This window comes from Azospirillum brasilense (assembly GCF_003349955.1).
GTDB lineage: Bacteria > Pseudomonadota > Alphaproteobacteria > Azospirillales > Azospirillaceae > Azospirillum > Azospirillum brasilense_B.
Genome location: NZ_QLKQ01000027.1, coordinates 1 through 57671 on the forward strand (window position 1 = coordinate 1; position 57671 = coordinate 57671).

Below are 57671 nucleotides of genomic sequence, written 5' to 3' on the forward strand. Positions count from 1 at the left end.
CCCTAACCCTCCCCCGCTTCGCAGGGGAGGGGACCAATCTCCCTCTCCCGCGCAGCGGGGGAGGGAAGGGGCCCGCGGCGTCAGCCGTGGGAAGGGTGGGGGCAACCGCTGCCGGACCTTAGTTCTTCTTCGGCTCTTCGGCCTTCGGAGCGCTCTGGGCCGGCGCGTCCGTGGCCGGCTCTTCCTTCGGCATCGGCGAGCCGTCGAGCTGGAAGGTCTCGACCTTGGCGACCTTGCGCAGGTCGTCGACGACGTTGGTCACGATGTCCTTGCTGAGCTGCTGCTCGAGCTGCGGCTTCACCTCGTCCAGGGTCGGCTGCGGCTGGGTGCGCTTGTCCTCGACCTTGATGATGTGCCAGCCGAACTGCGTCTTCACCGGCTCCTTGCTCACCTCGCCCTTCTTCATGGCGAAGGCGGCGTCGGCGAAGGGCTCGACCATCGTCTCCTTGGTGAAGTAGCCGAGGTCGCCGCCCTGCTCGGCGGCCACCGGGTCCTTCGACTTCTCCTTGGCCAGCTTGGCGAAGTCGCCGCCCTTCTTGAGCTGGGCGATGATCGCCTTGGCCTCGTCCTCCTTCTCGACGAGGATGTGGCTGGCCTTGACCTCTTCCTGGGCCGGGTTCTGCTTCAGGAAGGCCTGATAGGCCTCGTCCAGCTTGGCCGGGGTGATGCGCGACTGCACCTCCTTCTGGATGTAGGCGCGCTGCACCGCGCGCTCCTCGGCGCGCTTGATCTCGTCCTTGACCTCCGGCGTGCCGGCGAGGTTGGCCTTGTAGCCGGCCTCGGCCACCAGCTTGGAGTTCACCAGCTGTTCGATCACCGCCGGGTAGATCATCTCCAGCGGCATCTGCTGCACCTGCGGCGGAAGCTGGGCGACCATGCGCTGGACGTCGGAGCGGTGGACCGCCTCGCCGTTGACGCGCGCCACCACCGGATCGGCGTCCGCCGTGGCGGGAGCGGCCTGCGCGGCGGGGGCGGGCGTGGCCGCGGGGGCCGGAGTCGGCGCCGGAGTCTGGGCGTGTGCGGCCAGAGCGAGGCCGCAGGCGGCCATCGACAGCAGGGCGGCGCGGAACACTCGATTCACCATGGAGTCTTTTCCTTCCGGCGGATGTGTCTTGTCACGGTCAAGGGCATGACAGAACGTCTTATGATTGGCGGCGGCCGTTGATTTGGTGGCGGCTGTGCGGACGATCCGGCCCCGCGCCCGAATCCGCGGGGGATTAAGCATGGGTTCGCGGCGCGGGGCAAGCGGTCGTGATGCGCGGCCATGCCGCCGTCCTTCAGCCCCTTGCTTCGACCGTGTTCAAGGCGATATGGCGGCGGAACGGTGGTGCTTCCAGGGCGCGCCACACGCCGATCCCCGCCCCATGCAGGGCCGGCACCCCCACGATGCACCTCTCAAAGGGCCGGGCAAAGGGGCGGGTCTCGTTGACAGAAACTTGCTTCGGGCCTATGTGAGACCGGTCAAAAAGCCGGCTTCACGACGTTCCACCCCCGAGGTTTTCATGTTCGGTGCTCTCGCCCGCAAGATTTTCGGCACCGCCAACACGCGCACCGTCAAGGCGCTGCAAAAATCCGTCCAGCAGATCAACGCGCTGGAGCCCGAGTTGGCGGCGCTCTCCGACGACGCGCTGCGCGCCCGCACCGATTGGCTGCGCGGCCGGCTGTCGCAGGGCGAGACGCTCGACGCCATCCTGCCCGACGCCTTCGCCACCGTGCGCGAGGCGGGCAAGCGCGTGCTGGGGCAGCGGCACTACGATGTGCAGTTGATGGGCGGCATGGTGCTGCACCAGGGCAAGATCACCGAGATGCGCACCGGCGAGGGCAAGACGCTGGTCGCCACGCTGGCCGTCTATCTGAACGCGCTGGAAGGCAAGGGCGTCCACGTCGTCACCGTGAACGACTATCTGGCCTCGCGCGACAGCGCCTGGATGGGCCGCATCTACGGCTTCCTCGGCCTGACCACCGGCTGCATCGTGCACGGGCTGGACGACGAGGAGCGCCGCGCCGCCTACGCCGCCGACATCACCTACGGCACGAACAACGAATTCGGCTTCGACTATCTGCGCGACAACATGAAGTTCCGGCTGGAGGACATGGTCCAGCGGCCCTTCAACTTCGCCATCGTCGACGAGGTCGACTCGATCCTGATCGACGAGGCGCGCACCCCGCTGATCATCTCCGGCCCGTCGACCGACTCGTCGGAGATGTACGTGCAGGTCGACCGCCTGATCCCGCAGCTGACGCGGGACGACTACGAGATGGACGAGAAGAACCGCACGGTCAGCCTGTCCGAGGCCGGGCAGGAGCATATGGAACAGCTTCTGGCCGAGGCCGGGCTGCTGAAGTCGGGCGGGCTGTACGACATCCAGAACGTGGCGCTGGTCCATCACGCCCAGCAGGCCCTGCGCGCCTACACGCTGTTCCAGCGCGACAAGGACTACATCGTCAAGGACGACAAGGTCATCATCATCGACGAGTTCACCGGCCGCATGATGGAGGGCCGCCGCTATTCGGAAGGCCTGCACCAGGCGCTGGAGGCCAAGGAGAAGGTGACGATCCAGCGCGAGAACCAGACGCTCGCCTCCATCACCTTCCAGAACTACTTCCGCATCTACCCGAAGCTGGCCGGCATGACCGGCACGGCGATGACCGAGGCGGCGGAGTTCGCGGAGATCTACGGCCTCGAGGTCGTGGACATGCCGACCAACGTGCCGGTCCAGCGCAAGGACATGGACGACGAGGTCTACCGCAAGGCGTCGGAGAAGTACGACGCGATCATCGACCTGATCGAGGACGCCCGCAAGCGCCAGCAGCCGGTGCTGGTCGGCACCACCTCCATCGAGAAGTCGGAGCTGATCGCCGAGCTGCTGAAGAAGCGCGGCATCCCGCACAACGTGCTGAACGCCCGCCATCACGAGCAGGAAGCCTACATCGTCGCCCAGGCGGGCCGTCCGGGCGCCGTCACGGTCGCCACCAACATGGCCGGCCGCGGCACCGACATCCAGCTCGGCGGCAACGTCGAGATGCGCATCCAGATGGAGCTCGCCAACCTGCCGGACGGGCCGGAGCGCGACGCCAAGGTCAAGCAGATCGAGGCCGAGGTCGCCGAGGCGCGCGAGCTGGTCAAGCAGGCCGGCGGTCTCTATGTCGTCGGCACGGAGCGGCACGAGAGCCGGCGCATCGACAACCAGCTGCGCGGCCGTTCGGGCCGCCAGGGCGATCCGGGCGCCTCGAAGTTCTTCCTGTCGCTGGACGACGACCTGATGCGCATCTTCGGGTCGGAGCGCATGGACGGCATGCTGCAGCGCCTGGGCCTGAAGGAGGGGGAGGCGATCATCCACCCCTGGATCAACAAGGCGCTGGAAAAGGCCCAGACCAAGGTCGAGGCCCACCATTTCGAGGTCCGCAAGAACCTGCTCAAGTTCGACAACGTCATGAACGACCAGCGCAAGGTCGTCTATGAGCAGCGTCGCGAGATCATGGACACCGAGGACATCGCCGAGACCGTCCTGGAGATGCGCCATCAGGTCGTTTCCAACATGGTCAACAAGGCGATCCCGCCGAACTCCTACTCCGAGGCCTGGGACATCGCCGGCCTGCACGAGGAGGTGAACCGCCTCCTGGGCATGGACCTGCCGGTGGCCGACTGGGCCAAGGAGGAGGGCATCGCCGAGCCGGAGATCGAGGAGCGCGTCCGCGAGGCCGCGGACCGCAAGTATGCGGAGAAGGTGGATGCCTACGGCGCCGACACGATGCGCCATGTGGAGAAGAGCCTGCTGCTGCAGATCCTCGACCAGGAATGGAAGGACCACCTGCTCCAGCTCGACCATCTCCGCCAGGGCATTTCCTTGCGCGCCTACGCCCAGAAGGACCCGCTGAACGAGTACAAGCGCGAAGCCTTCGAGCTGTTCGAGACCATGCTGACCACCCTGCGCGAGCAGGTGACCGCCGTGCTGATGCATGTCGAGATCCGCATCGCTCCGCAGCCGGAGGAGCTGTACGCCCGTCCCCCGCAGGAGATGCACGAGGGCCGCGACGACCCGGCGCTGGCGATGGCGGAAGCGGGAGCCGGGGCCGCTCAGGGCTACCCGCCGGCCGACGCGCCGCTGCCCGCCGGCATGGTCCGCCGCGAGGCCGCCGCCTCGGTGGTGCCGGGGGCCGACCCCAACGCCTGGGCGAACACGCCGCGCAACGCGCCGTGCCCCTGCGGCTCGGGCCAGAAGTACAAGCACTGCCACGGCAAGGTGGCGTAAGCGCCGCCGCGAAGAACGCCGTCAGGAGTGTTCTGGGAGGGGGCTGGGCCGCAGGGTCCGGCCCCTTTCCTTTTGCGGTCCTGGAAACTTCGGCTGGGCTGTGGCGTTCTTCCCGACAACAAGCGGGAGCGCAGCCATGTTGCAGGAATTCAAGACCTTCATCAGCCGCGGCAATGTCGTGGAACTGGCCGTCGGCATCATCATCGGCGCGGCCTTCACCGGCATCGTCAACTCGCTGGTCAAGGACATGCTGATGCCGCCCATCGGCTGGATCATGGGCGGGATCGACTTCTCCAACTACTTCCTGAACCTGTCCGGCGGCCATTACGAGAGCCTGTCCGCGGCGGAGGCGGCGGGGGCGGCGACCATCAATTACGGCCGCTTCATCAACGCGCTCATCAACTTCTTCATCGTGGCGGGCGCGCTGTTCCTCATCGTGCGGCAGGTCAACCGCCTGCATTTCCTCCATGATTCCAAGCCGAAGGCGCCGCCCCGCCAGGAGGTGCTGCTGGAGGAGATCCGCGATGCGCTGCGCGCACGGCAGGCACCCGCCTCGGGGGACACGACGCGACCGGGGGCGTGAAAGAATCTTCTTGGATTGTGCAGCGCAACCCATTATGTAAGGCGTCTTGATCGCTGGAGGCTCGCGCGTCTCTTGAGCGAGACGCGCTTTGATATTTCGGGATGGCCTTCCTTGGGACCCGGCCACCCGTAGCTTCGGACAGACGCCTCTCCCTCTTCCGACCTCCTCCCGGCGAAAACGCCGGCGTTCCACCGCTCACCATCCTGGTGCGGCGGCCGTGCGCCGTCTTGGTCCTGAGGAAAGGTTACCCTACTTGTCGTCCATCGAAATGACCGCCGCTGACGCCCTCGTTGTCGAGACCGTTGCCACCGAGGCCTCTGTCACCGAGACCGCCGTCGCCGACGCAACCGTGACCGACACCACCGACACCGTTACCCCCAACGCTTTCGCCGGGCTGGGCGTCCATCCGCTCGTCGTGAAGGCGCTGGAGGCGTTCGAGTACAACACCCCGACCCCGGTCCAGGCCGAGGCGATCCCGCCGGCCCTGGAAGGCCGCGACATCCTGGCGACCGCCGAGACGGGCACCGGCAAGACCGCCGCCTTCATGCTGCCGGCGCTGACCCGCACCGTCGAGCTGCCGCGCCTCGGCGTCGCCGCCCCGCGCGTGCTGGTTCTGGCCCCGACGCGTGAGCTGGCCAAGCAGGTCACCGACGCGGCGCGCAAGTACGCCAAGTTCATGAAGTACAACATCGTGGACGTGGTCGGCGGCATGCCCTACCGCGACCAGCTGCGCCTGCTGTCGCGCGCGGTCGATGTCATGGTCGCCACGCCGGGCCGTCTGCTCGACCACGTGTCGCGCAACCGCATCGACCTCAGCGCCGTCGAGGTGCTGATCCTGGACGAGGCGGACCGCATGCTCGACATGGGCTTCCTGGACGATGTGGAAACCATCGCCAAATGCTGCCCGGACACCCGCCAGACGCTGCTGTTCACCGCCACGCTGGACCGCCGCATGGCCCAGCTCGCCGGTAACCTGCTGCGCAACCCGGTGCGCGTCGCCGTTGAAAGCGCCACCACCTCGGTGAACGTCGAGCAGCGCCTGCACCATGCCGACGACATGGACCATAAGCGCCGCCTGCTGAAGCACTTCGCGGACCTGCCCGAGGTCGGCAAGGCGATCATCTTCGCCGCCACCAAGCGCGACGCCGATGCGCTGGCCGAGGAGCTGAGCGACGCCGGGCACGCCGCCGCCGCCCTGCACGGCGACATGGACCAGTTCAAGCGCAACCGCACGCTCCAGCGCCTGCGCACCGGTCAGGTCCGCCTGCTGGTGGCGACCGACGTGGCGGCGCGCGGCATCGACGTGCGCGACATCACCCACGTCATCAACTTCGACCTGCCGCGCTCGGCGGAGGACTATGTCCACCGCATCGGCCGCACGGGCCGTGCGGGCGCCTCGGGCGTGGCGATCTCCTTCGCCGCCCGCGCCGACCGCGACGCCCTGTTCCGCATCGAGCGCTACACCGGCACCCGCCTCGACATCCACGTCGTTCCGGGCCTGGAGCCGCAGCGTCCGTTCCAGACCGGCGGCGGCGGTCGTCCCACGGGCCGTCCGGGTGGGCGTCCGGGTGGCGGCAACGGCGGCGGCTACAACAAGAAGCCGTGGGTGCGCAACGCCAACGGCGGTGCCGAGGGCGGCAAGCCGAACGGCGCTCCGGGTGGCCGTCCGCAGGGCCGTCCGATGAACCGCAACGAGCCTGCCCGCAGCGAGCATGGTGGTCACGCCCGCCGCGACTCGCAGGGCGGCAAGCCGGCGCACCGGGCGTCCAAGTGGTAACAGCGGTTCGCCGCTGACATGAAAAAGGCGCGGTCCTTCGGGATCGCGCCTTTTTTCTTGGGCGGGTCGCGGCGTGGCGGGCAAGACTTCACACGGATTTCACGGATCGATACACGGATTACACGGATTTTTTTTAATAATAGATATTGGAAACCTGTTTCTCTTGCGCGATGCACCAGGGATGGCAGTGGACGAATAAATAAAAATCCGTGTAATCCGTGAAATCGTCCGTGCAATCCGTGTGAAGTCTTGTTCCCCGCACCCGCGCCTCACAACCCCGCGATCCCCCACAGCAGCAGCGCCACCAGCAGCGCCAGGATCAATCCGGCCACGGCGTAGACCGCCAGCGCCCGCCCGATGTCGGCGGCGGTGGCGCGGGCGCGGCCGTCGCCGATCCAGGGTTCGGTGATGACCACGCCGCCGTCGCGGTGCGGCCCGCCCAGCGCCAGACCCAGCGCGCCGGCCATGGCGGCGGTCGGCCAGCCCATGTTGAGCGAGGCCGCCTTGCCGCCGTCCCGCATCATCGTGCGGAAGGCGCCGCCGGCCTTCGCTCCGGCAAAGGGCGCGGCCAGCGCCAGGAGAAGCGCGGCCAGCCGCGCCGGGATGGCGTTCAGCGCGTCGTCCAGCCGCGCCGCGGTCTGGCCGAAACGTTCGTGCCGCACGCCGGCGTGGCCCAGCGCGGTGTCGGCGCCGTCGACCACCGCCCAGACCAGCAGGCCGGGCACGCCCAGCAGGGCGTAGCCGAAAACCGGAGCCACCAGCTTGCGGGCGAAGCCCTTGGCGGCGGCCTCGATGGCGGCGCGGGCGATGCCGTGCTCGTCCAGGCTGAAGGCGTGGCGGCGGGTGAGGGGGGCGACGGCCTCCCGCGCCGGGGCGACGCCGCCCTTGTCCAGGGCGCGGCGCACCGCCCGCACCCGCGCCCAGGCGCTCCGCCCGCGCAGCGCGGCGAGGATCACCGCCAGTTCCAGCAGCCAGCCGCGGCTCTGCGCCCCGATCCGCTCGACGATCAGCCCGACGGCGACGGCGGCCAGCACGAGCGCCAGCACGACCAGCGCGCCGCGCAGCAGGCGGACGGTCTTGCCGCGCTCCACCCGGTTCAGCCGCCGGTCGGCCCAGGCGCAGACGCGCTGCGCCAGCGCCGCCGGGTCGGGCAGGACGCGGCCGATCTGGTCGCCCGCGGCGGCGTCGATGGCGAGGGCCAGCAGGAGCAGGAACAGCGGCCCCGGACCGTTCAGGGGGGCGGCGCCGAGGAGGGCGGTGAGCGGGGCGTCGCCCATCGCGGCCTCAGCGCGCGCCGGCCTGGCGCAGCAGGTTGGCCACGCGGGCGTTGCGGCTGTCCTGCGCCCAGCTCAGCGTCGTGCGGCCGGTGAAATCGGTGCGGTCGGCCTGCGCCCCGGCCTTCAGCAGCCGTTCCACCAGATCGACGCGACCATAGCGCGCCGCGGTCATCAGCGGGGTGATGCCCTGGCGGTTGTCCTGGTCGACCTTGGCGCCCTTGGCCAGCAGAAGGTCCACGGCCTCCGGCGTGTCGGCCTCCACCGCGTAGTGCAGCGGGGTGTTGCCGGCCTTGTCGGCGCGGTTGGGGTTGGCCCCGCCGTCCAGCAGCAGACGCACCAGCTCGGGATGGCCGTTGCCGATGGCCACCAGCAGGACGGGGCGCCCGGTGGAATCGACCTGATTCGGGTTCTCCCCCTTCAGCAGCAGCAGCCGCAGCGCGCTGGTGTCGTTGGACGTCACCGCCTTGACCATGGAGGGACCTTCCAGGAGGTTGATCTGGGCCAGGGCCGGCGCCGCGACGGGGGCGGTCAGGCCGAGGGCCAGCAGGCTGAGCATCAGCAACCGTTTCATGGCGCGTCCTTTTGTGCGATCCGTGTGTGATCCGTCTTTCGGCCGGGGATACTATCCAGTTTGGCCCGGTTTGGCGACGGCGTCCCGCTGCAATGGAGCCGCCCATGGTCCGCAACCCGCTCGCCCGCCACATTGCCCTGTTCCTGGCGGTGAAGGCCGCGCTGATCGCGCTGGGCCTGTGGTGGTTCCTCGGCGCCATGCCGGAGCCGCGCGGCGTGGTGACTCCGCCCGCCGCCGCGGCAAAGCCCTGACGCCGCCGGGTCTGCGAACGGGAACCTCCGCTCGGCGGCCATGGTTGAACAGCGACCGGGAAGCGCAACAGGGGAAGACCGCCATGACCTTCGAAAGCGATGCGAACGCGAACCGCTCCGCCAGCCATCTGCGCGGCGCCGTGCGCGAGGCCGTGGGCATCTTCGCCAGCCGCGACTCCCTGCAAAAGGTCGTCGACGAGCTGACCCTGGCCGGGTTCCAGCGCCATGAGCTGAGCGTGCTCGCCAACGACGAGACCATCCGCGACCATCTCGGCCATGTGCCGGAGCGGGCGGAGGACATCGCCCACGACCCCGACGCGCCGCGCCAGTCCTACGTCTCGCCGGAGGATGTCGGCAGCGTGAAGGGCGTGGCGGTCGGCTTCCCGGCCTATGTTGGGGCGATCCTGGCGACCGGTGCCGTCCTGGCGACCGGCGGCACGGCCCTGGCGGCGGCAGCCGCCGCCGCGGCGGCGGGGGTGGGCGGCGGCGCCATGGGCTCGGTCATGTCGAACTGGCTGACCGACAAGCGCAACGAGCCGATGCTCCAGCACCTCGACAAGGGCGGCATCCTGCTCTGGGTCAATCTGGCCGACGCCGGGCGCGAGCAGCAGGCGCTGGAGATCATGAACCGCCACGCCTCCCAGCCGGTGGAGGTGCATGAGGTGGCGCAGTCCGGCTCCGAGACCTGAGCCCGAAGACCGGCCCGGCGCGGGCTGGAGCGCGTTGACTCAGGTCATGGCCTTCGCGGCGGGCTTCCCCTATACACGGGCGGTCTTCCAACCGGAGGTCCGCCTTGGACGCCCATTCGGCCCTAACGCTTCTCGACGCCGGCCTCAACCAGTGCGCCGTCGTGATCGACCGCGACGGCGGGCTGCTGGTCGCGCTGCTGACCGCCGGGCTGGTCGGGGGATCGACCCATTGCGCGGGCATGTGCGGCCCCTTCGTGCTGGCCCAGGTCACCGCCCGGCTGGAGCAGGTCCCGGCCTCGCGGATGAGCGAGTTCCACCGGTTGGCCGGGGCGGCGGTGCTGCCCTACCATCTGGGGCGCGGCACCAGCTACACACTGATCGGCGCGGCGGCGGCGATGGTCGCCGGCCATGTCGGGGCGCTGCCGGGCTTGAAATGGCTGTCAGTGGCGCTGCTGGCCTTCGCGGCGCTGTTCTTCCTCGGCTATGCGGTGAAGGGGCTGACCGCCTGGGTGCCCAAGCTCGACGGCGCGGCGCAGCGCTGGTGGGGCGACCGGGTGTCCCGGCTGGCCCGCCCGCTGTTCGGCAACCCCACGGGCTGGCGCGGCTACGGGCTGGGGCTGGCGCTCGGCTTCATCCCCTGCGGTCTTCTCTACGGCGCCGTGGCGGTGGCCGCGGCCAGCGGCAGCGCGCTGACCGGCGCGCTGGGCATGGCGGCCTTCGCGCTGGGCACGCTGCCGAGCCTGCTGGCGGTCGGCCTCGCCGGGCATCTGGCGGGGCGCACCTGGCGCTCCGCGGTGGCGCGGGCGGCGCCGGTCATCATGGTGGTGAACGCCGGGGTGCTGGGCTGGATGGCGGTCCGGATGATCGGGTGACCGCCGTCCCGCTCTGGATTACCGGAGCTTTTCCGCCGACCCCTTCAGCGCCTCGCCCAGCGGGACCTCGCCGCAGCCGGGCTTGAGCGGCTGCTGCTGGCTCTCGTGCGGCGACCAGCCGGCGAGGTAAAGGATCTGGAAGGTCGCCTCGATGCGGCCGTCCGGCTCGGCGTAGCGCTCGGCGTAGCGGCGGGCGGCGTCGAACAGCAGGGCGCGGGTGGCCGGCACCTTGCGGCGGGCCAGCACGGCGTTGGTCTCGCCCATGCCGCGCAGGTCGCGCATCAGGCGGAAGGCGTCGCTGTAGGTGACGGTGATGACGTCGCTGTCCACCACCGGCAGGGCGAAGCCGGCGCGCTGCATCAGCCCGCCGACGTCGCGGATCTCGGCGAAGGGCGACACGCGGGGCGACACGCCGCCGGCCACCTCCATCTCCGCCTCGTACAGGCAGCGGCGCAGCTCCAGCAGCGTCTCCCCGCCCAGCATGGCCGCGCAGAAGAAGCCGTCGGGCTTCAGCGCCTGCCGCACCTGGACCAGCGCGCCCGGCAGGTCGTTGACCCAGTGGAGGCTGAGGTTGCTGACCACGAGGTCGAAGGTCTCCGGCACGAAGGGCAGGAACTCCTCGTCGGCGGCGACGGCCAGCGGACCGGCCCGCCGGGCGAAGCCGGGGGCGAGGTCGCAGGCCACCAGCGTCTCGACGCCCTTGCGCCCGCGCAGCGTCCGCCCCATCACCCCGTCGTGGGCGCCGAGGTCGAGCGCGGTGGGAAAGGGCCGGGCCACGTCCTCCAGCCGGTCGACGAGGCGTTCGGCGACCTCCTCGAACAGGAAGGCGTGCTCGGCAAAGGCGGGGACGGCGCGGTCGCGGCGGCGGCGGACGAGCGCGCGGTCGAAGACGGTCATGCTGTCGGGCGTGGTCATGCCCGCAATATAGCCCAGCCCCGGCGGGCTACAACCATCGGCGAAAGGGCGCCGTCGTGCTATGGTCGGCCGCGAACCTGCGGGAGCTTGCCATGGGCATCGAGGAAGCCATCGGCGCCACCTACGAGGCGCTGATCGTCATCATCAAGATCACCACCCCGGTCCTCGTCGTCACCACGGTGCTCGGCATGCTGCTGACCATTTTCCAGCAGGCGACCAACATCAACGAATCGACGTTGCAGCAGGACCTGAAGATCTTCGCGACGCTGGCCATCCTGTTCATCACCGGCCCGGCGATCTACATCGCGCTGCGCGACTACACCTTCGTGATCTTCGACCGCATCGCCGGCCTGAACTGACCTGAACGGAGAGGGGCGTGCCGCCATGGCCCTTCCGCAGCGGCTGGCGACCAGGGTTCTGGGGGGGATTCTCGACACGCTGCTGCCGCCGCGCTGCCTGTGCTGCGGCGGAGCGGTGGACCGGCAGGGCGGGCTGTGCGCGCCGTGCTGGAGCGGCTTGACCTTCATCGCGCCGCCCGCTTGCGCCTGTTGTGGCACGCCCTTCGACTTCGCGCTGGAGGGGGAGCCGCTGTGCGGCGCCTGCATCGCCGAACCGCCGCTCTTCGCCCGTGCCCGCGCCGTCCTGGCCTACGACGACGGCAGCCGCCCGCTGGTCCTGGGATTCAAGCACGGCGACCGCATCCACGCCGCCGCGGCCTACGGCGCCTGGATGGCCCGCGCCGGGGCGGAGCTGCTGGCCGACGCCGACCTGCTGGCCCCGGTGCCGCTGCACCGCCTTCGGCTGTTCCGGCGCCGCTACAACCAGGCGGCCCTGCTCGCCCAGGCGGCGGGCCGGCAGGCCGGGCGCCCGGTGATTCCCGACCTGCTGGTCCGCCGCCGCTCCACCCCGTCGCAGGGCGGGCTCGACCGCTCGGGGCGGCGGCGGAACGTCCAGGGGGCCTTCGCGGTCCGGCCGGGGCTGGAGGCGCGGGTGGCCGGCAAGCGCATCGTGCTGGTCGACGACGTGCTGACCACCGGGGCCACCCTGTCGGAATGCGCGCGGGTTCTGCGGCGCGCCGGGGCGGAGCGGGTGGACGCGCTGACCCTGGCGCGCGTCGTCAAGACGTGAGCCGGGAACGGGAGCCATGACAACGTGACGGGTGACGCCGTGCGGCGGTTGATCTTATAACCGTTCAAAACAGCCAAGGAGCCCTCCGCATGGCCGACGTCGTCATCTACACCACGCCCTTCTGCCCCTATTGCTCGCGCGCGAAGCGTCTGCTCGACAGCAAGGGGGTGGCGTACGAGGAGATCGACCTCTACATGCATCCGGGCCGCCGCGAGGAGATGGTGCAGCGCGCCGAGGGGCGGATGACCGTCCCGCAGGTCTTCATCGACGGCAAGCCCTACGGCGGCTCCGACGACATCCACGCGCTGGACCGCGCCGGCAAGCTCGACCCGATCCTGGGAATCGGGGGATGAGCGGCGTCCTGAAGGCCGCCTGCGTCCAGGTCAACGCGGGCACGGAAATCCTTCCGAACCTTCAGGCGGCGGGCGAACTGGTCCGCCGGGCGCGCGACGCCGGGGCGGACTTCATCGCCCTGCCCGAGAATGTCAGCATGATCGTCCAGGGCCGCGCCAAGGTGCTGGAGCGGGTGAGGACGGCCGACGAGCATCCGGCGATCCCCTTCTTCGCCGATCTGGCGCGGGAGACCGGGGCCTGGCTGCTCGCCGGGACTCTGGGCGTCCTGCTCGACGACGGGCGGGTGGCCAACCGCAGCTATCTGTTCGACGCCGGGGGGCGGGCCGTCGCCCATTACGACAAGCTCCACATGTTCGACGTGGACCTGAAGGGCGGGGAGAGCTACCGCGAATCCGCCACCTTCCGGCCCGGCGACCGCGCGGTCCTGGCGGCGACGCCCTGGGGCGGGGTGGGGATGACCGTCTGCTACGACCTGCGCTTCGCCTATCTCTACCGGGCGCTGGCCCAGGCGGGGGCGGCGATCCTGACGGTGCCGGCGGCCTTCACGGTGCCGACCGGGCGGGCGCACTGGCACACGCTGCTGCGCGCCCGCGCCATCGAGACGGGCTGCTTCGTCCTCGCCCCGGCCCAGACCGGCAGCCACGACCAGGGGCGGCTGACCTACGGCCATTCCCTGATCGTCGCCCCCTGGGGCGAGGTGCTGGCCGACGCCGAGGAGGCGGTGGGCTTCGTCCTGGCGGAGCTGGACATGGCCCGCGTCGAGGAGGCCCGCCGCATGGTGCCGGCCCTGAGCCACGACCGGGCCTTTACGGTGGAGCGGGTCGGCTTCTGATACGGTTCGGGCGGCACCGGGAAGGGGTCAGAGCAGCGTGTGTTCGACCAGGATCTTGGTGCCGATGCCGAGCAGGGCGAGGCCGCCGAGGACCTCCGCCTTGCGGCCGAGCAGCGGGCCGGCCTTGCGCCCGATCAGCACGCCGCCGAAGGCCATGACCGCGGTCACCAGACCGATGATGACGCAGGCCTGGACGATGTTTACGTCGACCACGGCGAGGCTGACGCCGACCGCGCTGGCGTCGATGCTGGTCGCCAGCGCGGTGAGGACGAGCTGCATCGGGCCGAGCTGGCTTTTGCGCGTCGGCTGTTCCCCGGACTCCGGCGCGGCTTCCGGTCTCATGCCCTGGCGGATCATGTTGCCGCCGACCAGGGCGAGCAGCCCGAAGGCGACCCAATGGTCGACGCTGGCGATCCACGCGCTGACGGCGACGCCGACCATCCAGCCCAGCGCCGGGGTGATCGCTTCGAAGAAGCCGAAATAGGCGCCGACGCGCAGCGCGTCGACCAGCCGCGCTCGCTCGCTCGCCGCACCCTTGCCGATGGCGGCGGCGAAGGCGTCCACCGACAGGCTGAAGCCGAGAAGCAGAAGAGTGGTTGCGGTCAAACCGGAAATCCCCTGGGCCAAGACGGACCGACGGCGCGACGGTCCCATGGCCCTCAGGGACGTCGCGCCGTTGGTCTCACCAAGCCCGGTCCCGCCGGTGCCGTCTGCGCCACGGTCGCCTGGACCGAGTCTGTTGACGCAGGCTCCTTCGCGGCGTGGCGAAGGACGGTTACTCCCCAAAAACGCGGGCGGACCCTAGCGGCCCCGTTTCCAAGCGTCAATTCATGTGAACAGCTATTGAAATATTTGTAATGTTCCGCGCCGTCAGGCCGGCAGGGGGCGCGGTTCCGGGTCGCCGTCCAGGCCGCTTCCGGCCTCCAGGTCGTTGACGGCGCACAGCCGCTGCACCACCGCGGCCTTGGGCGAGGCGACCTCGCCATGCTCGTAGGCGACGACCTGGAGACGCCCGCGCGCCACCTCCAGAAGCTCGCCGTTGCGCAGCAGGAAGGCGGGGGAGGCGGGGCGGCCGAAGCGGGCGTTGCCCAGGGCGAAGGTCTCATAAAGGAGAAGGCCGCCGGGCTCCAGCGCGTCGAGGATGGCCGGGAACAGCGGGCGGTGCAGGTAGTTGGTCACCACGATCGCGGCGAAGCGGCGGTCGCGCAGCAGCGGCACCGGCGCTCCGCTCTCCAGGTCGGCCTCCACCAGCTCCACCCCCGCCGTCCCGGACAGGTCGGCCACCCCGCGCAGGTCGCGGTCCAGCCCGACCACCGGGTGGTTGCGCGCCTGGAACAGCCGCAGGTGCCGCCCCGACCCGCAGGCGAGGTCGAGGACCGGCCCGCCCGCCCGCACCAGCGGCGCGAAGCGCGCGACCCAGGGGGAGGGCGGGCTGATCGCGGCGTGCGGCGACGCGGAGGTGGAAGGCGGTGTGGACGGCGGTGTGGACGGCGGTGTGGACAAGGGACGAACGCTCCCGCTCTTTCATGACGCGTGTTTGACCGAGACGCCGGCGTCGTGCTGAACTGGCAAGCGGTCACCGACCGTATATCATGACCATCCGTTCTTCTCATCCTGGAGCATCCGACGGGGACATGATCCTCTTCGTTCTGAAATGCACGGCCGACCACCGGTTCGAAGCCTGGTTCCGCAACGGCGACGCCTACGAGACGCAGGCCGCCGCCAAAGCCATCGCCTGCCCGGTCTGCGGCGACCCGCACATCACCAAAGCCCCGATGGCCCCGCGCATCGCCAAGGGCGGGCGCTCCAGGGAGGAGGCCCCCCGGGACGGCGGCCCGCCGGAGGCGGCGCCCGAAGCGGCGGGCGGCGGCGGGGCTCCGGCCGCTCCCCCGGCGCCCGCAACGCCCGCCGTGCTGGCGGAGCTGCGCGAGCGCTTCGCGGCGGAAGTCATGCGTCATTTGACGGAAGTTCGCCGCACGGTTGAAACGAATTGCGATTACGTCGGGGATCGCTTCGCTGAAGAGGCGCGGCGCATCCATTATGGCGAAACCGATCCGCGCGGAATCTACGGCGAGGCCACCGACAAGGAAGCGGAGGAGTTGAAGGAGGAAGGTGTGACTTTTGGTCGCATACCTTGGCTTCCGCGCACCAATTCTTAAGCCCACGCTTCACAATATTTCGTGCACCCCTTGCCCTTTCGCTGCCATGGGTTAGTGAACGAACCTCCGGAACAACGGCCGCGGGCTGCGTCAAGGCGCTTTTTAGCGGTTGGCCTGCATCAAAGTTGTTGACGGGATAGTTCGTTACAAAGACCATATGGCCCGAGTGTCTAATATGACCTTGCAAAAATCGCTCGGCACTCGCGAGGGGACGCACTATGAAAGAAAACGCTCAGAGGATTCTCGCGAATCCCAAGTTTCAGGAGCTGGTGCAGAAGCGTAGCGCATTCGCGTGGACGCTTTCGATCGCCATGCTCGTCATCTACTTCGGCTTCATCCTGCTGGTCGCCTTCGGCAAGGGGTTCCTGGGTACCCCGATCGGCAGCGGCGTGACCACCTGGGGTATCCCCGTCGGCCTCTTCACCATCATCTCGGCGTTCATCCTGACCGGCATCTACGTGCATCGGGCGAACGGCGAGTTCGATGAGCTGAACCGGCAGATCATGGAGGAGTCGAAGTGATGCGTTCGCTGGTCAATCGTGTGGGCGTCGCGGCCGTCGCGGCCGGCGCGCTCATCCCCGCGTCGGTGCACGCGGCGGCGGTCGAAGGCCCGGTCCAGAAGCAGGCGACGAATTTCGAAGCGATCGTCATGTTCCTGGTCTTCGTGCTGGCCACGCTCGGCATCACCTACTGGGCGGCGCGCCGCACGAAGTCGGCGAAGGACTTCTACGCCGCGGGCGGCGGCATCACCGGCTTCCAGAACGGCCTCGCCATCGCCGGCGACTACATGTCGGCGGCGTCCTTCCTCGGCATCGCCGGCCTCGTCTACACCTCCGGCTTCGACGGCCTGATCTTCTCGGTGGGCTGGCTGGTCGGCTGGCCGATCATCCTGTTCCTGGTCGCTGAGCGCCTGCGCAACCTCGGCAAGTACACCTTCGCCGACGTCGCCTCCTACCGCTTCCAGCAGACCCCGATGCGCACGATGGCCGCCTGCGGCTCGCTCGCCACGGTGACCTTCTACCTGATCGCCCAGATGGTCGGCGCCGGCAAGCTGATCCAGCTGCTGTTCGGCATGGACTACCTGTGGGCGGTGGTGATCGTCGGCGTCCTGATGATCGCCTACGTGACCTTCGGCGGCATGCTCGCCACCACCTGGGTGCAGATCATCAAGGCGGTGCTGCTGCTGTCGGGCGCCTCCTTCATGGCCTTCGCGGTGCTCGCCAAGTTCGGCTTCAGCCCGGAGGCGATGTTCTCCACGGCCGTGCAGGTCCACCCGAAGGCGACCGGTATCATGGCGCCGGGCGCCCTCATCACCGACCCGGTCTCGGCAATCTCGCTGGGCATGGCGCTGATGTTCGGCACCGCCGGCCTGCCGCACATCCTGATGCGCTTCTTCACGGTGTCGGACGCCAAGGAGGCCCGCAAGTCGGTGTTCTACGCCACCGGCTTCATCGGCTACTTCTACATCCTGACCTTCATCATCGGCTTCGGCGCCATCGTGCTGCTGCTGGCCCCGGACGCCACCGGCGCCTATCCGTTCCTCGACGCGGCCAAGCTGGCGGCGGCGGGTGGCAAGCCCAACCCGTCGATGATCATCGGCGGCTCCAACATGGCGGCCATCCACACCGCGCACGCGGTGGGCGGCGACCTGTTCTTCGGCTTCATCTCGGCCGTGGCCTTCGCCACCATCCTCGCGGTGGTCGCGGGCCTGACGCTGGCCGGCGCCTCGGCCGTGTCGCACGACCTGTACGCCTCGGTGATCGCCAAGGGCCGTGCGTCGGAGCATGACGAGATCCGCGTGTCGAAGATCACCACCGTGGTCATCGGCATCGTCTCGATCTTCCTCGGCATCGCCTTCGAGAACCAGAACGTGGCCTTCATGGTCGGCCTCGCCTTCGTGATCGCGGCCTCGGCGAACTTCCCGGTTCTGCTGATGTCGATGTTCTGGAGCCGGATGACCACCCGTGGCGCCGTTCTCGGCGGCTGGATCGGGCTGGTCTCGTCGGTCAGCCTGCTGATCATGGGCCCGACCGTGTGGAAGTCGGTGCTGGGCAACCCGGCCGCCCTCTTCCCGTACGACAACCCGGGCGTCTTCACCATCCCGCTGTCGTTCCTGGCGATCTGGTTCTTCTCGATCACCGACAACAGCAAGGCCGCGCAGGACGAGCGCGAGGCCTACAAGGCCCAGTACATCCGGTCGCAGACCGGCCTGGGCGCCGAAGGGGCTTCCGCTCACTAAAGCGAATGGTCGCACCCGCCTTCCGCAGATGAAGGGGCTGGTGTAATCTTCAAGGCGCCTCAAGACCGCGGTCTTGGGGCGCCTTTTTTATTCACCCCACCGGTTCGTGGAGCGGCTTTTGTCCGACGCCTTCGATTTTTCCGTTCCGCCCTTCGACCGCCTGACGGCGGAGCAGCGGCAGCGGCTCGCCGCCGCGCTCGACCTCGGCGTCTACGCGCGGGACGGGGTGATCCTGAGCCGGGACGAGCCGGCGGATTGCCTGTTCGTGGTGCGGCAGGGGCTGGTCCACGAACGCCGGGGCGGCGAGGTGGTGGCGGTGCACGGCGCCCACGACAGCTTCGACCTCCAGGCGCTGTTCTCCGACGGGCAGGCGCGCAGTTTCGTCGCGGCGGAGGACACGCTGTGCGATCTGGTGCCGCGCCCGATCCTTCTCGAACTGGCGCACGAGAACGCCGCCTTCGGCGCGGTGATCCAGCAGGGCTTCGCCGACCGGCTGAGCGCACTGGCCAACGAGCGGTCCAACCGCGAAACCGCCGCGCTGACCATGGCGCGCATCCGGCAGGCCTACCTCCGCCCACCGGTCTTCGTCGAGGCCGGGGCGTCCCTGCGCGACGCGGCGGCGGCGATGAAGCGGGACCAGGCGAGCAGCGTTCTGGTCCGCGACGGCGATCCCGGAAAGGGCGGCCGTGTCGGCATCCTGACCGGCACCGACCTGCGCGACCTCGTGGTGCTGGAGGGGCGGCCGGTGGACAGCCCGGTCGGGCCGCTCGCCCGCTACGAGCTGCTGGCGCTGGACCGCGACGACCTGCTGTTCAACGCGCTGATCCTGATGACCAAGCATTCGGTGCGCCGTCTGGTCGTCACCGAGCAGGGCGCGGTCGTCGGCCTGCTGGAGCAGACCGACCTGCTGGCCGTCCTGTCCAACCATTCCCAGGTCGTCGCTCTCAAGGTCGACCACGCCGCCACGCCGGAGGATCTGGGCCGGGCCAGCCAGGACATCGTCGGGCTGATCCGCACGCTGCACGGCACGGGCGTCAAGGTGTCCTTCATCGCCGACCTCGTGACCGAGCTGAACCGCAAGATCTTCCGCCGCCTGTTCGAACTGCTGGCGCCGCCCGACCTGCTGGCCAACTCCTGCCTGATCGTGATGGGCAGCGAGGGGCGGGGCGAGCAGCTTCTGAAGACCGATCAGGACAACGGGCTGATCCTGCGCGACGGCTACGACTGCCCGTCGCTGCCGCAGGTGACCGACGCCTTCACCCGCCATCTGGTGGCGTTCGGCTATCCGCCCTGCCCGGGGCGCATCATGGTGTCCAACCCGGACTGGACGCGCCCGCTGGCGCTCTACAAGGATTCCCTCTTCCACTGGATCCACCGCCCCGACGAGGCGGCGCAGATGAACCTCGCCATCTTCTACGACGCGGCGGCGGTGGCCGGGGACGCCAGCCTGCTGGCCGAGGCGAAGGGCTACCTGCTCGGCCGGCTGCAGGACAACCAGATGTTCTTCACCGCCTTCGCCCGCCCGGCGCTCGCCTTCGACACGCCGTCGGGCCTGTTCGGCGGCCTGTTCGAGCGGCGGCGCAGCGAGGCGGTGGACATCAAGAAGGCCGGCATCTTCCCCATCGTCCACGGCGTCCGCGCGCTGGCGCTGGAGAAGCACATGGCCGAGACCAACACGACCGAGCGCATCTGGGCGCTCGCCGACCAGGGCGTTCTCGACCGCGGCATGGCGGGCGAGCTGGCCGACGCCTTCACCTTCCTGTCCACGCTGCGGCTGAAGGCCGGGCTCGACGGCAGCGTGTCCGGCACCCAGACCGACAACCTCGTCCGCACGGAGTCCCTGGGCAAGCTCGACCGCGACCAGTTCAAGGACTGTCTGGCCCTGGTGAAGAAGTTCAAGGAACTGATCGCCTACCACTTCCACTTGAACCACTGACCCTGAACCACCGACCCGCCGGGCGCGCGGGGAGAGGAGGCGGCATGCCGACCGAAACCATTGCCAGCGTGGTCGCCAACGGGGGGGCGCCGTCCGTTCCGGCGATGTCCGAGCATCCCGACCGCGCCCTGCTGCTGTCGGGGGAGGAAACCGGGGAGCGGGTGGCGATCCATTGCGAGGCCACCTCCTTCGACGCGGCCACGGCCGATCTGCGCAGCGTCGCGGCGCTGCGCATCCGCGGCGGGCGCGTCTTGACCAGCCAGCGCCTGATCCTCTCCTTCTGGCCCACCGAACCGGCGGAACCCGCCCTGTCCCGTCTGCTGGCCTTCATCGGCAACCGGCCGCTGGTCGGCTATTACCTGGATTTCACCGTGGGGCTTCTCGACCGGCTGGTGCAGCCGATGGTCGGCATGGCCCTGCCGAACCCGCGCATCGAGGTGTCCAGCCTCTATTACGGCCGCAAGGCCAAGGCGCCCGGCAAATACGCGGTCGATCTGCGGCTGGACAGCATCCTGCGCGACCTCGACCTGCCGCCGCGCGCCGGGGAGGACGCCTACGCCAGCGCGCTCGCGTCCGCCATGGTCTATCTGCGCCTGGAGCCGCCGCGGCCCTGACGCCGCTCCTCAGGCCGTCCCCCTTCAGGCGGCTTTCGTCTGGGTCTTGGCGAGGGTCGGCACCGACACGACGAAGCGGGTGCCCGGCCCGCCGTCCGGCTGGCGGTCGATGGTCACCTGCGCCCCGGCCTGCTGGGCCAGCGCCCGCACCAGAACCAGCCCCAGCCCGCTCTGGCGCTTGTCGGTCGCGCGGTTCTGGGAGGCGGACGGATCGGGCGGCAGGCCGGTGCCGTCGTCGCGCACCACCATCCGCATGCCCTCGCTCCCCTCCGGCAGCAGTTCGACCGTGATCGTGCCGGGGTGGCCGAGGGGGAAGGCGTGGAGCAGGGCGTTGGACACCAGCTCGCTGGCGATCAGCGCGAGCGGCGTGGCCTGATCGACGTCCAGGCTCCAGGGGCGGGGGGCGTTCACCGTCAGCCGCGCCCCGGTCGGGTTGGTCGAGCGGACCAGCCCGTCGCAGAGCTGGCGCAGGTAGTCGGCGAAGTCGATGCGCGCCGGCTGGTCGGAGCGGTAGAGCAGCTCCTGCATCAGGCTCATGCACTGGATGCGGCGCAGGCTCTCGTCGAAGGCGCGGCGGGCCGGCTCGTCGATGCGGGCCGCCTGAAGGCGCAACAGGCTGCAGATGACCTGAAGGTTGTTCTTCACCCGGTGCTGGACCTCCTTCAGCAGGACCTCCTTGTCGGTCACCGCCGTTTCGAGCTGGGCGTTGGTCTGTTCCAGCTCCGCCGTGCGCTGGTGGACCCGCTCCTCCAGCGTGTCGTAGGCGTGCTGGAGCGCGCTTTCCGCCTGCCGCTCCCGCCGGGCGCGTTGCAGGGCCATCCCGCCGATCACCGACACCGCGGCCAGCGCGGCCAGCGCGTAGGAGATGTAGGTCCAGAGCTGCCCGTGCCAGCGCTCCATGACGCTGCTCACCGGGATGGCGACCTCGGCGGTGACGGGCACGCTGTCCACCCGGCGCAGCGCGGTGATCTCCGGCTCGCCGGCGGCCTCCGCCGGGGCGCTGTCGGTGGCGTCCGGCCCCTGGGTCTCGCGCAGCAGCACCGTGCCGTCGGCGCGGCGCAGGGTGATGGAGCGGGCGTAGTCGAAATCGAAGCTCTTGTAGATGTCGCGGACGTAGCGCGGCGAGACGGCGACCAGGGCGACGCCGCGGAATTGCCCCGGTGCCGCGGCCAGCGGGCGCGAGAGCAGGATCAGCGGCTCCTGGCTGTAGCGGCTGTCGTCCAGTGCGGTGATGAAGAGGTTCCCCCCCGCCGCGCTGCCGCCCGCCCGCTGGGCCAGGAAATAGTCGCGGTCAGCGACGGTCATCGCCGGGGTGGGAAAACGGCGGGTGGTCAGGACGGCGTTCCCCTCCGCGTCGAACAGCCAGATCGACACCAGATAGGGCGTGCCCCGGACCAGCGCCGCGTAGCGCTCCCAGGCCGCGCGGTCGGTGGGCAGCGGGGCGTCCGCCGGGCCGGCGAGCTGGACCGCCTGTTTCAGGATCAGGTCGCTGGTCTCCACCAGCCGGGCCGCGTGCTCGGCCACCAGCAGGCTGGCGTTGCCGGCGGTGTCCTGGGCGTGCTGCAGGGCCGCCGCCCGGTCGCGCAGCGCGAAGCTGGCCGACAGGCCGAGCGTCAGCAGCAGCGCCACCGCGCAGACCATCAGCACCAGCGCCGATCCCGGCATCCGGTAGAGCAGGGGGGAACCTTTGGATCGCAGGGCGCGCAGGGGCATGGGAAAGAGGCCGTTGAGCATCGAAGGTCGTGGCTTTCGTGGCGGACCAACACTTTTTTGCAGGCTCCTGTTCCCTGGGTACGCCCGTTGAACCGCGCCGCGCCACCCCCTATTGTCGCGCCGGGCCGAAAGGCCGAAGCGGCATCGAGCGCGGGGAGTATGGCGTATGAGGATCGACGGCACGGCCTACCGGACCATCTGGCCGGCGCAGGACGGCTGGGCGGTGGAGATCATCGACCAGACGCGGATGCCCCATGATTTCGCCGTCGCGCGGCTGACCAGCCTGGAGGAGGCCGCCCACGCCATCCGCGCCATGCTGGTGCGCGGGGCGCCGCTGATCGGGGCGACCGCCGCCTACGGCGTCGCGCTGGCCATGCGGGCCGACCCGTCCGACGCGGCGCTGGAGGCGGCCCATGCCCGGCTGCTCGCCACCCGTCCGACCGCGGTCAACCTGCGCTGGGCGCTGGAGCGGATGCGCGCCCGTCTGGCGCCGCTGCCGCCCGCCGCCCGCGCCGCGGCCGCCTACGCCGAGGCCGCCGCCGTCTGCGACGAGGACGTCGCGATCAACTGCGCCATCGGGGAGCATGGCGCCGCCCTGATCCGCGAGGCCGCCCGCCGCAAGGCGCCGGGGGAGCCGGTGAACGTGCTGACCCACTGCAACGCCGGCTGGCTCGCCACCGTCGATTGGGGGACCGCGCTGGCCCCGGTCTATGTCGCCTTCGAGGAGGGCATCCGCCTGCATGTCTGGGTGGACGAGACGCGCCCGCGCAACCAGGGCGCCAGCCTGACCGCCTGGGAGCTGAACCGCCACGGCGTGCCCCACACGGTGGTGGTCGACAACACCGGCGGCCACCTGATGCAGCACGGCAGGGTCGACCTGTGCATCGTCGGCACCGACCGCACCACGGCGACCGGCGACGTCTGCAACAAGATCGGAACCTACCTGAAGGCCTTGGCCGCCCACGACAACGGTGTGCCCTTCTACGTCGCGCTGCCCTCGCCGACCATCGACTGGGGCATGGCCGACGGGGTGAGGGAAATCCCCATCGAGGAGCGCGACGCCCGCGAGGTGACCGAGCTGACCGGCATCACCGCCGATGGACGGATCGAAACCATCCGCGTCACCCCGGCCGGCAGCCCGGCGGTCAATTACGGCTTCGACGTCACCCCGGCCCGTCTGGTCACCGGCTTGGTGACCGAGCGCGGCGTCTGCCCGGCGAGCCGCGAGGGGCTGCTGGGCCTGTTCCCGGAGCAGGGCGGCGGCGCGGCGCGCTGACGCCCTCGTTCCGAAAAGCCGCCTACGCCGCGGCGACGACGAGCAGGGCGATGGTCAGCGCCACCGCGTCCTCGATCAGCGCCGCCGGCCGGTCGCGGCCGAAGGCGGCGGCCAAGCGCCGGCGCGCCTCATAGAACAGGAGCGTGCCGGCGCCCGCGCCCAGCCCGCCGGCGATCAGGCCGGGAACCCACGCGCCCGCGTTCGCGCCGATGGCCGCACCCGCGATGGCGCCGCCGGCGATGCGGCTGGCGAAGGGGAAGGGGAGCTTGCGGCTGGGGGTGGTCGGCAGCTTGTCGGTGACCAGCTCCCCCAGGGCCATGGCGGTGAAGACCCAGGGCGAGACCGGGTGGCCGAGGAAGAACAGCCAGCTTCCCGACAGGTCGAGCCAACCGCCGTAGGCGGCCCAGGAGACCGCCGCCGGACCCAGCAGGGTGCGCGAACCGGACACGGCGCCGATCAGCGCGGCGAGCAACAGGACGGTCATCGGGGGCTCCGCGTCAATCGGTCGAACGGTTGCGAAGACGGTGGATCAGGGTCCGGACCGCCCCGGCGCGACCGCCGGGACCGCCGTGGAGCAGGCGGATCGCCGCCAGCATCAGCGCCGCGTCGCCGTCGCGCGGCGGGTCGGTGTGGAAAAGCCGCCGGCCGCGCCGCACCGAGACGGCCTTCACCCGAGTCATCTCCAGCAGCCCTTCGGCGCCGCGCGTGACGCCCCAGCCGCTGGCGCGCCGTCCGCCAAAGGGCAGGCGGGGGTCGGCGGTCGGCACGATCAGGTCGTTGACCGTCACCGTCCCGGCGTCCAGCCGCCCGGCCAGCGCGCAGGCCGCCTCCTCCGGCCCGAAGACCGAGGCGCCGAGCGCGTAGGGGCTCTGCGCGGCGGCCTCCAGCGCCTCCGCCATGTCGCGGACCGGCACCAGCGACAGGATGGGGGCGAACAGCTCCTCGCGCAGCAGCGCCATGCCCGGCCGCGCGTCGGCCACGATCAGCGGCGCCATCGCCGGGTCGGCGTCCTCGGGCAGCGGACCGAGCGGGCGTGCGCCTTCCGCCATCGCCGCGCGGACCAGCCCGGTCAGCCGCCGCCGCACCGGCAGGGGCACCGCCGCCGGCGGGATCGCCGCCACGCAGGCGGTCAGGGCACCCTCCAGCTCGGTCGCCAGGGCGCGCGGCACGAAGACCCGGCGCGGCGCGATGCAGGTGGCGGAGCCGTTCAGGCGCAGGCCGAAGGCCAGAGCGCGGGCGACCGTGCCGAGGTCGGCCCCCGGCAGGACGAACACCGCGTCGTTCCCCGACAATTCCATGGTTGAGGGCACCAGCCCGTCGGCGAGCTGGCGGGCCACCGCCCGGCCGGTGGCGGCCGATCCGGTCAGCACCAGCTTGTCGATGCCGGCGGCGATCGCGTCGGACACCGCGTCGGGGGACTCGTCCAGAAGCTGGAACAGGCCGTCCGGCAGGCCGGCCTCGGCCAGCCAGTCGGCCAGCCGCTCCATCGGCGCCGAGCAGCCGGGCGCCGGCTTGATCAGCACCGTGTTCCCGGCGGTCAGCGCCTGGAGCGCCTGCACCCCCGGCAACAGCAGCGGGTAGTTGGACGGGCCGACGATCAGGACGGTGCCGAACGGCTCCCGCCGCACCTCCGCCGCGACGCCGAACAGCCAGACCGGACGGCCGCGCGCTCCCAGGCGTCGCGGCGCCAGCAGCGCGGCGGCCTCGCGTTCCAGGAAACGGCAGGCCTCGGCCAGCGGCAAAACCTCCGCGCTCAGGCTCTCGGCGGCGCTGCGTCCGGGGCGGGTCGCCAGCGTTCGCACAAGCTCCTCCGCATCCGCCGCGATGCGGCGGCGGACGGTGCGGATGATGGACAGTCTTTCGCCTGTATTGCCGCCGGCCCACGCCGCGCGCGCAGATGAAAATGGATCGCCGCTCCCGCTTGTCCAAGGGGCTACACCTGGAGAGGTGGCATTGTGGCTGTGATCCATTCCCGGTCCATGTTCGTAACTGCCTTCACACAAGTCGGCAGCTTGGGAGCGTTTGGCAAGCGGATGGAACGGCAAGTCGTGATCATTGGCGCTGGGCCCGGTGGATTGGCATCCGCGATGCTCCTGGCGCTCACCGGGGCGAAGGTCACCGTGCTGGAACGGCAGGACCGCGTCGGCGGCCGGTCGGCCGGCTTCGCGCTCGACGGGTACCGCTTCGACAGCGGCCCGACCTTCTTCCTCTATCCCCGCATCCTGGAGGAGATCTTCGAGGCCTGCGGGCGCCGCCTGTCGGACGAGGTCGATCTGATCCGCCTCGACCCGCTCTACCGGCTGGTCTTCGAGGCCGGCGGGGAGCTGCGGGTCCACGCCGAGATGAAGGCGCTGATGGCGGAGATCGCGCGCCTCAACCCGCGCGACGCCCAGGGGCTGCCGCGCTTCCTGGCCGACAACCGGGCGAAGATGGAGCTGTTCCGCCCGATCCTGGAGACCGACTTCTCCAGCCCCTGGGCGCTGGCCTCGCTGCCGATGCTGAAGGCGCTGGGACGGCTCTCGCCGCAGCGTTCGGTCGACCGCGACCTGTCCCGTTACTTCCAGGACCCGCGCGTCCGCCTCGCTTTTTCCTTCCAGAGCAAGTATCTGGGCATGTCGCCCTTCCGCTGCCCCAGCCTGTTCACCATTCTCTCCTTCCTGGAGCACGAGCACGGGGTCTTCCACCCGCGCGGCGGCACTGAGGCGGTGATGGAGGCGATGCGGCGGGTGGCCGAAAGCCTCGGCGTCACCGTGCGGCTGAACGAGACGGTGCGCCACATCCGCTTCCAGGGCCGCCGCGCCGTCGGGGTGCGGACGGAGGCCGGCGAGTATCCGGCCGACGCGCTGGTCATCAACGCCGACTTCGCCCGCGCGATGACCACGCTGGTGCCCGACGACCTGCGCCGCCGCTGGACCGACGCCCGCATCGCCACCAAGAAATTCTCCTGCTCCACCTTCATGCTCTATCTCGGGATCGAAGGGCGGATGGAGGGGCTGGACCACCACACCGTCTATCTGGCGGAGGATTACGCCCGCAACCTCGCCGAGATCGAGGACGGCCGCGAGATGCCGCGCCGCCCATCGATCTACGTGCAGAACGCCTGCGTCACCGACCCGGACTTGGCTCCGCCCGGCGGCAGCACCCTCTACATCCTGGTGCCGGTCGGCCACCAGCGCGGCCACATCGACTGGGCGGCCGAGGCGCCGCGCTACCGCCGCCTCGTGCTCGACCGGCTGGCCGGCTTCGGGCTGACCGACCTGGAGCGGCGCATCCGGGTGGAGCGGGTGGTGACGCCGGCCGACTGGGACCGCCAGTTCGCGGTGCACCGCGGCGCCACCTTCAATCTGGCGCACAGCCTCGACCAGATGCTCCACCTGCGTCCGCACAACCGGTTCGAGGATCTGGACGGCGTCTATCTGGTGGGCGGCGGCACCCATCCCGGCAGTGGCCTGCCGGTGATCTTCGAAGGCGCGCGCATCACGTCGCGGCTGCTGGCCTCGGAGCTGGGGCTGCCGACGCCCTGGCGCAGCGAAACCATGGGACTGTCCGGCCTGCCCAAGCGGGCCGTAGCGGGGGGATTGGCATGACGGATCGGATCGCGGTGATCGGCGGCGGCCTGGGCGGGCTGGCGTCGGCGGTGGTTCTGGCGGCGCGCGGCCACAAGGTGGTGCTTCTGGAGAAGAACGGCTGGGTCGGCGGCAAGGCGGCGGTTCTGGAGGAGGGCGGCTTCCGCTTCGACATGGGGCCGACCATCCTGACGGTGCCGCGCGTCCTGCGCCGCATCCTGGCGGAGGCCGGCTGCGACCTCGACCGCGAGCTGGAGCTGGTCCGGCTGGAGCCGCAATGGCGCTGCTTCTTCGACGACGGCACGGTGCTGGACCTGTCGGAGAACATCGGCGCGATGGCCGCGGAGCTTGACCGGCTGACCCCCGGCCGCGGCGCCGGGGAGGGCTACCGCCGCTTCCAGGCCTTGTCGGAGCGTCTGCACGGCATCTCCGAACGCTTCTTCTTCTGGAAGTCGGTGGAGGATCTTGGCGACACGCTGAAGCTCCGCGACAGCATGAACGCCGGCACCCTGTCGGACGTGCTGGCGCTGCGCATGGGCAGCACGGTGGCCGGCACCATCCGCAGCCACGTCCCCGACGCGCGCGCCGCCCAGATGCTCGACCATTTCACCCAGTATGTCGGCTCGTCCCCCTACGGCTCCCCGGCGGTGCTCTGCGCCATCGCCCACATGCAGACCAACGACGGCGTCTGGTACCCGATGGGCGGCACCCGCGCCGTTCCGCTGGCGCTGGAGCGGGTGGCCCGGCGCCTCGGCGTCGAGATCCGCACCGGCACCGGCGTGCGCCGGCTGGAGGTGACCGGCAAGCGCGTCACCGCCGTCGAGACCGAGGGCGGGGAGCGCATCCCGGTGTCGGCGGTGGTCTCCAACATGGATTCCGTCCGCACCTACGAGGAACTGGTGGGCGGCGCCCCGGCCAAGCGCTTCCGCAAGCGCCGCCGCTACGAGCCGGCCTGCTCGGGCGTGGTCTTCTATCTCGGGCTCGACCGCGGCTACGAGCATCTGCTGCACCACGACTTCGTCTTCTCCCGCGATCCGGCCGAGGAGTTCGACTGGATCTACCGCCGCGGGGAGCCGGCGCCCGACCCGACCTGCTACATCGCCGCCCCCGCCCGCACCGAGCCCGGCGTGGCGCCGCCGGGGGGCGAGGCGCTCTACGTCCTGGTCCACACCCCCTACCTGCGGCCGCACCACGACTGGTCGCGGATGCTGCCGGACTACCGCCGCGTGGTCTTCGACAAGCTGAAGCGCACCGCCGGCATGGTCGACCTGGAAGAGCGCATCCGCGTCGAGCGCGTCCTGACCCCGCAGGACATCCACGACCGCTACCGCGTTCTGAACGGCGCCATCTATGGGTTGGCCAGCCACGGCCGCTTCATGGGCGCCTTCAAGCCGGGCAACCGTTCGCGCGACGTGGAGGGGCTGTATCTGGCCGGCGGGGCCGCCCATCCGGGACCCGGCATGCCGATGGTGCTGATGTCCGGCTGGATCGCCGCCGATAGCCTGGACCAGGACCTGCGGAGCGGAGCGCGCGACGGCGACCTGCGCGCCGTCGCCTGACGGGCGGGCCGGGCATGGGAGACGACGGGTTGAGGGACGATCCGGTCGCGCTGCGCTCACCGGCGCTCTGCCGCTTCTTCGGCGCCGTCATGGCGCGGCGGATGCGACGCGACTTCCACGCGCTGCGGCTGGCCCGGCCGGGCTGGCCGGACCTGCCGGCGGACCGGCCGGTGATCGTCTGCCTGAACCACCCGTCCTGGTGGGACCCCGCCTTGCTGATCGTGATGGGGACGACCCGCTACCGCGACCGGCCGGGCTACGGCCCCATCGACGCGGCGATGCTGCGCCGTTACCGCTTCATGGCCCGCATCGGCCTGTTCGGGGTCGAGCCGGGCCGGGCCGGGGCCGCCGCCTTCCTGCGCCACGGCCGAAACATCCTGGCCGACCGGCGCTCCATGCTGTGGATCACCGCCGAGGGCGCCTTCACCGACCCGCGCCGCCGCCCGGTCCACCTGCGGCCGGGCATCGCCCATCTGGTGCGCCGCGCGCCGGAGGCTGTGGTGGTGCCGCTCGCCGTGGAATACCCGTTCTGGGACGAGAGCACGCCGGAGGCGCTGGCCCGCTTCGGCGAGCCCGTGGATGCCTCCGCCTTCGCCGGCCAGCCGGTGCCGGAGATCGCCACCGCGCTGGAACATCGGTTGGAGGCGGTGATGGACGCGCTGGCGCTCGACGCGCAGAGCCGCGACCCGGCGCGCTTCCGGACGCTGATCGACGGTTCGGCGGGGGTCGGCGGCGTCTACGACCTGTGGCGCCGGGCGCGGGCCTGGGCCGTCGGGCAGCGCTTCACCCCCGCGCATGGTGACGCATCCCACAAGGAAGAGGTTCCCCGCCGATGAGCGTCCTCACGCTGCTGGCCGCTCTGTCGCTGGCGCTCGCCCTGCTGCCGCTGGGGCTGGGCCTCGTGAACCTGTGCCTCTACCGCCGCCCGAGGGCCGAGCCGCCGCCGGACGCCGCCGTCAGCATCCTGATCCCCGCCCGCAACGAGGAGGCCACCATCGCCGCCGCGGTGCGGGCGGCGCTGTCCAGCCGCGGCGTGACGGTGGAGGTGGTTGTGCTGGACGACCATTCCACCGACCGCACGGCGGCGATCGTCCGCGACCTCGCCGCCGGCGACCCGCGCCTGCGTTTGGAGACGGCGCCCCCGCTGCCGCCGGGCTGGTCGGGCAAGCAGCACGCCTGCCAGGCGCTCGCCGGGCTGGCGCGGCACCCGGTGCTTCTGTTCCAGGACGCCGACGTGCGGCTGGCCCCGGACGCCGCCCGGCGGACCTGCGGCGCGCTTCTGGCGGGCAAGGCGGGGCTGGTCAGCGGTTTCCCGCGCCAGGAGACCGGCACCCTGGCCGAGGCGCTGGTGATTCCGCTGATCCATGTGCTTCTGCTCGGCTATCTCCCCATGGTCGGGATGCGCTGGTCGGCCAGCCCCGGCTTTGCCGCCGCCTGCGGCCAGCTGATCGCGGTGCGGCGGGATGCTTATGAGAAGGCTGGCGGCCACGCCGCCATTGCCACGTCGCTGCACGACGGGGTGACTCTGCCGCGGGCCTTCCGCCGGGCGGGGCAGGGCACCGACCTGTTCGACGCGACCGGCCTCGCCCGCTGCCGGATGTACCGCGGCTGGCGGGAGGTGTGGTCCGGCTTCTCGAAGAACGCGACGGAGGGCATGGCGACCCCGGTCGCCCTGCCGGTCTGGACCCTGCTGCTGTTCGGCGGCCATGTCCTGCCCTGGCTGCTGCTGGGCTGCGCGGCGCTGGTCCCGCTGCCGGATATGGTCGTCGCCCTGGCGGCGCTGGCCGTGGCGGCGGGGCTGGCGTTCCGCTTGCTGCTGGCCGTGCGTTTCCGTCAGAGTCTTGTCGGTGCGCTGCTCCACCCCATGGGCATCCTGATCCTGCTGGCGATCCAATGGTCGGCGCTGCTGCGCGCCCGCCGGGGGCGCCCGGCGGAATGGCGGGGGCGCGCCTATCCGTCCACCTCACGAACGGGTGCACCATGACTCACGGGCAGTTCCGGAACGCTCGCCGCTTGGCCGCCGGTGGATGGCTGGCGGCGTTGGGGTTCGCGGCGTTGGCATTCGGTCTTGCGGCCCCGGCCAGCGCCGCCGACCTTGCCATCACCGTCGCCAACGTCGCGAACGGGCAGGGGAAGGTGCTGGTCGCGGTGTGCACGCCGGAGACCTTCCTGGGACCCAACTGCCCCTACACCGCGGCGGAACCGGCGCGGCCGGGCAGCGTCACCGTGGTGGTGCACAAGGTGCCGCCCGGCACCTACGCCGTGCAGTCCTTTCATGACGAGAACCAGAATCTCGAACTCGACCGCAACTTCCTCGGCCTGCCGAAGGAGGGGGTCGGCTTCAGCAACGACGCCCCCATGCGCTTCGGCCCGCCGCGCTACGCCGACGCCGCCCTGACGGTCGCCGAGCCGGTGACGCGCACGACGCTGACCCTGCGCTACTTTGTCGAGCGCTGAGTGTCTTCCGTTTTCAGAGCACCGGCACCAGACGCCGCCGCCGGGGCGGCGGGTTGCCGCCCTTGCAGGGGCTGTAGCCGCCGGGCGCCAGCTGCCCGAACGTGATGCCGGTGGCCGTGGCGATGTCGGCCAGCCGCTCCAGCCCCAGAACGCGGGTGGCGGCAAGCGCGATGCGCCCGCAGGCCTCGGCGTCGCTGCCGGCGTGGTGGTGGTCGAGCGCGATTCCGAGATGGTCGGCCAGATAATTCAGCTTGTGCGCGGCCAGCTGCGGCCACGCCTTGCGCGCCAGCACCACGGTGCACAGGTAGCGGCAGGCCGGCCATTCCAGCCCGTAATCGTCCAGCGTGTGGCGCAGCACGCTGATGTCGAAGGAAGCGTTGTGGGCCAGCACCAGACGGCCCTCCAGCCGGCGGGCGAAGCGGTGCCAGACCTCGGGGAACTCCGGCGCGCCGGCGACATCCTCCGCCCGCAGGCCGTGGACGGCGGTGTTGAAGGGGTTGAAGCGCATCTCCCGCGGGCGGATCAGATGCTCCTCCGTCTCCACCACGCGCCCGTCCTCGATCCAGGCGACGCCGATGGAGCAGGCGCTGGTCCGCGATTCGTTGGCGGTTTCGAAGTCGATGGCGACAGCCTGCATGACGTCGTTCCTCAACCCAGGATCAGGCGGGTGACGTCCGCGGGCAGGTCGCCGTCGAGCGCCATCAGACGGACCCTCATCAGGCAGGCCACCGCGATGGCGTCGGTGATCTCCCCGCGCTTGACCATGGCGTAGGCCTCCGCGAAGGGGACGTGGCGCAGCTGCAGGACCTCCGTTTCCTCCGGTTCGGCCTGCCCCTGCTCGATCCCCCAGGCGAGAAAGCAATGGGCGGTCTCGTCGGTGATGCTGTTGGACAGGTGCATGGTCAGGATCGGCAGCCAGTGGCGGGCGGTCTGGCCGGTTTCCTCCAGCAGCTCGCGCCTGGCCGACTCCACCGGGTCGACGCCCTTCTTGCCGCCGCCCTCCGGGATCTCCCAGCTGTACTGTTCCAAGGGGAAGCGGTACTGGCCGACCAGAGTGACGCGGCCCTGGTCGTCGATGGGAACCACACCGGTCGCCAGATTCTGGGCGTGCATGACTCCGTAGATGCCGGGGTTGCCGAGCGGGGTCAGCACGTCGTGCTCCACCACCCGCATCCACGGATTCTCGTAGATCGGCTTGGTCGTCAGGACGGTCCAGGGGTTGCCGGTCTTGTGCGGCACGCCGGTGCTCCTAAAGCGGTGTGTGGGCGGGCTGAGGAGGTGCTGGGGCGGAACTATAGGCATTGCGGGGCCATGCTGCAACGCGGCGCGCTTCGGCCGCCGCGCCGTACGCCGGGGTCGGGACCGCCGGCGCTGTATGTTTCGGAAATATTTCACAGTTAGATAAAATTTTCGCAACAGTTCGTGCAAGTCCTCTTTAACTGTTCGTGCTGGTTACTTGACTCCCCGACTGTTGAGGTCTACCTCTATATTGTGCGGTATCCGTTGATGCCGGCGGTCGCCGTCCTTCATGGGGCAGCAATTTTGGAAACGCAGCGCCGGATGCGGCACAATTTTCAGGATAGGGAGCGCTGGCGCAATCCCGACTGGCGGACGAAATTCGTCGCTTGGTGGGAAGGCTACGACCTTGCCGCCCTGTCCCGGCTGGCCCGCGCCGCCCCCGCCTCCCGCCTGCCGCTGCGCGGCCCGGTGGCGGCGCTGGGTTCCGCCGCGCCCGCCGGCGCCCTGCCGCCCGAGGCGGCGCGGCCCGATGCCGACCTGGAACGGCTGGAGAACCTGCAACTCGACCGCCAGGGCGAACCGGTCTGGTCGGTCGCCCGCACGGAAGGGGCGCAGATGCTGTGGGGCCAGGACTGCGTCGGTCCCGGCGACTCGCAATGGATGGTCGAATCCGTCCGCTCCTTCGGGCTGAACCCGGCCAAGAGCGTGCTCGACCTCTCGGCGGGGCTGGGCGGGCCGGCGCGCGGCATCGTCGACAGCTACGACACCTGGGTGACCGGGCTGGAGATGTCGCCCCTGCTGGCCAAGCTGGGGATGGAGCGGTCGAAGGCTTTGGGCGTGTCGAAGAAGGCGCCGATCGGCCATTACGACCCCGAGCATTTCAACCAGGCGGGCTCCTTCGACCTCGTGCTGGCCGACCGGGTGATGCACCGGGTGCGCGACAAGGAGAATTTCCTCGACCGCATCAGCGAGTGCGTCAAGCCGAAGGGCGGCGTGCTGCTGTTCGATTACGTGATCGAGGGCACCCCGTCCTCCTGGGAGAGCTGGAACGGCTGGCGCGACTCCGAGCCGCTGGAGGTCTATCCCTGGTCGGCCACCCGCATGGCCGACGAGCTGACCCAGCGCAACCTCGACCTGCGCATATCCGAGGACCTGACCCAGTTCCACCGCCGTCAGGCCGTCGATCGGGTGCGCCGCCTGGGCGAGGCGCTGAAGACCGCCGCCCCAGAGCCCCGCGTGCTCAAGGCGCTGGCCCGCGAACTGGCGCTGTGGTGGTCGCGCCTGCGCGTGCTGGGCAGCGGCCTGCGCTTCTGCCGCTATGTGGCGATGCGTCCGACCTGAAGGACTCCTAATCGCAGGCGCGCGGTTCGATCTTGCGCTCCGCCGCGAAGCGCCGGGCCGACTCCGCCACCAGCTTGCGGATCAGGGTGCGGCGCGGCTCGATGGGGCCGGAGACGTCCAGCCAGCGCTCCCCGTCCCACTGCTGCACATGCAGCGGCACGATCCCCTCATGGTCGGCGCAGGTGATGCGCAGCGGCTGCATGAAGCCGTCCAGCCCCAGCGCGGCCAGCCGGTCGGCGGTCAGGTCCAAATGGTCGAAGCCCCAGGCGACCTGCGCCCCGGTCAGCGGCCGGCGCCCGTACTTGCCCTGCGCGGTGCGGATGGCCTCGACCAGGACGGCGGCGTTGAAGACCCCACGATTGTACAGCACCGTGCCGATCTGGCCGGGATCGCCGGTTCCCAGCCCACGGGCGTGGACCTGTTCGCGGATGGCGCGGATCACCGGCAGGTCACTCCCGGCGGCGTGGAAGGCGACCGCCTTGTAGCCGACCGCGGCGGCGCCGACCGGCCGGACGTCCAGTTCCGACCCGGCCCACCAGACGCCGATCATGCGGTCGGCGGGATAGCCGGCGGCGGCGGCCTCGCGCAGGGCGGTGGAGTTCTGCACCCCCCAGCCCCACAGGATCACGTAGTCGGGCCGGTAGTGGCGGGCGATCTGCGTCCAGACGGCGCGCTGGTCCAGCCCCGGCGGGGCGACCGGGAAGCTGCGCATCTCGAAGCCCAGCGGGCCGCGCAGCGCCTCCAGCATGGGCAGCGGCTCCTTGCCGAAGGCGCTGTCGTGATAGACGTAGGCGATCTTCCGCCCGCGCAGCCGCTCGGTTCCGCCCAACTCCGTTGCGATGTGGCTGATTGCGGCGTCGATGCCCGTCCAATAGCTGGCCGGGGCGTTGATGGCGTAGGGGAAGACCCGCCCGTCGGACACGTCCGCCCGCCCGTAGCCGGAGGAGAAGACCGGGATGCGGTCGGCCGCCCCGCGCTCGATCAGGGCGTAGGTGATGCCGGTGGACAGCGGCAGGACGGCGGCGGCGCCGGTCGGCCCCTTGGCCTTCAGCCGCTCGTAGCAGTCCACCCCGCGGTCGGTGTTGTAGCCGGTGTCGCACTCCTCCCAGGCGATGGGCACGCCGCCGATGCCGCCATCGCGCCGGTTGACCAGCGTCAGATAGTCGGCCACCCCGTCGGCCAGCGGGATGCCGTAGGGCGCGTAGGGGCCGCTGCGGTAGACGAGGTGCGGGAAGAACTGCGCCCCTTGCGGCGACTCCGGGGCGGCCTCGGCCGGGGCGCACAGCACCGCCACCGCCAGGGCCACCGCCGCCAAAGCTGGGGCGCGCCATGCCATTCCGTTTCCTCCACCCGTCGCGCGCCGGGCCGTCCGCCCGTCCGCGTGTTTATCATTTCCCGCGATTCTAGTACGGACCGGCCCCGTTTCGCACGAAGAGAGCGCAGCCCCCACGCTTGCGCTTGCCTGCCCTTTGCACGGCGCCGTTTGAAGGGGGGCGGGACCGGCACTAAATCAGGCGGTTGAGACATGCGGAAACCACGGCCGCCGCCCGGCCGGTCCGCCAATAACGCGAAGGAGGGGTACCGTGACGACGTTCACCGGTCAGGACTCGCTGAAAACCCGCCGCTCCCTGTCCGTCGGGGGCAAGAGCTACGATTATTTCAGCATCAAGGCCGCGGAGGACGCCGGGCTGGGCGACCTCTCCCGGCTGCCCTACTCGATGAAGGTGCTGCTGGAGAATCTCCTGCGCTTCGAGGATGGGCGCACCGTGTCCACCGACGACGTCAAGGCGGTGGCCCAGTGGCTCCAGGACAAGCGGTCCGACCGTGAGATCGCCTACCGCCCGGCGCGCGTGCTGATGCAGGACTTCACCGGCGTGCCGGCGGTCTGCGATCTGGCGGCGATGCGCGAGGCGATGGCCGCGCTGGGCGGCGATCCCAAGAAGATCAACCCGCTGGTTCCGGTCGATCTGGTCATCGACCACTCGGTGATGGTCGATTACTTCGGCAACCCCTCCGCCTTCGAGAAGAACGTCGAGCTGGAGTTCGAGCGCAACCTGGAACGCTACGCCTTCCTGCGCTGGGGCCAGAAGGCCTTCGACAATTTCCGCGTCGTGCCGCCGGGCACCGGCATCTGCCATCAGGTGAACGTCGAGTATCTGGCGCAGGGCGTGTGGACCGACACCGACCCGGCGGGCAAGCTCGTCGCCTATCCCGACACGCTGGTCGGCACCGACAGCCACACCACCATGGTGAACGGGCTGGGCGTGCTCGGCTGGGGCGTCGGCGGCATCGAGGCGGAGGCGGCCATGCTCGGCCAGCCCATCTCCATGCTGATCCCCGAGGTCGTCGGCTTCAAGCTGACCGGGCGGCTGAAGGAGGGCACGACGGCCACCGATCTCGTGCTGACCGTCACCCAGATGCTGCGCAGGAAGGGCGTGGTCGGAAAGTTCGTGGAGTTCTACGGGCCGGGCCTGGACCATCTGACGCTGGCCGACCGCGCCACCATCGGCAACATGGCCCCGGAATACGGCGCCACCTGCGGCATCTTCCCGATCGACGCGGAGACCATCCGCTACCTGACCTTCACCGGCCGCGACGCCGACCGCGTGGCGATGGTCGAGGCCTACGCCCGCGCCCAGGGCATGTGGCGCGACGCCGGCACCCCCGACCCCGTCTTCACCGACACGCTGGAGCTGGACATGACGACGGTCGAGCCGTCGCTGGCCGGCCCGAAGCGCCCGCAGGACCGCGTGCCGCTGTCCCAGGCGGCGCAGAGCTTCGGCAGCGATCTGGTCGGCGCCTTCAAGGCGGAGGACGCCGACCGCTCCGTTCCGGTGAAGGGCTGCGGCTACAATCTCGACCAGGGGGCGGTGGTGATCGCCGCCATCACCTCCTGCACCAACACCTCCAACCCGGCGGTGCTGGTGGCCGCCGGCCTGCTCGCCGGCAAGGCGGTGGAAAAGGGGCTGAAGTCCAAGCCCTGGGTCAAGACCTCGCTGGCGCCGGGCTCGCAGGTGGTCACCGACTATCTGGCCAAGGCCGGGCTCCAGCCCTACCTCGACCAGCTCGGCTTCAACATCGTCGGTTACGGCTGCACCACCTGCATCGGCAACAGCGGCCCGCTTCCCGACCCCATCGCCGCGGCGGTGGAGGAGGGCAACCTCGTGGTCGCCGCCGTGCTGTCGGGCAACCGCAACTTCGAAGGCCGGGTGAACCCGCACACGCGGGCGAATTATCTGGCCTCGCCGCCGCTGTGCGTCGCCTACGCGCTGGCCGGCAACATGAAGATCGATCTGGCCAAGGACCCCATCGGCACCGGCCATGACGGCCAGCCCGTCTATCTGAAGGACATCTGGCCGACCAACCAGGAGGTCCAGGACGCCATCGACGCCTCGCTGTCGGCGGAGATGTTCCGCAGCCGCTACGGCAACGTGTTCGAGGGGCCGGAGCAGTGGCGCGGCATCCGGACCGCCGAGGGCCAGACCTACGAGTGGCAGGCCGGCAGCACCTACGTGAAGCTGCCGCCCTTCTTCGCCGACATGCCGAAGACGCCCGAGGCGGTCAGCGACGTGCGGGGCGCCCGCGCGCTCGCCGTGCTCGGCGACAGCATCACCACCGACCACATCTCGCCCGCCGGCTCGATCAAGAAGACCAGCCCGGCCGGCGAGTATCTGCTGAGCCATCAGGTGCGCCCTCAGGACTTCAACTCCTACGGGGCGCGGCGCGGCAACCACGAGGTGATGATGCGCGGCACCTTCGCCAACATCCGCATCCGCAACGAGATGCTGGCGGGCGTGGAGGGCGGCGAGACCCGGCACTACCCCTCGGGCGAGCAGTTGCCGATCTACACCGCGGCGATGCGCTACGCCCAGGAGGGCGTGCCGCTGGTGGTCATCGCCGGCAAGGAGTACGGCACCGGCTCCAGCCGCGACTGGGCGGCCAAGGGCACCAAGCTGCTGGGCATCCGCGCTGTGATCGCCGAGAGCTTCGAGCGCATCCACCGCTCGAACCTCGTCGGGATGGGCATCCTGCCGCTCCAGTTCAAGGACGGGCTGACCCGCAACGATCTGGCGCTGGACGGCACCGAGACCTTCGACATCGACGGCATCGAGCAGGACCTGCGCCCGCGCAAGGACGTGACGATGACCATCACCCGCGCCGACGGGCAGACCCGTCCGGTGCCGCTGCTGCTGCGCATCGATACGGTGGACGAGGTCGAGTATTACCGGAACGGCGGCGTGCTGAACTTCGTCCTGCGCAATCTGGCGAAGTGACGGAAACCGGCGCAGTGGGGGGCGACACCGCCTTCCCGCTGCGCGGCGTTCTTGTGCCTCACTCTCCGTATGCCGGATCGGGGGCGCGCAGAATCTCCTGGATGCTCTGCACGATCAGGGTGCTGCCGTGGGCCGAGAAATGGCCCTGGTCCAGGAAATAGAAGCCCTCCTTATCCCTGATCCGGCAGAGCGGAAGGGCCTTGCAGGGGTCGGGGTCGCAGAAATAGTCGGAGGTGTCGACGAACCGCGCGCCCCGCGTCGCGGCGATGACCGGCTGGTCGGCGGCTTGCCCGGTGATCGAATAGGCGCGCTCCGACTTCATGAAATAGGTGTGGTCGTAGGGGTTGCGGAAGCGGAACACCGGGCTCTGCCCCAGCACGACGATGCGGATGCCCCGGTTCCGCAGCGCCTCCACGGTCTCGTGCAGGCGGCGGAGATCGAGCGCGTTGGTGTCCATGTACCATTCCCACCGCGCCGCCATGATGACGATGCGGATGCCGTTGCGATCGATGAGTTCATCGACGCGACGGTTGAACTCCTGGCAATTCGGGCGGGCGTTGACCGGCAGATCCTTGATGGGCGGGCAGCCGGACGCCGTGTACTGCACGATGTTGAAGGGCAGGGTGTCGGCGACGGTCTGAAGCCCCGGCACGTAATGGGCGGCGAAGGAATCCCCCCAGAGCAGGGCGGTGGGAGCCTCCGCCTTCGGCGAACCGATCCGGCAATTCTCCAGGCCCGGCCACGCCTCGGGCGGCTGGTCGGTTTCGAGGAAGCAGGTGTGTTCCTTGTAGAGTTCCCGCCCTGAGATGTCCTGCGGCGCGTAGTCGGTGAAGCGCTGCGGCAGCCCGTCGGACAGATGACCGAGCAGCCCGACCCCCGCCAGCCCGGCCATGACCCAGCCGGTCCGCGCGAAGACCTTGGACGGCCGGCGGTCGGACTGCACACCCGGCGCTGCCCTGGGCTTGCGGAAGGGAACCTCGATCAGCCGCCAGGACAGCAGGGACACCGCGGCGATGGCCGCGAGAAGGATCAGCGTCTCCTTGGTGGTCAGGTCCCGCCCTTTGTAGAACCGCGCGAAGACCATCAGCGGCCAATGCCAGATGTACATGGAGTAGGAGATCAGGCCGATGAAGACCATGGGGCGCAGAGTCAGCATTCTCCCGACCGCCGTCGGACCGCTCCGCCCGGCATGGATGACCAGCGCCGCGCCCAGGCAGGGCAGCAGCGCGGCGTAGCCCGGAAAGGCCGTGGCCTCGGACAGGGCGAACACGCTGACGAGGATCAGGGCGGCGCCGACCGCGCAGGCCAGTTCCCGCACCGCGCGGCTGCGGCTGTCCGGAACGGCGCCGAAGGCGAGAAGGGCGCCCAGCACCAGTTCCCACAGCCGGGGCGGCAGCAGGTAGAAGGCCGCCACCGGATGATCCCGCACCAGCGACACCCCCAGGGCGAAGGACGCCGTCGCCGCCGCCAGCAGAACGGCGCCCCACACCGAACGCCTGTATGGAAGCAGGGCCAGCACGGCGAGGGGAAAGACGATGTAGAATTGCTGCTCCACCCCCAGCGACCAGGTGTGGAGAAGCGGGTTCATCTCCGCCGCGTTCTCGAAATAACCGGACTTCAGATAATAGACGATGTTGGACGAGAACAGCGTGGTCGCCGCGAGGTTCTGGGAAAAGCTCTTCAACTCCTGGGGCGACAGCAGGAACAGGGCGAGCACCGCGGTGACCGCCAGCGCCGCGAACAGTGCGGGAAGGATTCGACGGATGCGGCGGACATAGAAGTCGGCGAGGGAAAAGCGGCCGCGCTGCGTGTCGTTCAGAACGATCGAGCCGATGAGGTAGCCGGAAATCACGAAGAACACATCGACGCCGACGTATCCGCCGCTGAACAGGGAAAACTTCGCGTGGAACAGCAGAACCGAAAGGATCGATACCGCGCGAAGGCCGTCGATGTCGGGGCGGTACGTCATGGGACCCGCAAGGTTTGGGTGGAACGGAGACGCGGGTCGGCGGTCCCGAACCCGGTTCTGCGGCGGGAGGCGAGCGGCGATGGGCGCAGGGATGTCCTGTCGGGCGAGGGATCGCAGCGGTTCCGATCCCCCGACCATCCGATGATGTCGATGAAGACTATGGAGAGCGATGCGGAATTATCAGCGTAAGGTTTGCGCTGGTTATCACTTGGGTTGCATCAGCCTTTTCAGTGTGATTGATGGAAAAATCCCCGTGAATTCGATGGTATGGCATCGCAGTCGGGTCTTGAAGGGAATTCTTGAATGAATGTCCTTAGGGTATCGACATTTCGAGTGATCTAACAAAGATACGAAGGTAATCGACGGCGGATGGGGTAGAGGAGGCATCCGTTATTGTGTGGGATGTCTGAGATCGGGTCGGGCTTTCACAACGAAGTCGTGTGCTCGTTGGGGGGGATTGGTCACGGCCCCGCCTTCTCCACCCAGCCCGCCTTGCGGACCGCCGCCGCGTAACTGCGGCTGACCGGCACGCGCAGGCCGTTGCGCAGGACCAGCACCAGCTTGCCGTCCGGCTTGCGCTCCACCCCGGCGACGGCCGCGGCGGCGACCCAGTGGGAGCGGTGGACCTGCATCCCCTCCAGCCCGGCCAGCTCGGCGATGGCGTCGCGCAGCCGCATCAGGATCAGGTCGCTGCCCTCCGCCGTGTAGGCGCGGACGTAATGGTCCTCCATCTCCAGCGCCAGCAGGTCCCGGCCGAGCCGCGCCGGCAGGCGGGCGAGGAAGGCGGGCTCCGGCCGCTCCGCCGGGGATGATGCCGGCGCGTCGTCCGGGACGAACGGGGATGGCGGCGGCGTGGGGCCGGCGAGAAGCCCGCGGTCGCGCAGCTCCAGCCAGACCGGAATGGCCGACACCAGCAGGGTGACGAGGACGACGTAGACGAACAGCTCCGCCAGCCCCAGCGGGCGCAGGAAGTCCATCCCGCGCAAGGTCCTTTCAAGCAGCGCCACGGTGAACGTCATCAGCGCCGCCACCGCCAGGACCACCCCGGCCAACGTGGCGCGCCACGCTCCCGCCCGCTCCCGCAGCCGATGGCCGGCGGCCAGGGTCAGAAGCTCGAAGGCGAGGCCGCCCAGCCCGATCAGCCCGATCCAGTAGGCCAGCCGCTGCGCCAGCGTCAGATCGGCGAAGGTGCCGAAGGGACCGAGCAGGGCCAGCACCAGCGCCGCGCCGAGCAGCACCGGCAGCCGCCGCCCCATCAGCCGGCGGCGGTAGGGCGTGCGGGGCTGTCCGATCGCGGGCGTGTCCATGGCGGCGCGCACGGTCACGCGCTGGCGGAGCGGGCGGACTGTTCCAGCGACTTGATGTGGGACAGGCCGGGCAGGATTTCCGACTTCACGAACTCCATGCGCCGGTTCGGGCCGCCGCCGCCGCGGGCGAAGCGGGCCTTCCACAGGTCCATCTTCACCGCCAGACCGCACAGCACGCCGCCGATGGTGACGTGGTGGGAGGCGATCAGCTCGCGGATGGAATGGAAGGTCTCGGCGTTGATGTCGCGCCAGAAGTCCTTGGACCGGTTGTCGAAGCTCTCGAACCGCCCGGTGATCGAGGTCGAGATGTCGGTCAGGTCGCGGCTGATCTCGTCGAGCATGCGCATCTGCCGGGCGTCGCGCTTGACCTCGGTGGAGCTGCGGATCTCGGCCATCCAGGAAAGGAAGCGCTGGATCTCCGGGACGATGTCGTCCAGGCATTTCTTGAAATAGGCCAGCGACAGGAAGATGTCGCCGTATTCCTCGAGGAACTGCGGGATCTCACCCAGCTCGATGTCCAGCCGGTCGGCCATCATGCGCAGGTTGCGCAGCGCCTCGTCCCGGTTGGGATTGGAGAACATGCCGATGATGTCCTTCACGTCCTGGACCTGCATGTCCTCGGACCCGTAGACATACTCGACCAGCGGGCGCGTGAAGACGCGCATGTAGTTGGTCAGCTCCTCCTTCTTGCGGTCGGACAGGGTCAGCGACTCGATGCTGTTGACATCGATGTTCATCCGCCGCAGTTCGATGCGGGAGGTGTAGACGTCGAAGCTGGAGGCGGCGGCGATCTTCTCGATCTTGACGAGGTCGCGCTCCACCTCCTCCTTGTAGGATTCGAAATAGGCGGTGAGATGGCGCGGCGAAACCTGCCCGCTGCCGGTCTGGACGTCGTGGAACATCTCCACGACGGTCTGCAACCGCACATTCTTGATCAGGCGGGCGTGCTGGAGCCCCGGCGTCTCCAGCGGGATGGCCGACAGCGGCATGATGTGCAGCGCGTCGCGGGCCTCGTCCTCCCACTGCTTGCGCCGGCCGCCGCCCTGGGGGCGGGCGGACTTGTCTCCCGCACCCTCGGCCACGGCCTCGCTGGTGTCTGCCCCGTCGCTCAATGCCATCTCCCCGCAAGCCGGCGCCCATCCGCCCGCTTGGCCACTGTCGCGGTCCCCCACAAGGATAGCGGGTTGAGGGGGGCAGGCAAGGGTTGAAGGGGGCGTCCCGGAGCAATGTCATAGCACCGGTCGTACAGAAACGAAAAGGGCCGGTCCGCGATGGACCGGCCCTTTCGCAACCTCCGGAGAGGCTGCGGCAAAACGTCCGGGCGTCAGAGACACGACGCCCCCGGGCGTCAGTGGACGCTCAGCGGCTCCATGTCGTTCTGGCGGACGGTGGCGAAGGCCACGTCGCGCTCGGCCAGCACCGTCAGCGGCGTGCCGTCGGCGGCGTGGACGGAGAAGGCCGGGGCGTCGTCGACGGTCACCGGCCGGACATAGGCCACATGGTCCAGCCCGAAGCCGGCGAAATCCTGGGGCGACAGTTGGCGCAGGTAGGCGGCGGCCTTGTCGGAGTCGATGTCGAAGCTGTTCATGACGCGGTCCTTTGGACGAATCGGTCGAGGAGGTGTGGGCGGCGGAGCGCGCAGACCGGTCAGGCGTCGCCGCGGTCGGGCGCGACGTCGATGGTCTGCGGTCCGGCGGTGCCGCTGGCGGCCTGGGCGGGCTGCTCGATCTTGATGGTGCGGACCTTGGGTTCCGGCAGGGGCCGCTTCAGGTCGATGTTGAGCAGGCCGTTGTCGAGGGAGGCGCCGACGACCTCGATCCCCTCCGCCAGCACGAAGCTGCGCTGGAACTGGCGGGCGGCGATGCCGCGGTGCAGGTAGATGCGCGAGCGGTCGTCGGTCTGGCGGCCGCGGATGACGAGCTGGTTGTCCTCGATCTGGACCGACAGGTCCTCGGAGGTGAAGCCGGCCACGGCCAGCGTGATGCGCAGGCCCTCGTCCCCGATCTGTTCGATGTTGTAGGGCGGATAGCCTTCCGCGGAGTTCTTGGCGATGCGGTCCAGCGTGCGCTCGAACTGGTCGAAGCCCAGGAGCAGCGGACTGTTGAAGAGCGAAAGACGTGTCGTCACGGCGCATCCTCCTCGAGAGGCGAGCGAGTTGCACATTGGGCCCGTTTCCGGCGCCCGGCTGGCTGGCGGCCCGAAAGGGGAAGCTCGGCGCCGCCTCGTCATAGATTGGGGTAGGCCGCCCGGCGGTCAAGGTTCGCCGTTGCGGCAAAGCGCCCGCGCGCGTTCGGCGGCGCAACCGGAGCGCAGAATCAGGGCGGGGATCAGGGCGGGGATCAGGCCGGGAATCAGGTCAGGGGATTGGCGGCCGGTGCCGTGAAGACGAAGCGCCGGCTCGACCAGTAGTTCCAGGCGAAGGTGACGGCGGTCGCCGCGATCTTGGCGGCCAGCGGCGGAACGGTGGGGACCAGCAGGCCGACCACCAGAGTGGACAGCCCCAGCCCGACCAGGTTGAAGGCCAGGAACAGCGGCAGGCGGCGGGCCATCGGGGCCGCCTCCCGGCGCATCCGGAAGGTCCAGCTGCGGTTCAGCAGGAAGCTGCACAGCACGCCGGCGCCGTAGCCCACGGCGTTGGCGGCCAGGACGGGGACGCCGGCCAGCGACACCAGCGCCAGGAACAGCGCAAAATCCACCCCGGTGTTCAGCAGACCGACCACGGCGAAGCGGATGGCCGTCCAGGGAGCGGCGCGCCGCCGGCCTTCCGTGCCGCTCAACGGTTGGCCCCGCTGTTGACCTCGATGCGGGAGAAGGCCCCGGCGGCCGCGGCGATGCCGGTCCCCAGGGGCACCGTGGCGGGGGCCGGCGCGGCCGGCACCCCGGCTTCGACGGCGGTTTGATGGGCGGCCAGGGCGTCCGGATGACGGGCGATGCGGTCCACCACGAACAGCGGTCGCTGCTTCGTCTCCATGTAGAGCCGCCCCAGATACTCGCCGAGCACGCCGAGGATCAGAAGCTGGGTGCTGCCCAGCACCAGCGAGACGACCATCACGCTGGTCCAGCCGGGGACCGTCGCGTGCTGCGACCAGCTTACCAGCGCGTAGCCCAGCGCCAGCACCGCGCACAGCGCGAAGAAGAAGCCGATGTAGGAGGCGGCGCGCAGCGGCTTGATGGAGAAGCTGGTGATGGCGTCCACCGCGAAGCGGATCATCTTGCCCAGCGGGTACTTGGTCTCGCCGACAGCGCGGGCCTGCCGGTCGTAGGGCAGCGGTTCCTGCTTCAGCCCGATCCAGCTCACCATGCCGCGGATGAAGCGGTGCTGCTCCGGCATGGCGTTCAGCACCTCCAGGGCGCGGCGGCTCATCAGGCGGAAGTCGCCGGTGTCCTTGGGGATCTCGATGTCGACCAGCCGGTCGAGCAGGCGGTAGAACAGCGCCGCCGTGCCCTTCTTGAACCAGGTCTCGCCGTCGCGGGCCATGCGGGTGCCGTAGACCACGTCGGCCCCGGCGTCCATGCGGGCCATCATGGTGGTCAGCAACTCCGGCGGGTCCTGAAGGTCGGCGTCGATGATCAGGATGCGCTCGCCCCGGCAGACATGAAGGCCGGCGGTCAAAGCGAGCTGGTGGCCGTGGTTGCGCGACAGCCGCACCCCCGTCACCGCCGGGTCGTCGCGCACCAGACCGGCGATGCGGCCCCAGGTGCCGTCCCGCGACCCGTCGTCCACCAGGATCAGCTCATAGCTCTCCCCGACCTCGGCGCGGCAGGCCGCGGACACCCGGCGGTGCAATTCGCCGATCCCCTCGGCCTCGTTGTAGCAGGGAACCACCACGGACAACCGCGGGGCCCCGGCAACGGCGTGCTGCATGAACCTTCTCCCGTTACCGCCTCCCGTCCCCGCCACAGCCCTGATAGCCGCCCCGATGGTCGTCCCATCCCCGGCTTTCACGGCGTGAAACCCATCGGAGGACCCCTTCGGGCGAGAGCGCAGTCTTCGGGCGACACCGGCGCGGTACCGCCGGTATCCCGCTTGCCAACGGGATCGCAGGCCCTTTTGCCCCGCCGGAATTCGGTACTAACCCGGTCATACACCCGTCCCGCCGGCCCGGTTGGCGGAAGTCCCCGGAACGTCACAGGCCTATGGCATTTGCAACGATTGCCGGTGCGGGCGGGGTGCCCCGAAAGGCGTGGTGCGGCGCGGAAAGCGGGGCTTTTCCCCTCCCGCGGCGGAGGCGCCCCGCCACCCCGGACGGCGATGCCGAGCGGGGTGCCTCCGCCGGGCTGCCCATGACGGGCGACCACCTCCGGAGCGGCATGCCCCTTGCGTGAAACCGGCGAAAGGGCGGACCGGAACGCAGCGGCATCCGCCCGCGTGACGGGAATGCGTCGCACGATGCGAATCCGCGTCGCGCCACACAGGCAAAATGCAAAACGGGATCGCCAGAGGGTTGCGATGGCCAGGGGGGATGCGATGACCATGGTTTCCAGCGAACTGCTGCTCGGGCTGGCGCAGAACATTGGACTGTTCGCGGTCGTGGCGGTCGTCTTCCTGCAGATACGCAGCCGCGCCGCCGGCTGGCCGGCGCCGCTGGCCAATGTCCTGCTCGGCCTGATGTTCGGCGGGGTGGCGGTGCTGGGCATGGCCGATCCGGTGCGGGTGGCGCCGGGCCTGTTCATCGACGCGCGCAACGTCATCGTCGGGCTGGCCGGCCCGTTCGGCGGTCCTCTGGCCGGGGGGGCGGCGGCGGCGGTGTCCGGTGCCTTCCGCGTCTGGATGGGCGGTCCGGGAGCGGTGGCGGGAGTCACCTCGTTGGCCGGTGCGGGGCTGATCGGCGTCCTGGTGGCGGCGGCGGCGCGCCGGAGCGGGCGGTTCGGCAACGCGCACCTGACCGCGCTGGCCCTGCTGGTGACGGTGATGGCGCCCTTCAGCTTCCTGCTGCTGCCCCCCGACATGGCGCGCCGGCTGATGGACACCGCTCTGGTGCCGCTGAGTCTCGGCAACCTCTTCGGCACGCTGGCGCTGGGCACCTTCCTGCGCAAGGAGCAGGAGCGCCTCGATCTCCAGATCGCCCTCACCGAAAGCCAGCGCCGCTTCACCGCGACGGTGGCGAACCTGCCGGGCGGCGTGTATCAGCGGGTGCTCGGGGCGGACGGCCGGCTGCGCTTTCCCTACTGCAGCCCCGGCTTCTTCCAGGTGATGGGCCTGCCGCCGACGGAGCGGGTGACGATGGAGGCGCTGAGCCGCATCCTCCATCCCGATGACCGTCCGCGCGTCTACGCCTCGATCCACGCCTCCGCCGAGACGCTGGCCCCGTGGAATCTCGAATACCGGATCGTCCGGTCCGACGGCGAGATCCGTTGGATCAGCGCCTCCAGCCGCGCCGTCCGGCGCGACAACGGCGACATCGTGTGGGATGGGATCGTCACCGACGTGACCGAGGCCAAGCGCAACGAGCAGGCGCTGATCCAGGCCCGTCTGGACGCCGAGGCGGCCAGCCGCGCCAAGGCCGAGTTCCTGGCGACCATGAGTCACGAGATGCGCACGCCGCTGAACGGCATCCTGGGCTTCGCCAGCCTGCTGCTGGACGAGGATCTGACGCCCCGGCAGAACCACCACGCCCGTCTGGTGCGCGACGCCGGGCGGTCGCTTCTGACGGTGATCGAGGATGTGCTGGACTTCTCCCGCATCGAGGCGGGGCGGCTGGTGCTGAACGACACCCCCTTCGCCATCCGCGACCTGATCGCCAACTGCGCGGCGGTGCTGCGCCTGGAGGCCGAGGCGAAGGGGCTGACGCTGCACGCCGCCGTCGCGCCGGACGTCCCGGACTGGCTGAGCGGCGATCCCGACCGGCTGCGGCAGGTGGTTCTGAACCTGCTGGCCAACGCGGTGAAGTTCACCGAGCATGGCGGCATCGGCCTGACCATCGTGAAGAACGCCGATACCCCCGCCGGGCCCCATCTGACGATCAGCGTCACCGACACCGGGATCGGCATTCCGCCCGACCGGCAGGGCCAACTGTTCCAGCGTTTCAGCCAGATCGACCGGTCGCGCGGCGGCACCGGCCTGGGCCTCGCCATCAGCCGCCGGCTGGTGGAGATGATGGGCGGGACGGTCGGGGTGCAGAGCCAGGCGGGCGTCGGGTCCACCTTCTGGCTGTCGCTGGTGCTTCCGGAATCCGCTCCGCCGGTCCGGGGTCGCGCCCCGTGCGCGGCGGACCTCCTGATCCGCCTGCGCCGCCCGTTGCGCATCCTTCTGGCCGAGGATCTGGCCATGAACCGCGAACTGACCGTGGCCATGCTGCTGGGAGCCGGCCACCGGGTGGACACCGTCGTCAACGGACGGCAGGCCGTGGAGGCGGTTCAGCGCGGCGTCTACGATCTCGTGCTGATGGACGTGCACATGCCGGAGATGGACGGTCACGCCGCCACGCGGGCGATTCGCGCCCTGCCGCCGCCGGTGGGGGCCATCCCGATCCTGGCGATGAGCGCCAGCGCCCTGCCCGACGAGGTCCGGCGCTGCCACGACGCCGGCATGAACGGCCACATCGCCAAGCCGGTGGACCGGGCCGTCATGCTGGACGCCATCGATCATGCGGTGGGCGATCATGCGGCGGGCGATCATGCGGCGGGCGACCCCGTCCGGCATGGTCCGGCCCCGGCGGTCCCGATGGCCGCGATGGGAGGGAGCGCGGTGTCCAGGACCGTGGCGGAGCCGATCCCGCTCCGTCAGCCGCTCGATCCGGCGATGCTGCGCCAGCTGGCCGACGAGGTGGGGGAGGACGCCTGCGCCGGTCTGGCCGCCGTGTTCCTCGACGAGCTTCCCCGGCGGACGAGCCACCTGCGCGCGGGCGGCTCATCCACCGGCGTGGCGGCGGAGGCGCAGGCGCTGATCGCGCCGTCGGCCCGCCTGGGGCTGGTCCGTCTGGCGTCCGCCTGCCGGGCGCTTTGCGCCGCCCTCCGCGCGGGGCGCCGGGATGAGGCGGCGGGGTTGGTCGCCAGCGTCCTGGATGCGGCGGAGGAGGGGGCGTGGGCCCTGCGCGAGGCCCTGCCCGCCGATCGGGCGGAGGCCCTTTCCAAGTCTCTTGCGAAGGACATCGTCCGGACGCCATAATTACCATGCGCGGCAATTTTCTCTCCTCCGGCGTGCGCCGGATTGTGCGGACACCGGTGATGGACGAAGCTTTCCTGACGACGGAGGGGCCCGCCGCGGCCACCCGCACGCGGCTGCGGACCTTGCTGACGACCATCGTCGGGGTGATCACCCTGTTCGGAGTCGGCCTGTGGGGGGTGGCCACCTGGGCCGACCGCGACGAGGCGGTGAGCCATGCCCGCGACCGGACGCTGAGCGCCGCCCGCCTGCTGCACGAGCATGTGCGCCGCACCGTCGCCACCAGCGACCTCGTTTTGCAGCGCGTGGACGACCGGCTGCGCGTGCGGGAGATGGATTCGGTCGCGCGCGACCTGCCGCTGTGGCAGGAACTGCGCGCCATGGCCGATGCCATACCGGAGATCAGCGCCATCTGGATTCACGACGCCGCCGGAAGCGGGCTGCTGACCACCCGTCAGTTCCCGGCGCCGCCGATGAACAACACCGACCGCGCCTTCTTCCAGGCCCACCGGAACGGCGAGGCGTTCCACATCGGCGGGATGATCCGGGGCCGCCTGTCGGGCAAGCCGACCTTCACCATCAGCCGTCGCATCGGGACCGTGGAGAATTTCCAGGGCGTCGCCAACATCGCCGTGGACCTGGATTATTTCCGGTTCTTCTTCGAGGGGCTGAACATCGGCCGCGGGGGAGCGGTCGCCGTCTACCGCGAGGACGGGACCCTGCTGTTCAGCCTGTCCGGCCAGGACAGCGGCGCACCGCCGTCCGCGGCATCATCGGACCTGCCGCTGGTCGCCCCGCCGATGGACGAGGCGCCGCGGTCCACCGGCGGCACGATCTTCAGCCGGTCCCCGGTGGACGGGTCGGAGCGGATCGTCGCCAATCTGCGGGTCCAGGACCTGCCGCTGATCGTTCAGGTCGGCATGTCGCAGGACGAGGCGCTGACCCCCTGGCGCGAGCGCACGATCCACGGCGGCCTGCTGGTTCTGCTGGCGGTGGCCGCCTGCGCCGCGCTGGCGATGGCGGCGGCGCGCAGCCTGTCGCGCGAGGAGGTGGGACGCCGCCGGCTGGCCGAGACGAACGCCGACCTGGACGCCACCGCCCGCAGCCTGGAACAGGCCAACCGCGCCTTCGCCGGGGCCAACCGGCGGCTGAACCTGATCCTGCAATCCGCGTCGGAAGGCATCTGCGGCGTCGACCGGGACGAGCGGATCACCTTCGCCAACCCCGCCGCCTGCGCGCTGACCGGCTACAGCAACGAGGAGATGCTGGGCCGCAGCCTGCATGTGCTGCTGCACCACACCCGCGCCGACGGCACGCCGGCGCCGACCATCGACTGCCCGGTCTTCGAGGTTCTGCGCACCGGCGAGGCGCGGGGCGGCTCGGAGGACATCTACTGGCGCAAGGACGGCACCAGCTTCCCCGTGGAGTTCGCGGCGTCGCCCATGCTGGAGGACGGGCGGGTCGAGGGCGCCGTCGTCGTCTTCCACGAGATCGCCGAGCGCAAGCGGGCCGAGGTCGCGCTGCGCCAGGCCAAATCCGTGGCCGAGGCGGCCAGCCGCGCCAAGAGCGAATTCCTGGCCAACATGAGCCATGAGATCCGCACGCCGATGAACGCCATCCTGGGTCTGGTCCATCTGATCCAGCAGACCGACCTGTCGTCGCGGCAGCGCGATTACGCTCAGAAGATCCGCGTCTCGGCGCAGTCGCTGCTCGGCATCCTGAACGACATCCTGGACTTCTCCAAGGTCGAGGCCGGCAAGCTGGAGCTGGAGCGGGTGGAGTTCCGCCTGGACGACCTGCTGCAGAACCTGGCGGTGATCATCGGCGCGGCGGCCCAGGACAAGGACATCGAGGTCCTGTTCTCGGTCGGGCCGGAGGTTCCGCTCGACCTCGTCGGCGATCCGCTGCGTTTGCAGCAGGTGCTCATCAACCTCGCCGGCAACGCCATCAAGTTCACCGAAGCGGGGGAGGTGGTGGTGTCGGTCCGCGCCGTCGAGGTGACGGAGGATCGGACGGTCCTGGCCTTCTCGATCCGCGACACCGGCATCGGCATCGACGCCGATCAGAAGGAGCGGCTGTTCCAGGCCTTCAGCCAGGCCGACAGCTCCACCACTCGGCGCTACGGCGGCACCGGCCTGGGGTTGGCCATCTGCACGCGTCTGGTCGCCCTGATGGGCGGCGTGATGGACGTGTCGAGCGAGCCGGGCCAGGGCAGCGATTTTCATTTCACCGCCGTGTTCGGCAACGCCGCCTTCGGGCTGGCCGGCATGGCGGGCGCCGGGCGGGCGGGGGAGCGTCCGCTGCGCTCCCGCGTGGTGCCGCGCGGCCTGTCCGTGCTGGTGGTGGACGACAACCTCACCGCGCGCGAGGTGCTGGGCGAGCTGGTCACGTCCTTCGGCTGGCGGACGTCGCTCTGCGCGTCGGGAGCCGAGGCGATCGCGGAGCTGGAGCGCGCGACCGCCGAGGGGACGCCCTACGACATCGTGCTGATGGATTGGAAGATGCCGGGGATGGACGGGCTGGAGACCTCCCGCCGCATCCGCGACGACGGGCTGGTCAAGGCCCCGGTCATCATCGTGGTTTCCGCCTTCGGGCGGGAGCGGATGGGCGCCGGAGCGGGCGGCGAGGGGCTGGAGGGGCTGGCCCTCGGCGGTGCGCTGGTCAAGCCGGTCACCGCCTCCTCGCTGCTCGACGCGGTGATCGACGCCTATGGGCGCGGCGCCGGGGGCGACGCGGCGGAGGCGACGCCGCTGCACGCCTGCGCGGCGCATCCCGCCGGCTTCCTCCGGCCGCAGCCGCTGCGCCCCCTGTTCGGGCACCGCCTGCTGCTGGTGGAGGACAACAGCATCAGCCAGGAGGTGGCCCGCGAGATCCTGGAGCGCGCCGGCGCCCGCGTCACCCTGGCCGGCAACGGCTACGAGGCCGTCGCCTGCGTCGAGGAGGCTGACCCGCCCTTCGACCTTGTGCTGATGGATGTGCAGATGCCGGAGATGGACGGATTCGAGGCGACGCGCCGGCTGCGCGCCCGGCCCGCCGGGCAGGGGTTGCCGATCATCGCCATGACCGCCAGCGCCCTGCCGTCCGACCGCCAGCGTTGCCTGGACGGCGGCATGGACGACCACATCGCCAAGCCGATCGACGTGGAGCAGCTGTTCTCCGTGGTGACGCGCTGGCTCGGCCAGCCGGCGGGGGGGGCGGCAGCCGGTGGTATAGTGGCCGGCGGTTTGGCGGCGGGCGTGCCGCTGCTGCCCAAGCCCATGCCGTCCGCGGCCCGTGCGGCGCTTCCCGCCGAGTTGCCGGGCATCGACGTGAAGGACGCGCTGCACCGGCTCGACGGCGATGTGGGGCTGTTCCGCAAGTTCGTCACCGATTTCGCCCGGACCTATGACGGCGTGGCGGACGGCATCGCCGTCGCCCTGGCCTCGGGGGATCTGCCGCGGGCCAAGGCGCTGGGGCACGAGCTGAAGAGCCTCGCGGGCAACATCGGCGCCCGCACGCTGTCCGCCGCCGCGGACGCCGTGCAGGTCGCCGCCTTCCGCGGCGACGGCGCGGCGGCGGCGGCGCAGCTGCCGGTCCTCCGCGCGGAGCTGGAGGCGGTGCTGGACTCCGCCGCCCGGCTGGCCGTTGCGCCGGGGCGCGCCCATGGCGGGGTTTCCGGTGGCGGGTCCGGTGATGCCGGCGGTGGTGGTGGGGAACCGGCGATGGACATCCAGACGCTGGAACCCATGCTGGACCGTTTCCTGCGGCTGCTGCGCGACAGCAACTTCGCCGCCGCGGAGGAGTTCGCCGTTCTGGCGCCGCCATTGGCCGACTGGATCGATCCGGTGTCGATGAAGGCGCTGTCGTCGGCGGTCGATGGCCTCGACTTTACAAAGGCTCAAGGAATCTTGCGCAGGATCATGCTGGACCTCGGCCTGTCCCTGCCGGCCGACTGACCCGCTTCGCTCCCGCACACCGCCTTCCGGGAACCCGTCCTCCAGGAACCGATCATGACCGATGCGCGCCCCAAGATCCTGGTCGTCGACGACATCCCGTCGAACGTGCATGTGCTGAGCCGCATCCTGAAGGATGACAACGACATCTATTTCGCCACCGACGGGTCGAAGGCCCTGGAGCTGGCGCAGTCGCGGCTGCCCGACCTCGTTCTGCTGGACATCATGATGCCGGGCATGGACGGCTACGAGGTCTGTTCCCGGCTCAAGGCCGATCCGATCACCCGCGACATCCCGGTCATCTTCATCTCGGCCAAGAGCGAGGTGGAGGACGAGACCTATGGGCTCGAGGTCGGCGCCATCGACTTCATCTCCAAGCCGATCAGCCCGCCCATCGTCAAGGCCCGCGTGCGCAACCATCTGCTGCTGAAGCGGCAGACCGATCTGCTGCGCACCCTGTCCTTCAACGACGGTCTGACCGGCATCGCCAACCGCCGCCGCTTCGACGAGGTGCTGCTGCGCGAATGGCGGCGCTGCGGGCGGGCGCAGCTTCCGCTGTCGCTGATCATGCTCGATGTCGACCAGTTCAAACCCTACAACGACCATTACGGCCATCAGGCGGGCGACGAATGCCTGCGCGCCGTGGCCCAGCTCCTGGCCGAACAGATGATGAGGCCGGGCGACCTGATCGCCCGCTACGGCGGCGAGGAGTTCGTCTGCCTGCTTCCCGAAACCGACGAGGAGGGGGCGGTCCAGGTGGCCGAGCGCCTGCGCCAGACGGTGACCGGGCAGCGCCTGCCCCACGCGGCGTCCCATGTCGCCGACCACATCACCATCAGCCTGGGCGTGGGCACCGCCCGTCCGCTGCTGGACGACACCCCCGACCGGCTGACCCAGCTCGCCGACGGCCTGCTCTACGAGGCCAAGCGCGCTGGCCGCAACCGTGTGTGCAGCGGCGGTGTGGAGGTTGCGGTATAAGGGGCCGACCTGAAGGCATCACGGGTGCAGCCATGAGTTCGGCCAGAGCCGGCGACGACCGCGCGATTGGAGACCGGCGCCCTTTTGCAGCGACTCCGCCCGATGTGCGCGGGCGCGGCTTCTCCAGCCGCGCCTCCCTGCCGGTCATGGAAGGCTGGATCGACGCCGCCGTCACGCCTTTGCCGCCGCGCGCCGTGGCGCTCGCCGACCTCGCCGCGGCCCTGGCGGAGGGCGTGGTTCTCGCCGCGCCGCTGACCGCGCCGGGAGACTGGCCGCCCGCCGACCGGGCCGCCCGCGACGGGGTGGCGGTGGCCTCCAGCGACACGCTGGGCGCCGGTTCCTACAACCCGGTTCCGCTGCCGGGCGCCGTGACGGTCGCGGCGGGGGAGCCGATGCCGCCGGGAACCGACGCCATCCTGCCCGTCGAATGCATCCAGACCGACGGCCCCTTCATCGAGGCGCTGAACAGCGCCGCCCCCGGTGACGGGGTGGAGCGGCGGGGGGAGGGCCTGCGCGCCGGGACCGTCCTGATGACGGCCGGGCACCGGCTGCGCCCGCAGGATCTCGGACTGCTCGCCGCGCTGGGGATCGGCACGGTGCGCGCTGGCGGCCGCCCACGGGTGCGGGTCGTTCTTGCGGGGGGGCCGCGCTCCGGTCCCGAGACGCTGGGCGCCATGCTGACCACGCTGGTGGCGCGGGACGGCGGCGTGGTTGAGCTGGTCGGGCCGCTGCCGGCGGACCGCGCCGCCCTGGCCGCCGCCTACGCGGCCCCCGGCGCAGACCTGCTGATCTCCGCCGGGCGCACCGGAGTGGGGGGGGACGACGTGGCCCCGCTGGCATTGGCCGACGCGGGGCAACTCGCCCGGCACGGCGTGGCCCTGCGCCCCGGCGATTCGGCGGCGCTCGGGATGGCCGGCGGCGTGCCCGCCGTGCTGCTGCCCGGCGAGCCGATGGCCTGCCTGACGGCCTATGAGCTGCTGGCCGGGCGGGCGGTGCGCCGCTTGGCCGGGCGGGACCCGGCGCTGCCGCACCCGGCGGTTCCGGCCGTGACGGTGCGCAAGCTGGTGTCGGAGATCGGCTGCACCGAACTGTACCGCGTGCGCCGGACGGCGGATGGGCTGGTCGAGCCGGTCGCCTCGCCGCAGCGGCCGGGGCTGGCCGGGGCGGTGCTGGCCGACGGCTTCGTGCTGATCCCGGCGGACAGCGAGGGCGTCCCCGCCGGGGCGACCGTGACCCTGCGCTGTTTTGACGGTACAAGTCTCTGAACAGAATCAAGCGAGGGGGGAGGGCGTGTCCAACCAGGACATCCGGCGTTTTGTCGCCCAGGCGGCCCGGCAGGAGCAGTTTCTCGAGGTGGTCGGCCGCGACGAGGCCGAGGCGCGCTTCCGCCGCCATCTCGACCTGACGCCCAAGGGGGCGGAGACGGTGCGGCTGGGCGCCGCGCTGGGCCGCGTGCTGGCCGCCGACGTGGTGGCGGAGGTCGACGTCCCCGGCTTCGACCGTTCCTCGGTGGACGGCTTCGCGGTGCGCGCCGCCGACACCCAGGGGGCGGGCGAGGACACGCCGGTCGTGCTGCGCCTGAACGACGAGGTGCTGTCGGCCGGGCGCGTCCCGGCGCTGACCGTCGCCCCCGGAACGGCGACGGTGCTCGCCACCGGCGGCATGCTGCCGCGCGGCGCCGACGCCGTGGTGATGGTGGAGCACACCGAGTCGCACGAGGACGGCGACGCCCTCCTGGTGGCGATCCGCAAGCCGGTGGTGCCCGGCGCCTTCATCGCCGCCGCCGGGTCGGACATCGGGCGCGGCGAGACGGTGATGCGCCGCGGGCAGGTGCTGACCTCCCGCGAGATCGGCGTGCTGGCGGCCATCGGGCGGGCCGAGGTGTCGGTGGTCCGCCGCCCCCGCGTGGCGATCCTCTCCACCGGCGACGAGATCGTCGCGCCCGGCGCGCCGATCCGCCCCGGCGCCGTCTATGACTCGAACGCCGCCGTCCTCGCCGCCGCGGTGGAGGAGCTGGGCGGGGAGGCGGTCCGGCTGGGCATCGCCCGCGACGACGAGGCGGAACTGGCCCCGCTGGTCGAGCAGGGTCTGGCCTGCGACGCGCTTCTGCTGTCGGGCGGCACGTCGAAGGGGGCGGGCGATCTGTCCCACCGCATCATCAGCCGCCTGACCGATCCGGGGATCGTTGCGCACGGCGTCGCGCTGAAGCCCGGCAAGCCTCTGTGCCTGGCCGTAACGAAAGGCAAGCCGGTGGTGGTCCTGCCCGGCTTCCCGACCTCCGCCATGTTCACCTTCCACGAGTTCGTCGCCCCGGTGCTGCGCGCGCTGGCCGGTCTGCCGCCCGCGGCGACGGAGAGCGTGGGCGCGACGGTGCCGATGAGGTTGGGATCGGAACGGGGCCGGACCGAATATGTGATGGTCTCGCTGGTGCGCGGGACGGACGGCGGGCTGGCGGCCTATCCGCTGTCCAAGGGCTCCGGCGCGGTGACCGCCTTCAGCGCCGCGGACGGCTTCATCGCCGTCGACCCGCAGGCCGAGGCGGTGGAGGCCGGCACCCCGGTCTCGGTCCAGCGCATCGGGCGCGACACCCGTCCCGCCGACCTGATCGTGATCGGCAGCCATTGCGTCGGGCTGGACGCCATCACCGGCCAACTGGTCGGGGAAGGGCTGACGGTCAAGGCGCTGAACGTCGGCTCGATGGGCGGCCTCGCCGCCGCCCGGCGCGGCGAGTGCGACGTGGCGGCCATCCACCTGATGGACCCGAAGAGCGGGGAGTACAACCGCCCCTTCCTGACCCCGGCGCTCGGCCTCGTGACCGGCTACCGCCGCCTTCAGGGCATCGTCTTCCGCAAGGGCGATGTTCGTTTCGAAGGCAGAACGGCCGAGGAGGCCGGTTTGGCGGCGGCGCGGGACCCTGACTGCATCCTGGTCAACCGCAACGCCGGCAGCGGCACGCGCATCCTGACCGACCGGCTGCTCGGGGCGGCGCGCCCCACCGGCTACTGGTCGCAGGCCAAGTCGCACAACGCCGTGGCGGTGGCGGTGGCCCAGGGCCGCGCCGACTGGGGCGTCGCCATCGAGAGCGTCGCCACCCTCTACGGGCTGGGCTTCCTGCCCCTGCAGGCGGAGCATTACGACTTCGTGATCCCCAACGACCGCCGGGACCGGCCGGCGGTCCAGCGCTTCCTGGCGGCGCTGGCCGATCCGGCGGTGCGGGAGAAGCTGACGGCGCTCGGCTTCACCGTTCCGGAAGCGGAATGAACTCCGTCTCGCCGGGAACGGCGTCGAACCGGCCAGCCTTCCATTCGGCCTTGGCCTGTTCGATGCGGTCCTGGCGGCTGGAGACGAAGTTCCACCAGATGTGACGCGGGCCGTCCATCACGGCGCCGCCCAGCAGGATCAGGCGGGCGGCGGTTTCGGCCTCCACCGTCACCGCGTCGCCGGGGCGCAGCACCAGCAGCCGCCCGGACTCGAAGCGGTCGCCGTGGATGGTGACGGTGCCGTCGGCGATGTAGAGCGCCCGCTCCTCCGTCTCGCGGTCGATGGGCAGGCGGGCGCCGGCGTCCAGCGACGCATCGACGTACAGCGTGTCCCACAGCGTGTTCATGGGCGAACGTACACCGTACGCCTCGCCCGCGACGACGCGCAGCCGCTTGCCCTCGCCCTCGACCACCGGCAGCTCGTCGGCGCCGAGATGGACGAAGGCGGGGTCGGTCTCCTCATGGGTCTTCGGCAGGGCGACCCAGGACTGGATGCCCGACAGCAGCCGGTCGCGGCCGCGCTCGTCGGTGGCGGAGCGTTCGGAATGGGCGATGCCGCGCCCGGCGGTCATCCAGTTCACCGCCCCCGGACGGATCGGCAGGACGGTGCCCAGGCTGTCGCGGTGCAGGATCTCGCCGTCGAACAGGTAGGTGACGGTGGCCAGCCCGATGTGCGGGTGGGGGCGCACGTCGATGCCCGCCCCGGCCTTGAGGATCGCCGGTCCCATCTGGTCGAGGAAGACGAAGGGCCCGACCATCCGCTTGCGGACGGAGGGCAGGGCGCGCCGCACCTCGAACCCGCCGATGTCGCTGGTGCGCGGAACGACCACCGTTTCCAGCCAGCCGTCCGGAGACTCGGTCGATGTTGGCGCCGTCGTCATGCTGTCCTCCCGTTCGCGAAACCTGTGCCCAATGGTGGGTGCCACCAACAGGTGGGGACCGGCGCCGCGAATGGGAGGGGGAAAGCGTTCAGTGCTTGGGGGTGCCGCAGCCGCCGCTTCCGCAGCCGCAGCCGCCGGCCGGGGCGGTGACGTGGATGGCCCCGCGCGCCGTGGCCAGCAGCACGTCCAGCGGGATGCCGGTGGCCTTGGCGAGATCGTTCAGGCTGGCGCTGTCGGGCACGCCGACTCCGGGGTTGAAGACCGGGTGGATCTGCGCCAGCCGGCCCACGGCGTCCGGATCGACGGCGTTCAGCGCGCCCAGGGTGGTCTCGCCGGTCAGGGTGTTGGCGATCAGGATGTCGGC

General features: G+C 70.5%; 49 protein-coding genes and 1 riboswitch (1 of these 50 running past the window's edge). Of the genes, 28 read left to right on the plus strand and 21 right to left on the minus strand.

What is annotated here, in order from left to right; all coding sequences use genetic code 11:
• Positions 1-118: 118 nt before the first annotated feature.
• Complete coding sequence (locus tag DXK32_RS13790) at positions 119-1084, minus strand: peptidylprolyl isomerase (protein ID WP_114859033.1); 966 nt, start codon at positions 1082-1084, stop codon at positions 119-121.
• A gap of 418 nt (positions 1085-1502) precedes the next feature.
• Here DXK32_RS13790 and secA point away from each other — a divergent pair, with 418 nt between their 5' ends.
• The 3 genes from secA (at position 1503) to DXK32_RS13805 (ending at position 6613) form a co-directional block, all read left to right on the plus strand.
• The gene (gene secA / locus DXK32_RS13795; protein WP_114859034.1) at positions 1503-4253 is read left to right on the plus strand and encodes a preprotein translocase subunit SecA; all 2751 of its coding nucleotides are present in this window, start codon (positions 1503-1505) and stop codon (positions 4251-4253) included.
• A gap of 136 nt (positions 4254-4389) precedes the next feature.
• On the plus strand, positions 4390-4836 hold the full coding sequence (gene mscL / locus DXK32_RS13800; RefSeq protein ID WP_114859035.1) for a large conductance mechanosensitive channel protein MscL: 447 nt from the start codon (positions 4390-4392) through the stop codon (positions 4834-4836).
• A gap of 253 nt (positions 4837-5089) precedes the next feature.
• Positions 5090-6613 (plus strand): DEAD/DEAH box helicase, encoded by a 1524-nt coding sequence (locus tag DXK32_RS13805; protein WP_247877136.1) that lies wholly within the window; start codon positions 5090-5092, stop codon positions 6611-6613.
• A 269-nt stretch (positions 6614-6882) separates the two neighbouring features.
• Here the strand turns inward: DXK32_RS13805 and DXK32_RS13810 are convergent, their stop codons facing one another.
• Both DXK32_RS13810 and DXK32_RS13815 read right to left on the minus strand, forming a co-directional pair.
• Positions 6883-7890, minus strand: a complete 1008-nt coding sequence (locus tag DXK32_RS13810) for a cobalamin biosynthesis protein CobD/CbiB (protein ID WP_114859037.1) — start codon at positions 7888-7890, stop codon at positions 6883-6885.
• Positions 7891-7897: 7 nt separating this feature from the next.
• A complete protein-coding gene (locus DXK32_RS13815) occupies positions 7898-8461 on the minus strand; it encodes an ankyrin repeat domain-containing protein (protein ID WP_114859038.1) in 564 nt (187 codons plus the stop codon).
• A gap of 104 nt (positions 8462-8565) precedes the next feature.
• Here DXK32_RS13815 and DXK32_RS32655 point away from each other — a divergent pair, with 104 nt between their 5' ends.
• From DXK32_RS32655 to DXK32_RS13825, 3 genes are all read left to right on the plus strand, one after another.
• A complete protein-coding gene (locus DXK32_RS32655; RefSeq protein ID WP_205215714.1) occupies positions 8566-8712 on the plus strand; it encodes a hypothetical protein in 147 nt (48 codons plus the stop codon).
• 83 nt (positions 8713-8795) lie between these two features.
• A complete protein-coding gene (locus tag DXK32_RS13820) occupies positions 8796-9401 on the plus strand; it encodes a hypothetical protein (protein WP_114859039.1) in 606 nt (201 codons plus the stop codon).
• Positions 9402-9505: 104 nt separating this feature from the next.
• Positions 9506-10273, plus strand: coding sequence for a sulfite exporter TauE/SafE family protein (locus DXK32_RS13825; RefSeq protein ID WP_114859040.1), 768 nt, complete (start codon positions 9506-9508; stop codon positions 10271-10273).
• An 18-nt stretch (positions 10274-10291) separates the two neighbouring features.
• Here the strand turns inward: DXK32_RS13825 and DXK32_RS13830 are convergent, their stop codons facing one another.
• On the minus strand, positions 10292-11188 hold the full coding sequence (locus tag DXK32_RS13830) for a methyltransferase domain-containing protein (protein ID WP_114859041.1): 897 nt from the start codon (positions 11186-11188) through the stop codon (positions 10292-10294).
• 92 nt (positions 11189-11280) lie between these two features.
• On the opposite strand from DXK32_RS13830, the gene DXK32_RS13835 reads away from it, so the two are divergent.
• The 4 genes from DXK32_RS13835 to DXK32_RS13850 all read left to right on the plus strand — a co-directional run bounded on the left by DXK32_RS13835 (position 11281) and on the right by DXK32_RS13850 (position 13502).
• Positions 11281-11547 (plus strand): flagellar biosynthetic protein FliQ, encoded by a 267-nt coding sequence (locus DXK32_RS13835; RefSeq protein WP_035669536.1) that lies wholly within the window; start codon positions 11281-11283, stop codon positions 11545-11547.
• A gap of 25 nt (positions 11548-11572) precedes the next feature.
• Positions 11573-12316, plus strand: a complete 744-nt coding sequence (locus tag DXK32_RS13840) for a ComF family protein (protein ID WP_114859042.1) — start codon at positions 11573-11575, stop codon at positions 12314-12316.
• 89 nt (positions 12317-12405) lie between these two features.
• Entirely contained in the window at positions 12406-12669 is a 264-nt protein-coding gene (gene grxC, locus DXK32_RS13845; protein WP_114859043.1) for a glutaredoxin 3, read from the plus strand.
• Complete coding sequence (locus DXK32_RS13850; RefSeq protein WP_114859044.1) at positions 12666-13502, plus strand: carbon-nitrogen hydrolase family protein; 837 nt, start codon at positions 12666-12668, stop codon at positions 13500-13502. Before grxC ends, DXK32_RS13850 begins: the two co-directional genes overlap by 4 nt.
• A 27-nt stretch (positions 13503-13529) precedes the next feature.
• On the opposite strand, the gene DXK32_RS13855 is transcribed toward DXK32_RS13850, so the two are convergent.
• Both DXK32_RS13855 and DXK32_RS13860 read right to left on the minus strand, forming a co-directional pair.
• Positions 13530-14108 (minus strand): manganese efflux pump MntP, encoded by a 579-nt coding sequence (locus DXK32_RS13855; protein ID WP_162801175.1) that lies wholly within the window; start codon positions 14106-14108, stop codon positions 13530-13532.
• 81 nt (positions 14109-14189) lie between these two features.
• Positions 14190-14300, minus strand: a riboswitch (yybP-ykoY riboswitch).
• Positions 14301-14372: 72 nt separating this feature from the next.
• Positions 14373-15005 (minus strand): class I SAM-dependent methyltransferase, encoded by a 633-nt coding sequence (locus DXK32_RS13860; RefSeq protein ID WP_114859046.1) that lies wholly within the window; start codon positions 15003-15005, stop codon positions 14373-14375.
• A gap of 89 nt (positions 15006-15094) precedes the next feature.
• Here DXK32_RS13860 and DXK32_RS13865 point away from each other — a divergent pair, with 89 nt between their 5' ends.
• From DXK32_RS13865 to DXK32_RS13885, 5 genes are all read left to right on the plus strand, one after another.
• The gene (locus tag DXK32_RS13865; RefSeq protein WP_432612344.1) at positions 15095-15661 is read left to right on the plus strand and encodes a DUF1178 family protein; all 567 of its coding nucleotides are present in this window, start codon (positions 15095-15097) and stop codon (positions 15659-15661) included.
• Positions 15662-15879: 218 nt separating this feature from the next.
• Complete coding sequence (locus tag DXK32_RS13870) at positions 15880-16182, plus strand: DUF485 domain-containing protein (RefSeq protein ID WP_014239204.1); 303 nt, start codon at positions 15880-15882, stop codon at positions 16180-16182.
• Positions 16182-17900 carry a cation acetate symporter gene (locus DXK32_RS13875; protein WP_114859048.1) on the plus strand — a complete coding sequence of 573 codons (1719 nt, stop codon included), beginning with the start codon at positions 16182-16184 and terminating at the stop codon, positions 17898-17900. The genes DXK32_RS13870 and DXK32_RS13875 overlap by 1 nt, the downstream gene beginning before the upstream one ends.
• A gap of 118 nt (positions 17901-18018) precedes the next feature.
• A complete protein-coding gene (locus tag DXK32_RS13880; RefSeq protein ID WP_247877137.1) occupies positions 18019-19836 on the plus strand; it encodes a putative nucleotidyltransferase substrate binding domain-containing protein in 1818 nt (605 codons plus the stop codon).
• 44 nt (positions 19837-19880) lie between these two features.
• Positions 19881-20450, plus strand: coding sequence for a DNA polymerase III (locus DXK32_RS13885; RefSeq protein WP_247877138.1), 570 nt, complete (start codon positions 19881-19883; stop codon positions 20448-20450).
• Positions 20451-20474: 24 nt separating this feature from the next.
• On the opposite strand, the gene DXK32_RS13890 is transcribed toward DXK32_RS13885, so the two are convergent.
• Positions 20475-22184: a sensor histidine kinase gene (locus DXK32_RS13890; protein WP_247877139.1), complete on the minus strand. Its 1710-nt coding sequence runs from the start codon at positions 22182-22184 to the stop codon at positions 20475-20477.
• Positions 22185-22329: 145 nt separating this feature from the next.
• On the opposite strand from DXK32_RS13890, the gene mtnA reads away from it, so the two are divergent.
• Complete coding sequence (mtnA, locus tag DXK32_RS13895; RefSeq protein ID WP_114859049.1) at positions 22330-23439, plus strand: S-methyl-5-thioribose-1-phosphate isomerase; 1110 nt, start codon at positions 22330-22332, stop codon at positions 23437-23439.
• Between the two features lie 22 nt (positions 23440-23461).
• Here mtnA and DXK32_RS13900 read toward each other — a convergent pair whose 3' ends face one another.
• Both DXK32_RS13900 and DXK32_RS13905 read right to left on the minus strand, forming a co-directional pair.
• Positions 23462-23923 (minus strand): DUF4126 domain-containing protein, encoded by a 462-nt coding sequence (locus DXK32_RS13900; protein ID WP_114859050.1) that lies wholly within the window; start codon positions 23921-23923, stop codon positions 23462-23464.
• A 13-nt stretch (positions 23924-23936) separates the two neighbouring features.
• Positions 23937-25409: an aldehyde dehydrogenase family protein gene (locus DXK32_RS13905; protein ID WP_114859051.1), complete on the minus strand. Its 1473-nt coding sequence runs from the start codon at positions 25407-25409 to the stop codon at positions 23937-23939.
• 63 nt (positions 25410-25472) lie between these two features.
• Here DXK32_RS13905 and crtI point away from each other — a divergent pair, with 63 nt between their 5' ends.
• The 5 genes from crtI (at position 25473) to DXK32_RS13930 (ending at position 31021) form a co-directional block, all read left to right on the plus strand.
• Positions 25473-27026 (plus strand): phytoene desaturase family protein, encoded by a 1554-nt coding sequence (gene crtI, locus DXK32_RS13910; RefSeq protein ID WP_114859052.1) that lies wholly within the window; start codon positions 25473-25475, stop codon positions 27024-27026.
• Complete coding sequence (locus DXK32_RS13915) at positions 27023-28564, plus strand: phytoene desaturase family protein (protein ID WP_114859053.1); 1542 nt, start codon at positions 27023-27025, stop codon at positions 28562-28564. Before crtI ends, DXK32_RS13915 begins: the two co-directional genes overlap by 4 nt.
• Positions 28565-28593: 29 nt before the next feature.
• Positions 28594-29400, plus strand: a complete 807-nt coding sequence (locus DXK32_RS13920) for a lysophospholipid acyltransferase family protein (protein ID WP_247877141.1) — start codon at positions 28594-28596, stop codon at positions 29398-29400.
• Positions 29397-30548 carry a glycosyltransferase gene (locus DXK32_RS13925; RefSeq protein ID WP_114859055.1) on the plus strand — a complete coding sequence of 384 codons (1152 nt, stop codon included), beginning with the start codon at positions 29397-29399 and terminating at the stop codon, positions 30546-30548. The genes DXK32_RS13920 and DXK32_RS13925 overlap by 4 nt, the downstream gene beginning before the upstream one ends.
• Before the next feature lie 71 nt (positions 30549-30619).
• The gene (locus DXK32_RS13930) at positions 30620-31021 is read left to right on the plus strand and encodes a DUF2141 domain-containing protein (RefSeq protein ID WP_247877142.1); all 402 of its coding nucleotides are present in this window, start codon (positions 30620-30622) and stop codon (positions 31019-31021) included.
• 13 nt (positions 31022-31034) lie between these two features.
• On the opposite strand, the gene DXK32_RS13935 is transcribed toward DXK32_RS13930, so the two are convergent.
• Positions 31035-31658 (minus strand): 3'-5' exonuclease, encoded by a 624-nt coding sequence (locus DXK32_RS13935; RefSeq protein WP_114859057.1) that lies wholly within the window; start codon positions 31656-31658, stop codon positions 31035-31037.
• An 11-nt stretch (positions 31659-31669) separates the two neighbouring features.
• A complete protein-coding gene (locus DXK32_RS13940) occupies positions 31670-32260 on the minus strand; it encodes an NUDIX domain-containing protein (RefSeq protein ID WP_114859058.1) in 591 nt (196 codons plus the stop codon).
• Between the two features lie 321 nt (positions 32261-32581).
• Between DXK32_RS13940 and DXK32_RS13945 the strand changes: the two genes are divergently transcribed.
• A complete protein-coding gene (locus DXK32_RS13945; RefSeq protein WP_114859059.1) occupies positions 32582-33601 on the plus strand; it encodes a class I SAM-dependent methyltransferase in 1020 nt (339 codons plus the stop codon).
• A 7-nt stretch (positions 33602-33608) separates the two neighbouring features.
• Here DXK32_RS13945 and DXK32_RS13950 read toward each other — a convergent pair whose 3' ends face one another.
• Entirely contained in the window at positions 33609-34937 is a 1329-nt protein-coding gene (locus DXK32_RS13950; RefSeq protein ID WP_114859060.1) for an ABC transporter substrate-binding protein, read from the minus strand.
• Positions 34938-35184: 247 nt separating this feature from the next.
• Here DXK32_RS13950 and acnA point away from each other — a divergent pair, with 247 nt between their 5' ends.
• Complete coding sequence (gene acnA, locus DXK32_RS13955) at positions 35185-37875, plus strand: aconitate hydratase AcnA (protein WP_114859061.1); 2691 nt, start codon at positions 35185-35187, stop codon at positions 37873-37875.
• 58 nt (positions 37876-37933) lie between these two features.
• On the opposite strand, the gene DXK32_RS13960 is transcribed toward acnA, so the two are convergent.
• From DXK32_RS13960 to DXK32_RS13990, 7 genes are all read right to left on the minus strand, one after another.
• Positions 37934-39844: an acyltransferase family protein gene (locus DXK32_RS13960; protein ID WP_162801176.1), complete on the minus strand. Its 1911-nt coding sequence runs from the start codon at positions 39842-39844 to the stop codon at positions 37934-37936.
• 461 nt (positions 39845-40305) lie between these two features.
• Entirely contained in the window at positions 40306-41151 is an 846-nt protein-coding gene (locus tag DXK32_RS13965; protein WP_114859087.1) for a LytTR family DNA-binding domain-containing protein, read from the minus strand.
• A 14-nt stretch (positions 41152-41165) separates the two neighbouring features.
• Positions 41166-42263, minus strand: coding sequence for a hypothetical protein (locus DXK32_RS13970; protein ID WP_114859063.1), 1098 nt, complete (start codon positions 42261-42263; stop codon positions 41166-41168).
• Between the two features lie 236 nt (positions 42264-42499).
• Complete coding sequence (locus DXK32_RS13975) at positions 42500-42739, minus strand: DUF1150 family protein (protein WP_114859064.1); 240 nt, start codon at positions 42737-42739, stop codon at positions 42500-42502.
• Positions 42740-42798: 59 nt separating this feature from the next.
• A complete protein-coding gene (locus DXK32_RS13980) occupies positions 42799-43278 on the minus strand; it encodes an Hsp20 family protein (protein WP_014239222.1) in 480 nt (159 codons plus the stop codon).
• Positions 43279-43502: 224 nt separating this feature from the next.
• The gene (locus DXK32_RS13985; RefSeq protein WP_205215715.1) at positions 43503-43928 is read right to left on the minus strand and encodes a GtrA family protein; all 426 of its coding nucleotides are present in this window, start codon (positions 43926-43928) and stop codon (positions 43503-43505) included.
• A complete protein-coding gene (locus DXK32_RS13990) occupies positions 43925-45016 on the minus strand; it encodes a glycosyltransferase family 2 protein (protein WP_114859065.1) in 1092 nt (363 codons plus the stop codon). Before DXK32_RS13990 ends, DXK32_RS13985 begins: the two co-directional genes overlap by 4 nt.
• Before the next feature lie 603 nt (positions 45017-45619).
• On the opposite strand from DXK32_RS13990, the gene DXK32_RS13995 reads away from it, so the two are divergent.
• The 5 genes from DXK32_RS13995 to DXK32_RS14015 are packed head-to-tail and all read left to right on the plus strand — an operon-like array spanning position 45620 to position 56427.
• A complete protein-coding gene (locus DXK32_RS13995) occupies positions 45620-48259 on the plus strand; it encodes an ATP-binding protein (protein ID WP_162801177.1) in 2640 nt (879 codons plus the stop codon).
• A gap of 59 nt (positions 48260-48318) precedes the next feature.
• Entirely contained in the window at positions 48319-52191 is a 3873-nt protein-coding gene (locus DXK32_RS14000) for a response regulator (RefSeq protein WP_114859067.1), read from the plus strand.
• A gap of 54 nt (positions 52192-52245) precedes the next feature.
• Complete coding sequence (locus DXK32_RS14005) at positions 52246-53166, plus strand: diguanylate cyclase (RefSeq protein ID WP_114859068.1); 921 nt, start codon at positions 52246-52248, stop codon at positions 53164-53166.
• A gap of 32 nt (positions 53167-53198) precedes the next feature.
• Entirely contained in the window at positions 53199-54431 is a 1233-nt protein-coding gene (locus DXK32_RS14010; protein ID WP_114859069.1) for a molybdopterin-binding protein, read from the plus strand.
• A 25-nt stretch (positions 54432-54456) separates the two neighbouring features.
• Complete coding sequence (locus tag DXK32_RS14015) at positions 54457-56427, plus strand: molybdopterin biosynthesis protein (protein ID WP_114859070.1); 1971 nt, start codon at positions 54457-54459, stop codon at positions 56425-56427.
• On the opposite strand, the gene DXK32_RS14020 is transcribed toward DXK32_RS14015, so the two are convergent.
• Entirely contained in the window at positions 56405-57307 is a 903-nt protein-coding gene (locus DXK32_RS14020; RefSeq protein ID WP_014239231.1) for a pirin family protein, read from the minus strand. The genes DXK32_RS14015 and DXK32_RS14020 overlap by 23 nt on opposite strands.
• Before the next feature lie 88 nt (positions 57308-57395).
• On the minus strand, positions 57396-57671 hold the 3' portion of the coding sequence (locus DXK32_RS14025) for a hypothetical protein (protein WP_035671069.1). Its footprint extends 3 nt past the window's final position; only the last 276 of its 279 coding nucleotides appear in the window; its start codon lies beyond the right edge, outside the window; the stop codon is at positions 57396-57398.

Coding starts and splice junctions, on each gene's coding strand:
- secA (WP_114859034.1), top strand. CDS start 1,503: ATGTTCGGTGCTCTCGCCCGCAAGATTTTCGGCACCGCCAACACGCGC.
- DXK32_RS13950 (WP_114859060.1), bottom strand. CDS start 34,937: ATGGCATGGCGCGCCCCAGCTTTGGCGGCGGTGGCCCTGGCGGTGGCG.
- DXK32_RS13960 (WP_162801176.1), bottom strand. CDS start 39,844: ATGACGTACCGCCCCGACATCGACGGCCTTCGCGCGGTATCGATCCTT.
- DXK32_RS13835 (WP_035669536.1), top strand. CDS start 11,281: ATGGGCATCGAGGAAGCCATCGGCGCCACCTACGAGGCGCTGATCGTC.
- DXK32_RS13815 (WP_114859038.1), bottom strand. CDS start 8,461: ATGAAACGGTTGCTGATGCTCAGCCTGCTGGCCCTCGGCCTGACCGCC.
- DXK32_RS13945 (WP_114859059.1), top strand. CDS start 32,582: ATGCGGCACAATTTTCAGGATAGGGAGCGCTGGCGCAATCCCGACTGG.
- grxC (WP_114859043.1), top strand. CDS start 12,406: ATGGCCGACGTCGTCATCTACACCACGCCCTTCTGCCCCTATTGCTCG.
- mscL (WP_114859035.1), top strand. CDS start 4,390: ATGTTGCAGGAATTCAAGACCTTCATCAGCCGCGGCAATGTCGTGGAA.
- DXK32_RS32655 (WP_205215714.1), top strand. CDS start 8,566: ATGGTCCGCAACCCGCTCGCCCGCCACATTGCCCTGTTCCTGGCGGTG.
- DXK32_RS14020 (WP_014239231.1), bottom strand. CDS start 57,307: ATGACGACGGCGCCAACATCGACCGAGTCTCCGGACGGCTGGCTGGAA.
- DXK32_RS13900 (WP_114859050.1), bottom strand. CDS start 23,923: ATGACCGTCCTGTTGCTCGCCGCGCTGATCGGCGCCGTGTCCGGTTCG.
- DXK32_RS13850 (WP_114859044.1), top strand. CDS start 12,666: ATGAGCGGCGTCCTGAAGGCCGCCTGCGTCCAGGTCAACGCGGGCACG.
- DXK32_RS14005 (WP_114859068.1), top strand. CDS start 52,246: ATGACCGATGCGCGCCCCAAGATCCTGGTCGTCGACGACATCCCGTCG.
- DXK32_RS13975 (WP_114859064.1), bottom strand. CDS start 42,739: ATGAACAGCTTCGACATCGACTCCGACAAGGCCGCCGCCTACCTGCGC.
- DXK32_RS13925 (WP_114859055.1), top strand. CDS start 29,397: ATGAGCGTCCTCACGCTGCTGGCCGCTCTGTCGCTGGCGCTCGCCCTG.
- DXK32_RS13790 (WP_114859033.1), bottom strand. CDS start 1,084: ATGGTGAATCGAGTGTTCCGCGCCGCCCTGCTGTCGATGGCCGCCTGC.
- DXK32_RS13965 (WP_114859087.1), bottom strand. CDS start 41,151: ATGGACACGCCCGCGATCGGACAGCCCCGCACGCCCTACCGCCGCCGG.
- DXK32_RS13865 (WP_432612344.1), top strand. CDS start 15,095: ATGACCATCCGTTCTTCTCATCCTGGAGCATCCGACGGGGACATGATC.
- crtI (WP_114859052.1), top strand. CDS start 25,473: ATGGAACGGCAAGTCGTGATCATTGGCGCTGGGCCCGGTGGATTGGCA.
- DXK32_RS13830 (WP_114859041.1), bottom strand. CDS start 11,188: ATGACCACGCCCGACAGCATGACCGTCTTCGACCGCGCGCTCGTCCGC.
- DXK32_RS13890 (WP_247877139.1), bottom strand. CDS start 22,184: ATGCTCAACGGCCTCTTTCCCATGCCCCTGCGCGCCCTGCGATCCAAA.
- DXK32_RS13885 (WP_247877138.1), top strand. CDS start 19,881: ATGCCGACCGAAACCATTGCCAGCGTGGTCGCCAACGGGGGGGCGCCG.
- DXK32_RS13935 (WP_114859057.1), bottom strand. CDS start 31,658: ATGCAGGCTGTCGCCATCGACTTCGAAACCGCCAACGAATCGCGGACC.
- DXK32_RS13810 (WP_114859037.1), bottom strand. CDS start 7,890: ATGGGCGACGCCCCGCTCACCGCCCTCCTCGGCGCCGCCCCCCTGAAC.
- DXK32_RS13820 (WP_114859039.1), top strand. CDS start 8,796: ATGACCTTCGAAAGCGATGCGAACGCGAACCGCTCCGCCAGCCATCTG.
- DXK32_RS13870 (WP_014239204.1), top strand. CDS start 15,880: ATGAAAGAAAACGCTCAGAGGATTCTCGCGAATCCCAAGTTTCAGGAG.
- DXK32_RS13875 (WP_114859048.1), top strand. CDS start 16,182: ATGCGTTCGCTGGTCAATCGTGTGGGCGTCGCGGCCGTCGCGGCCGGC.
- DXK32_RS14000 (WP_114859067.1), top strand. CDS start 48,319: ATGGACGAAGCTTTCCTGACGACGGAGGGGCCCGCCGCGGCCACCCGC.
- DXK32_RS13905 (WP_114859051.1), bottom strand. CDS start 25,409: ATGGATCACAGCCACAATGCCACCTCTCCAGGTGTAGCCCCTTGGACA.
- DXK32_RS13995 (WP_162801177.1), top strand. CDS start 45,620: ATGACCATGGTTTCCAGCGAACTGCTGCTCGGGCTGGCGCAGAACATT.
- DXK32_RS13990 (WP_114859065.1), bottom strand. CDS start 45,016: ATGCAGCACGCCGTTGCCGGGGCCCCGCGGTTGTCCGTGGTGGTTCCC.
- DXK32_RS13915 (WP_114859053.1), top strand. CDS start 27,023: ATGACGGATCGGATCGCGGTGATCGGCGGCGGCCTGGGCGGGCTGGCG.
- DXK32_RS13840 (WP_114859042.1), top strand. CDS start 11,573: ATGGCCCTTCCGCAGCGGCTGGCGACCAGGGTTCTGGGGGGGATTCTC.
- mtnA (WP_114859049.1), top strand. CDS start 22,330: ATGAGGATCGACGGCACGGCCTACCGGACCATCTGGCCGGCGCAGGAC.
- DXK32_RS14010 (WP_114859069.1), top strand. CDS start 53,199: ATGAGTTCGGCCAGAGCCGGCGACGACCGCGCGATTGGAGACCGGCGC.